This window comes from Paraneptunicella aestuarii (assembly GCF_019900845.1).
Taxonomy (GTDB): Bacteria; Pseudomonadota; Gammaproteobacteria; order Enterobacterales; family Alteromonadaceae; genus Paraneptunicella; species Paraneptunicella aestuarii.
Map to the genome: position 1 here is coordinate 1,730,145 of NZ_CP074570.1, position 57,671 is coordinate 1,787,815.

At 44.4% G+C, this 57,671-nt stretch carries 48 protein-coding genes, 4 tRNA genes and 2 CRISPR repeat arrays (2 of these 54 cut by a window edge); of the genes, 23 read left to right on the forward strand and 29 right to left on the reverse strand.

Going from position 1 to position 57,671, the window contains the following annotated elements; genetic code table 11:
• The 3 genes from KIH87_RS07200 to yciH form a co-directional block, all read right to left on the reverse strand.
• On the reverse strand, positions 1–737 hold the 5' end (the start) of the coding sequence (locus tag KIH87_RS07200; protein ID WP_232360855.1) for a penicillin acylase family protein. It extends 1,663 nt beyond the left edge of the window; only the first 737 of its 2,400 coding nucleotides appear in the window; it begins with the start codon at positions 735–737; its stop codon lies off the left edge, out of view.
• 151 nt (positions 738–888) lie between these two features.
• On the reverse strand, positions 889–1,689 hold the full coding sequence (locus KIH87_RS07205) for a response regulator (protein WP_232360856.1): 801 nt from the start codon (positions 1,687–1,689) through the stop codon (positions 889–891).
• 23 nt (positions 1,690–1,712) lie between these two features.
• Complete coding sequence (gene yciH, locus KIH87_RS07210; protein WP_232360857.1) at positions 1,713–2,036, reverse strand: stress response translation initiation inhibitor YciH; 324 nt, start codon at positions 2,034–2,036, stop codon at positions 1,713–1,715.
• 204 nt (positions 2,037–2,240) lie between these two features.
• Here yciH and KIH87_RS07215 point away from each other — a divergent pair, with 204 nt between their 5' ends.
• Complete coding sequence (locus KIH87_RS07215; RefSeq protein ID WP_232360858.1) at positions 2,241–2,546, forward strand: STAS domain-containing protein; 306 nt, start codon at positions 2,241–2,243, stop codon at positions 2,544–2,546.
• A gap of 38 nt (positions 2,547–2,584) precedes the next feature.
• Entirely contained in the window at positions 2,585–4,231 is a 1,647-nt protein-coding gene (locus KIH87_RS07220; protein WP_232360859.1) for an ATP-binding SpoIIE family protein phosphatase, read from the forward strand.
• A gap of 332 nt (positions 4,232–4,563) precedes the next feature.
• Here the strand turns inward: KIH87_RS07220 and KIH87_RS07225 are convergent, their stop codons facing one another.
• Positions 4,564–4,722 carry a hypothetical protein gene (locus tag KIH87_RS07225; protein ID WP_232360860.1) on the reverse strand — a complete coding sequence of 53 codons (159 nt, stop codon included), beginning with the start codon at positions 4,720–4,722 and terminating at the stop codon, positions 4,564–4,566.
• A 207-nt stretch (positions 4,723–4,929) separates the two neighbouring features.
• Between KIH87_RS07225 and KIH87_RS07230 the strand changes: the two genes are divergently transcribed.
• The 4 genes from KIH87_RS07230 (at position 4,930) to KIH87_RS07245 (ending at position 12,636) form a co-directional block, all read left to right on the forward strand.
• Positions 4,930–5,904, forward strand: coding sequence for a Fe(3+) ABC transporter substrate-binding protein (locus KIH87_RS07230; RefSeq protein ID WP_232361444.1), 975 nt, complete (start codon positions 4,930–4,932; stop codon positions 5,902–5,904).
• A 31-nt stretch (positions 5,905–5,935) separates the two neighbouring features.
• On the forward strand, positions 5,936–7,576 hold the full coding sequence (locus KIH87_RS07235; RefSeq protein ID WP_332460733.1) for an ABC transporter permease: 1,641 nt from the start codon (positions 5,936–5,938) through the stop codon (positions 7,574–7,576).
• Positions 7,576–8,646 carry an ABC transporter ATP-binding protein gene (locus KIH87_RS07240; protein ID WP_232360861.1) on the forward strand — a complete coding sequence of 357 codons (1,071 nt, stop codon included), beginning with the start codon at positions 7,576–7,578 and terminating at the stop codon, positions 8,644–8,646. The genes KIH87_RS07235 and KIH87_RS07240 overlap by 1 nt, the downstream gene beginning before the upstream one ends.
• A 187-nt stretch (positions 8,647–8,833) precedes the next feature.
• Positions 8,834–10,933: a CRISPR direct-repeat array (repeat unit 33 nt; unit sequence GTCGCGCTCTCACGGGAGCGCGTGGATTGAAAC).
• 1,232 nt (positions 10,934–12,165) lie between these two features.
• Positions 12,166–12,636, forward strand: a complete 471-nt coding sequence (locus tag KIH87_RS07245; protein WP_232360862.1) for a helix-turn-helix domain-containing protein — start codon at positions 12,166–12,168, stop codon at positions 12,634–12,636.
• A 389-nt stretch (positions 12,637–13,025) separates the two neighbouring features.
• Here KIH87_RS07245 and KIH87_RS07250 read toward each other — a convergent pair whose 3' ends face one another.
• Positions 13,026–13,253, reverse strand: coding sequence for a helix-turn-helix transcriptional regulator (locus KIH87_RS07250; RefSeq protein ID WP_232360863.1), 228 nt, complete (start codon positions 13,251–13,253; stop codon positions 13,026–13,028).
• A gap of 506 nt (positions 13,254–13,759) precedes the next feature.
• Between KIH87_RS07250 and KIH87_RS07255 the strand changes: the two genes are divergently transcribed.
• Positions 13,760–14,248 (forward strand): helix-turn-helix domain-containing protein, encoded by a 489-nt coding sequence (locus KIH87_RS07255; protein WP_232360864.1) that lies wholly within the window; start codon positions 13,760–13,762, stop codon positions 14,246–14,248.
• A gap of 229 nt (positions 14,249–14,477) precedes the next feature.
• Here KIH87_RS07255 and KIH87_RS07260 read toward each other — a convergent pair whose 3' ends face one another.
• Genes KIH87_RS07260 through KIH87_RS07275 form a run of 4 tightly spaced genes read right to left on the reverse strand, consistent with a single transcriptional unit; the run spans position 14,478 to position 15,857 of the window.
• Positions 14,478–14,729: a hypothetical protein gene (locus KIH87_RS07260; protein ID WP_232360865.1), complete on the reverse strand. Its 252-nt coding sequence runs from the start codon at positions 14,727–14,729 to the stop codon at positions 14,478–14,480.
• 9 nt (positions 14,730–14,738) lie between these two features.
• Positions 14,739–15,017 carry a hypothetical protein gene (locus tag KIH87_RS07265; RefSeq protein ID WP_232360866.1) on the reverse strand — a complete coding sequence of 93 codons (279 nt, stop codon included), beginning with the start codon at positions 15,015–15,017 and terminating at the stop codon, positions 14,739–14,741.
• Entirely contained in the window at positions 14,974–15,504 is a 531-nt protein-coding gene (locus KIH87_RS07270) for a hypothetical protein (RefSeq protein ID WP_232360867.1), read from the reverse strand. Before KIH87_RS07270 ends, KIH87_RS07265 begins: the two co-directional genes overlap by 44 nt.
• Positions 15,505–15,539: 35 nt before the next feature.
• Positions 15,540–15,857, reverse strand: coding sequence for a hypothetical protein (locus KIH87_RS07275; RefSeq protein WP_232360868.1), 318 nt, complete (start codon positions 15,855–15,857; stop codon positions 15,540–15,542).
• Between the two features lie 878 nt (positions 15,858–16,735).
• Here KIH87_RS07275 and cas5 point away from each other — a divergent pair.
• From cas5 to cas2, 7 genes are read left to right on the forward strand one after another with little or no spacing between them, the layout of a single operon-like run.
• Positions 16,736–17,401 carry a CRISPR-associated protein Cas5 gene (cas5, locus tag KIH87_RS07280; protein ID WP_232360869.1) on the forward strand — a complete coding sequence of 222 codons (666 nt, stop codon included), beginning with the start codon at positions 16,736–16,738 and terminating at the stop codon, positions 17,399–17,401.
• The gene (locus KIH87_RS07285) at positions 17,394–19,580 is read left to right on the forward strand and encodes a hypothetical protein (protein WP_232360870.1); all 2,187 of its coding nucleotides are present in this window, start codon (positions 17,394–17,396) and stop codon (positions 19,578–19,580) included. The genes cas5 and KIH87_RS07285 overlap by 8 nt, the downstream gene beginning before the upstream one ends.
• 2 nt (positions 19,581–19,582) lie before the next feature.
• The gene (locus tag KIH87_RS07290; RefSeq protein WP_232360871.1) at positions 19,583–20,464 is read left to right on the forward strand and encodes a type I CRISPR-associated protein Cas7; all 882 of its coding nucleotides are present in this window, start codon (positions 19,583–19,585) and stop codon (positions 20,462–20,464) included.
• The gene (locus KIH87_RS07295; RefSeq protein WP_232360872.1) at positions 20,464–22,860 is read left to right on the forward strand and encodes a DEAD/DEAH box helicase; all 2,397 of its coding nucleotides are present in this window, start codon (positions 20,464–20,466) and stop codon (positions 22,858–22,860) included. The genes KIH87_RS07290 and KIH87_RS07295 overlap by 1 nt, the downstream gene beginning before the upstream one ends.
• Complete coding sequence (cas4, locus tag KIH87_RS07300) at positions 22,861–23,514, forward strand: CRISPR-associated protein Cas4 (RefSeq protein ID WP_232360873.1); 654 nt, start codon at positions 22,861–22,863, stop codon at positions 23,512–23,514. It abuts the gene before it with no gap.
• A complete protein-coding gene (cas1c, locus tag KIH87_RS07305) occupies positions 23,511–24,533 on the forward strand; it encodes a type I-C CRISPR-associated endonuclease Cas1c (RefSeq protein WP_232360874.1) in 1,023 nt (340 codons plus the stop codon). The genes cas4 and cas1c overlap by 4 nt, the downstream gene beginning before the upstream one ends.
• Positions 24,534–24,540: 7 nt before the next feature.
• The gene (cas2, locus tag KIH87_RS07310) at positions 24,541–24,834 is read left to right on the forward strand and encodes a CRISPR-associated endonuclease Cas2 (protein WP_232360875.1); all 294 of its coding nucleotides are present in this window, start codon (positions 24,541–24,543) and stop codon (positions 24,832–24,834) included.
• 194 nt (positions 24,835–25,028) lie between these two features.
• A CRISPR array of direct repeats spans positions 25,029–26,311; the repeat unit is 32 nt; unit sequence GTCGCGCCTCCCGCAGGCGCGTGGATTGAAAC.
• A gap of 193 nt (positions 26,312–26,504) precedes the next feature.
• Here the strand turns inward: cas2 and KIH87_RS07315 are convergent.
• Positions 26,505–27,326 (reverse strand): hypothetical protein, encoded by an 822-nt coding sequence (locus tag KIH87_RS07315; RefSeq protein WP_232360876.1) that lies wholly within the window; start codon positions 27,324–27,326, stop codon positions 26,505–26,507.
• 110 nt (positions 27,327–27,436) lie between these two features.
• Entirely contained in the window at positions 27,437–29,113 is a 1,677-nt protein-coding gene (locus tag KIH87_RS07320) for a methyl-accepting chemotaxis protein (protein WP_232360877.1), read from the reverse strand.
• Positions 29,114–29,460: 347 nt separating this feature from the next.
• On the opposite strand from KIH87_RS07320, the gene KIH87_RS07325 reads away from it, so the two are divergent.
• The gene (locus KIH87_RS07325; RefSeq protein ID WP_232360878.1) at positions 29,461–31,554 is read left to right on the forward strand and encodes a putative bifunctional diguanylate cyclase/phosphodiesterase; all 2,094 of its coding nucleotides are present in this window, start codon (positions 29,461–29,463) and stop codon (positions 31,552–31,554) included.
• 18 nt (positions 31,555–31,572) lie between these two features.
• Here KIH87_RS07325 and KIH87_RS07330 read toward each other — a convergent pair whose 3' ends face one another.
• The 8 genes from KIH87_RS07330 to miaB all read right to left on the reverse strand — a co-directional run bounded on the left by KIH87_RS07330 (position 31,573) and on the right by miaB (position 42,165).
• Positions 31,573–32,517 carry a diguanylate cyclase domain-containing protein gene (locus KIH87_RS07330; RefSeq protein WP_232360879.1) on the reverse strand — a complete coding sequence of 315 codons (945 nt, stop codon included), beginning with the start codon at positions 32,515–32,517 and terminating at the stop codon, positions 31,573–31,575.
• Between the two features lie 38 nt (positions 32,518–32,555).
• On the reverse strand, positions 32,556–35,777 hold the full coding sequence (locus KIH87_RS07335; RefSeq protein ID WP_232360880.1) for a PAS domain-containing hybrid sensor histidine kinase/response regulator: 3,222 nt from the start codon (positions 35,775–35,777) through the stop codon (positions 32,556–32,558).
• A complete protein-coding gene (locus KIH87_RS07340; RefSeq protein ID WP_232360881.1) occupies positions 35,767–36,408 on the reverse strand; it encodes a hypothetical protein in 642 nt (213 codons plus the stop codon). Before KIH87_RS07340 ends, KIH87_RS07335 begins: the two co-directional genes overlap by 11 nt.
• Before the next feature lie 203 nt (positions 36,409–36,611).
• A complete protein-coding gene (gene lnt / locus KIH87_RS07345) occupies positions 36,612–38,153 on the reverse strand; it encodes an apolipoprotein N-acyltransferase (RefSeq protein WP_232361446.1) in 1,542 nt (513 codons plus the stop codon).
• 14 nt (positions 38,154–38,167) lie between these two features.
• Positions 38,168–39,046: an HlyC/CorC family transporter gene (locus KIH87_RS07350; RefSeq protein WP_232360882.1), complete on the reverse strand. Its 879-nt coding sequence runs from the start codon at positions 39,044–39,046 to the stop codon at positions 38,168–38,170.
• Between the two features lie 43 nt (positions 39,047–39,089).
• Positions 39,090–39,554 (reverse strand): rRNA maturation RNase YbeY, encoded by a 465-nt coding sequence (gene ybeY, locus KIH87_RS07355; RefSeq protein WP_232360883.1) that lies wholly within the window; start codon positions 39,552–39,554, stop codon positions 39,090–39,092.
• A 14-nt stretch (positions 39,555–39,568) separates the two neighbouring features.
• Positions 39,569–40,648: a PhoH family protein gene (locus KIH87_RS07360; protein ID WP_232360884.1), complete on the reverse strand. Its 1,080-nt coding sequence runs from the start codon at positions 40,646–40,648 to the stop codon at positions 39,569–39,571.
• A gap of 80 nt (positions 40,649–40,728) precedes the next feature.
• Entirely contained in the window at positions 40,729–42,165 is a 1,437-nt protein-coding gene (miaB, locus tag KIH87_RS07365) for a tRNA (N6-isopentenyl adenosine(37)-C2)-methylthiotransferase MiaB (protein WP_232360885.1), read from the reverse strand.
• Between the two features lie 369 nt (positions 42,166–42,534).
• Between miaB and KIH87_RS07370 the strand changes: the two genes are divergently transcribed.
• Positions 42,535–43,707 carry an FAD-dependent monooxygenase gene (locus tag KIH87_RS07370; protein ID WP_232360886.1) on the forward strand — a complete coding sequence of 391 codons (1,173 nt, stop codon included), beginning with the start codon at positions 42,535–42,537 and terminating at the stop codon, positions 43,705–43,707.
• 17 nt (positions 43,708–43,724) lie between these two features.
• Here the strand turns inward: KIH87_RS07370 and KIH87_RS07375 are convergent, their stop codons facing one another.
• Positions 43,725–44,015: a hypothetical protein gene (locus tag KIH87_RS07375; RefSeq protein WP_232360887.1), complete on the reverse strand. Its 291-nt coding sequence runs from the start codon at positions 44,013–44,015 to the stop codon at positions 43,725–43,727.
• A gap of 346 nt (positions 44,016–44,361) precedes the next feature.
• Here KIH87_RS07375 and KIH87_RS07380 point away from each other — a divergent pair, with 346 nt between their 5' ends.
• Positions 44,362–44,868 (forward strand): DUF1003 domain-containing protein, encoded by a 507-nt coding sequence (locus tag KIH87_RS07380; protein ID WP_232360888.1) that lies wholly within the window; start codon positions 44,362–44,364, stop codon positions 44,866–44,868.
• A 36-nt stretch (positions 44,869–44,904) separates the two neighbouring features.
• Complete coding sequence (locus KIH87_RS07385; protein ID WP_232360889.1) at positions 44,905–45,645, forward strand: mechanosensitive ion channel family protein; 741 nt, start codon at positions 44,905–44,907, stop codon at positions 45,643–45,645.
• Between the two features lie 114 nt (positions 45,646–45,759).
• Here the strand turns inward: KIH87_RS07385 and KIH87_RS07390 are convergent, their stop codons facing one another.
• The 5 genes from KIH87_RS07390 to KIH87_RS07410 form a co-directional block, all read right to left on the reverse strand.
• Positions 45,760–47,172 carry an alanine/glycine:cation symporter family protein gene (locus tag KIH87_RS07390; protein ID WP_232360890.1) on the reverse strand — a complete coding sequence of 471 codons (1,413 nt, stop codon included), beginning with the start codon at positions 47,170–47,172 and terminating at the stop codon, positions 45,760–45,762.
• 180 nt (positions 47,173–47,352) lie between these two features.
• A tRNA-Gln gene (locus KIH87_RS07395) sits at positions 47,353–47,427 on the reverse strand.
• Between the two features lie 43 nt (positions 47,428–47,470).
• Positions 47,471–47,545 (reverse strand) — tRNA-Gln (locus KIH87_RS07400).
• Positions 47,546–47,553: 8 nt separating this feature from the next.
• Positions 47,554–47,638: transfer RNA gene (locus KIH87_RS07405), tRNA-Leu, on the reverse strand.
• A 7-nt stretch (positions 47,639–47,645) separates the two neighbouring features.
• Positions 47,646–47,722 (reverse strand) — tRNA-Met (locus KIH87_RS07410).
• Between the two features lie 333 nt (positions 47,723–48,055).
• Here KIH87_RS07410 and KIH87_RS07415 point away from each other — a divergent pair.
• Together KIH87_RS07415 and KIH87_RS07420 are read left to right on the forward strand one after the other, a co-directional pair.
• Complete coding sequence (locus tag KIH87_RS07415) at positions 48,056–48,517, forward strand: hypothetical protein (protein ID WP_232360891.1); 462 nt, start codon at positions 48,056–48,058, stop codon at positions 48,515–48,517.
• A gap of 220 nt (positions 48,518–48,737) precedes the next feature.
• Positions 48,738–49,349 carry an FMN-dependent NADH-azoreductase gene (locus KIH87_RS07420; protein WP_232360892.1) on the forward strand — a complete coding sequence of 204 codons (612 nt, stop codon included), beginning with the start codon at positions 48,738–48,740 and terminating at the stop codon, positions 49,347–49,349.
• A 250-nt stretch (positions 49,350–49,599) separates the two neighbouring features.
• On the opposite strand, the gene KIH87_RS07425 is transcribed toward KIH87_RS07420, so the two are convergent.
• A complete protein-coding gene (locus KIH87_RS07425; protein WP_232360893.1) occupies positions 49,600–50,142 on the reverse strand; it encodes a glutathione peroxidase in 543 nt (180 codons plus the stop codon).
• A gap of 375 nt (positions 50,143–50,517) precedes the next feature.
• Between KIH87_RS07425 and KIH87_RS07430 the strand changes: the two genes are divergently transcribed.
• Positions 50,518–53,013, forward strand: coding sequence for a S9 family peptidase (locus KIH87_RS07430; RefSeq protein ID WP_232360894.1), 2,496 nt, complete (start codon positions 50,518–50,520; stop codon positions 53,011–53,013).
• A gap of 147 nt (positions 53,014–53,160) precedes the next feature.
• On the opposite strand, the gene rrtA is transcribed toward KIH87_RS07430, so the two are convergent.
• Positions 53,161–53,751, reverse strand: a complete 591-nt coding sequence (rrtA, locus tag KIH87_RS07435; protein WP_232360895.1) for a rhombosortase — start codon at positions 53,749–53,751, stop codon at positions 53,161–53,163.
• Positions 53,752–53,862: 111 nt separating this feature from the next.
• Here rrtA and KIH87_RS07440 point away from each other — a divergent pair, with 111 nt between their 5' ends.
• Together KIH87_RS07440 and ggt are read left to right on the forward strand one after the other, a co-directional pair.
• On the forward strand, positions 53,863–54,627 hold the full coding sequence (locus tag KIH87_RS07440) for an enoyl-CoA hydratase (RefSeq protein ID WP_232360896.1): 765 nt from the start codon (positions 53,863–53,865) through the stop codon (positions 54,625–54,627).
• Positions 54,628–54,643: 16 nt separating this feature from the next.
• Positions 54,644–56,389 carry a gamma-glutamyltransferase gene (gene ggt / locus KIH87_RS07445; RefSeq protein ID WP_408635807.1) on the forward strand — a complete coding sequence of 582 codons (1,746 nt, stop codon included), beginning with the start codon at positions 54,644–54,646 and terminating at the stop codon, positions 56,387–56,389.
• Positions 56,390–56,410: 21 nt separating this feature from the next.
• On the opposite strand, the gene KIH87_RS07450 is transcribed toward ggt, so the two are convergent.
• Together KIH87_RS07450 and cysK are read right to left on the reverse strand one after the other, a co-directional pair.
• A complete protein-coding gene (locus tag KIH87_RS07450) occupies positions 56,411–56,875 on the reverse strand; it encodes a hypothetical protein (protein WP_232360898.1) in 465 nt (154 codons plus the stop codon).
• 165 nt (positions 56,876–57,040) lie between these two features.
• On the reverse strand, positions 57,041–57,671 hold the 3' portion of the coding sequence (cysK, locus tag KIH87_RS07455; protein WP_232360899.1) for a cysteine synthase A. Its footprint extends 335 nt past the window's final position; 631 of the gene's 966 nt are visible here — the last part of the coding sequence; its start codon lies beyond the right edge, outside the window; its stop codon occupies positions 57,041–57,043.

The window sequence follows — 57,671 nt, forward strand, 5'->3', positions numbered from 1 at the left end:
ATGGCTGCCAGCTCAGTGCTTTGTTCAAGTGTTGGCCAGGTATTTTGTGGTATAGGAGAAGCTTCGCCTACCGAACCATCAATGGGGGCATCCCATTGTCCACCTTTGGGATGAACGAAGGCAAACAGGTCTTCGGGTAGTGCATCTCTCATTAAGGTCAAGGAACGTTCTGTTCTGCCATCATGTTCCTGTAAATCCAAATACATGCTGTAAACGGCTAGCAGTGAATCTTCGTCTTTCCATTGAACGGGTGACTTTCCTAACAGGCCATATTCCATCGGCGCGGATGATAGCTGGTTTAAACCTGCGTTAACGCCTTCGGTATACGCTTGAAATATCGCCAAATGTTCTGCTGGCATTCGTTGTACGCCTCGTTGGGCGCGCATTCTAAATCGGTGTGTACGGATTTTTTTGTCGTAGGAGAGGGCGGCATCGCCAAACAGCTCTGACAACTCACCCGCTGAATTGCGGCGCAACAGATCCATTTGATAAAAACGTTCCTGGCCGTGAATAAAACCTGTTGCTCTGGCTAAATCTATTCGGCTTTGAGCGGTAATGGTGGGAATGCCGTTGGCGTCTCGTTGCACTGTGACTGTGGCTGATAAGCCTGGAAGCGCCAAGCTGCCTTCCAGCATGGGTTTACTTTGTGATAACCAAAAATAACCTGTACTGACGGCTATCACCCCGACTGCGACTGTACCAATAGCCAAGCGTTTTACGATCTTGCTTTTTGACATGAAAAATCCTGAGAGAAGGAAATGACCAAATTCGCCAAACTAAAGGAATTTGCTTTATCTGGCAACATGTTGGCGAGAATTAGAGAGCCTTTAAAGGGAATAATAAAAGGAGCAGTAAGTTCTGCTCCTTCTCTAAAAGGGAATTGAGAGTTTAGTCACTCAGCAGTGCTGTTAGCATTCTGCGCACTTCCTGAGGCTCAAAAGGTTTGTCACACAAGGCATTGACCCCGGTTTGCTGAATGTTGCTCATGGTCGCGCTATTAGCCGCTTCCGAGGTAACCATAATAATAGGAATATGCGCGGTAGCAGGCGTAAAACGAATATATTCTGATAACTCGCGACCATCCATTTCAGGCATATTGTAGTCGGTTACGACCAACTCAAAAGGTTGATCTTTCAGCAGGGTTAAGGCGGCAGCACCATTTTCTGCTTCCTGAATTTTGGTTAGCCCCATATTTTCCAATACGCGGCGAATATGATTACGAGCCAGCTTGCTGTCATCAACAACCAATACGCGCACTTCTTTAATGTCGAACAATTCCAGCTCGACTTCTTCTTCGTTAATCAGGTCGAGAGAGGCTTTCAGAGCGCGCTGTAAATGCACTGGTTGAAAAGGTTTGGGCAAAATGGCAGCAATACCGGCCTGTTTGAATTCTTCCAGTTTGGATACTTTGGTTTCGCTGGAAACCAACATGAAAGGTGTAGAAGACATCTCAGGATCATTTTTGATGTGCTGTAATAGATCAAGTCCTGTACCGTCTTCAAAGTACATGGCACTTACCACCAAATCAGCCCCATGGCTTCTTAGCGCGGTTTTTGCGTCAGCAACATTGGATACCACATCAATTTCACCCACATTTTCTTTCAGCAACAGAGTGCTAATGATTTTACGTTGCGTGTCGGAAGGCTCGACTAACAGGATATTAAGGTCTGAAAGAGTAACTGTTTCCATAGATATTCCAACCAGTGCGGGGGCTATCCCCCAGCTAATTTAACTTGAAATCCACGCTGTTCCAGCGTTGATTTGATTTTTTCGCGATTGTCTCCCTGAATTTCAATTACGTCTCCTTTGATGGCACCGCCAGTGCCGCATAATTTTTTTAAATCCTTCGCGAGTAGTTTTAATTCGTCGTCAGACAGATCAAACCCGGTTATGGTCGTTACTCCTTTACCTTTTCTGCCTTTTGTTTCTCGGCGGATCCTGATAATACCATCAAGATTCTTATTTTTACTCGGAGAGTCTGTTTCAGTACGGATTCTCCCTGATTCTGTACTGTATACCAAAGGGTTATTCTGCATTCTTTGGGCTCAATGTATTTAGTTTACAAACATTACAGAGGATTTTATGAAAAAAATGTCAATATGCCTATGCTCTGCTACATTAACATATGATTCTTAATGTAAAAAACACCGTACCATTTATCTGTAGTGTGTCGTCGATGGTATAGTTGATAAAGTGCGGTGATGGCTATTTGAAAAACTCAACAAACTAAGGGCTTTGCGATGGGACTAGAAAGGCATTTTTCTGAAGATGGTAAAGAGTTAACGATTGTATTGGATGAAAAATTTGACTTTGGGATGGTTCAAGAGTTTAGGGACGCATACACCAATGATGTTAGCGGTATAAAAGAAGTCGTCATTGATTTGGCGAATACAGAGTATATGGATAGTTCGGCTCTGGGGATGCTGCTAAATATGCAAAAGTCGTTACAAGAAAGGGTTGGGCGTTTCAGTATTGTTAACGCCTGCCCCAAGGTTGCAAAAATTTTGCAAATATCGCGTTTTGACAAGAAATTCGAAATTAGTTAAATCTTACCTGTCTCCAGTTATAACAAGAGAATAGCCTTATGCGAATTCTGATTGTTGATGATGAATCTATAAATCGATTCTTACTGCGTCATATTCTTGAAGAAGATGGATATACGGAGTTGTATGAAGCTGGAGGCGGGCTGGAAGCGCTCAAAATTTTTGAACAGGTCGATCCCGACCTGATCCTGCTTGATGTTGTCATGCCTGACCTAAACGGCTTGGAAGTGGCGCGTCGTATGAAAAAACAGGCTACGCAACATTTGCCAATTATCTTCATTACTTCGTTGGATGACGAGGAAAGCTTGGCGAACTGCTTGGAGGCCGGGGGGGATGATTTTGTATCTAAACCCTTCAATCGTGTGATTTTGTCGGCCAAAATAAAAGCACATGCCAGAACCCGGCAGTTGAGTTTGGATATTTATCAGCAAAATCTGGAACTCACCTACCACAACAACAACATTGCACGCGAGCACGCCATTGTTGAGCATATTTTTTCTAATGTGCTTACTTTAAGCAATAAGCTGACAAAACTGGTGGACTACCAAATTGCACCCGCATCAAACTTCAATGGGGATTTGTTCCTGATAGAGCAAAGCCCCAATGGCGGTTTGTTTATGCTGTTGGGCGATTTTACCGGTCATGGACTTGCCTCTGCTATAGGGGCTATTCCTATTGCGAGGGCATTTCAGGCTGTGGCGCAGAAAGGGATCACCGTCTCTGAAATGGCTGCCACGTTTAATAAGACATTGTTGGACTTTTTGCCCGGAGACATGTTTTGTGCTGCGGCGATTATCGAGGTATCCGAGAATGGAAAAATGCTGGATATCTGGAATGGAGGCTTACCTCACCTGATTCTCATTGACTCTAAAGGTAATGTGAAAAAACGCTTTGAGTCCATGCATATGGCGCTGGGGATTTTGGAGCCTCACGATTTCGAATCTCTAACAGAACGTTATGATGCCGAATATGGTGATCGACTCGTAGGTTTTACTGATGGTGTCGTTGAAGTACATGATGCAGATGGCAACATGTTAGGCGAAGAGGGGATTGAAAAATGGTTACTGGAGAACCCGAATATTACTGTTGAAGAAGTTTCAAGAAAGGCAGACGAGTTTAGTGGTGAATTGGAGCAGGCCGACGATGTCACTATTGTGAGCTATCTGTGTCAAACATTAGGGTTGCCTAAGAAACTACATAAAGCACCCGATCTCCCATTTGAGTTGAAGTTTGATTTGGATGCTCACTATATGCGCCAATCCGAGCCAGTGAGTGAAGTGATTGAAATAGTTTCCGGTACTGCCGCTTTTAATGGTATTCGTTCCAGTTTATTTACTGTATTGAGTGAGTTATACAACAATGCACTTGATCATGGCATTTTGCGGTTAGATTCTTCAATTAAAGGAACTCCCGAGGGTTTTATGCAGTATTTTGAAGAGCGTAGTATACGCCTGGATGAGTTGCAGGAAGGTTCTGTGCAAATTTCCATTCGATATGAACCTTCACCTCCAAGATTTTTGTTGGAGCTAAAAGATTCCGGCGAAGGGTTTGATTTAAGTGATGTGAAATCCAATAGGGACTCAGATTTGGGGTATGGACGAGGAATTGAACTAGTGCAAGGGCTAGCGAGTGAGTATTCATATTCTGAAAACGGAACCCGGGTTAACGTTGTACTGAATATTTCATAAATTCACGTCGATGAGATGTGTTATTCAGAATACGAGTTGCTTCATTCCATTGTCATTCCGCTCCCCACTTCCTCGCCATGCCGTTCCCGATCTCCTCGTCATTCCGCTCCCGACTTCCTCGTCATTCCGCTCCCGAATTCCTCGTCATTCCGCTCCCGAATTCCTCGTCATTCCGAATTTATTTCGGAATCTTCAATAATATCAATCAGATACCAAGGTGAGTTAGGTGAGTTCAGTGTGACGTCGATATTATATACGCTCGCGAAATACTGGATGGCGCATCAAGTGCACCATGACAACGGACAAAGTGCTCTTGTAAAAAATGGCATAGTTTATGGGTACACCTGAGCGTCCGGATTTGCTTTCAATCCACGCTCAAAAGTACCGCAAACCACAAATACTACAACGCCGCCATACCGGAAACGCGAAGCGTTGTCCGGTATCCATTCATCAGCAATCCACAGCCCTGCGGTATGGCAAACAAAAGCCACCACGGATTATTCATTCTTTACAGTAAATTTTATTGAGAATAATTCTCAATTTCGTTAGTATCCGCGGCGAAAAGCCTGTCAGGTTTATTGATATTTATTAATCATCCCAATATCGCGGTTGGTTTGTCTGTGAAGGAAATAATAGTCATGTCTATCTCCAAACATTTAGGTTTTCTTTTCGCTACTTGTTCAGTGTTGGCTTCTACCATGCTTCCATCTTTAGCATCGGCAGAAGAAGTCAATGTGTATTCGGCGCGTAATGAAGCGTTAATCAAGCCGATACTCGACAAATTTAGCGAGCAAACCAATATCAAGGTGAACCTGATTACGGGCAAAGCTGATGCCTTGATCTCCCGCTTGGAATCGGAAGGTAAACATAGCCCGGCAGACATTTTGGTTACCACTGATGTTGGCCGTTTACACCGCGCCAAATCTCAAGGCTTGCTACAGCCATACACCTCAGAGGCAATGCACAAAGCCGTGCCAAAAGCCCTGCGCGATGCCGACGATCAATGGTATGCCTTAACCTTGCGCGCACGCCCGATTATGTACGTACCTGAGCGAGTGAAAATAAGCGAATTAAGCACAATGGAAGATCTGGCAAGCGAAAAATGGCGTGGCAGAATTTGTATTCGTTCTTCCAGCAATATTTACAACCAATCCATGACAGCCGCTATGTTGGTGCAAAAGTCTGAAAATGACGTATTAACCTGGGCACAAGACTTTGTTGCTAATTTTGCTCGTCCACCCAAAGGTGGAGACCGAGACCAAATTAAAGCCGCTGTTGCTGGCGTATGTGACCTGGCTATTGCCAATACCTATTATCTAGCTGGCATGTTAACCGATACCGATGAGAGCAATCGTGCTATTGCCCAGCAGGTTAAAGTGTTTTGGCCAAATCAAAATGATCGTGGCACACATATCAACATTTCTGGCGCAGCCATTACCAAGCATGCTCCTAACCAAGCTGAAGCTCAAAAGTTAATGGCCTTTATGGTGACGCCTGAAGCGCAACAATGGTACGCGCAAACCAACCATGAGTACCCGGTTGTGGAAGGCGTGGAGTGGAGCGATGTATTGAAAAGCTTTGGGCAATTTAAAGCTGAGAACATTGAACTGTTCAAAGTGGGCGAGTTGAATGGTGAAGCTGTTCGCGTCATGGATCGCGCAGGTTGGAAATAAGCGGTCAGTAAATCACACTTGTTAATTTGTTATGTCTATTAACTCAATGCCACTGGATCGCTGGAACACCGGTATAGTGGCGTTGGCATCCTTTATTACGCTGCCATTGCTGGTGTTGTTTGGCAGTTGGGCTCAGCCCGATTGGTCTATATGGTCGCATCTACTCGACACCGTACTAGCTGATTACGTCATCAATTCCATTATTCTTGCTGCTGGCGTTGGGCTTGGCACATTGCTGCTGGGGACATTATGCGCCTGGTGTGTGGTTCGATATCGCTTTCCTTTCAGAAACATTATTCAGTGGGCTTTGCTGCTGCCTTTAGCGATCCCGGGTTATATCATCGCCTACACCTATACCGGCATATTGGATTTTTCAGGCCCGGTGCAAACTCTAATAAGAGACCTGTCCGGATTGCGCTACGGTCAATACTGGTTTCCTGAGTTGCAATCCTTGTTTGGCGCTATTGTCATGTTGGTACTGGTGCTGTTTCCTTATGTTTATTTAATGGCGATGACAGCGTTTAAAGCGCAATCATCCAGCTTGTATTACGCGGCAAAAAGCATGGGGCTGAACAAGCGCCAATACTTTTTTCGAATCGCCTTGCCAATGGCTCGCCCGGCCTTGTTAACTGGGGCAGCTTTGACCATGATGGAAGCCTTTGCCGATTACGGTACAGTACAGTATTTTGGCGTGCCTACCTTCACCACAGGTATTTTTCGCGTCTGGTTTGGTATGAACAGCCCACTTGCCGCGGCTCAACTTGCCAGCGGCTTGTGCTTGTTTGTATTGGGGTTATTGTTATTGGAACAATATTCCCGACGTAAACAACGCTTCTATCAGCCTGGACAAAAAAGCGCAGAACTCGAACCGCAAAAGGTTTCTGGCGGAAAGGGCATACTCATGTCGTTGCTGGTTGCCACACCTTTCCTGTTAGGTTTTTTAATCCCGGTTTTGCAATTAATTCAGTGGTCATGGCTAACCTGGTCTTACATGCTCAATGCCGATTTTCTGCAATTGCTAAAGAACAGCTTTGTACTGGCTGCGGTTGCAGCGCTTGTTGTCGTGTTCTGTGCCTTGTTTGTTTCTTACGGTAAGCGCCTAAACCCCAACCGTTGGATGACAACCAGCACTCAGCTTGCGGGCATGGGATACGCTATTCCCGGAACTGTAATCGCTATTGGTGTGATGATCCCCTTTGCCTGGTTCGATAAAAGCCTGAATGGCTGGCTGCTGGTGGCCTTTAATTATGAACCCGGGCTTATTTTTTCAGGTACGTTATTTGTGTTGATTTTTGCTTATACAGTACGATTCCTGACCGTCGCCAAACACAATATCGATGCAGGTTTAGAACGCATTAAACCCAGCATGGACGAAGCCGCACGCAATATGGGCAATTCACCCGGACAAGTGCTAAAACGCGTGCATGTGCCTTTGTTAGGAAGTAGTGTACTGTCGGCCTTATTACTGGTGTTTGTGGATGTAATGAAAGAGTTGCCAGCAACGTTGATTTTGCGCCCCTTCAACTTTAATACACTGGCGGTTAGAACTTATGAACTCGCATCAGACGAGCGCTTGGCAGATGCCGCTTTGCCAGCCATGAGCATTGTTATTATGGGGCTCATTCCGGTCATTTTACTGGCTTGGGGAATTGATAAACAGAAGGTAGGTTAATGCTGGAACTGCATAACATAGGTATTCAATTTGGTGACACGAACATAGTGCAAGGTGTCAGCTTGCATATGCAAACCGGCGAGTTAGGTTGCTTGCTGGGCGCGTCGGGTTCTGGCAAAACCTCTATTCTTAGAGCCATTTCCGGGTTCAATACCTTATCTACCGGGCATATTGAAATTCGAGGCAAACAAGTAGCCAGCTCATCGGAAAACTTGCCGCCTGAACAGCGCCATATCGCCATGATGTTTCAGGATTTGGCGCTATTTCCTCATTTAAATGTGGCTGACAACATTGCCTTTGGTTTATCTAACCAACCCAAACAAGAGCGACAGCAGCGCGTAGCTGAAATGCTGGAACTGGTATCGTTGCAAGGCATGGAAAAACGCCAACTGCATGAACTTTCTGGTGGGCAACAACAGCGAGTTGCACTAGCCAGAGCGCTTGCCCCCAAGCCCGATATTTTGTTGTTAGATGAACCTTTTTCCAGCCTCGATACCGAGCTTAGGCAACAGTTGGTGAAACAGGTTAGAGCGATTTTAAAGCAAGAACAGGTTACCGCCTTGCTGGTAACACACGATCAACAAGAAGCCTTTGCCTTTGCCGAACGTATTGCCATCTTGAGCGAGGGGCAACTACAGCAATGGGACACCCCACAGCGCCTTTACTACCATCCAGCCAATAAAATCGTGGCTAATTTTATTGGGCGCAGCAGCTTTGTGAATGGTGTTGTTCAGGCCATAGAAGGTTCGGATTGCCAAATATTGTCAATATTCGGCGAGTTCCCCACTTATCTGCGCGAAGGATGGCAACAAGGCCAACAGGTGCAAATTTTAGTAAGACCGGAAGATATTAAAATTGGTGCTCAACACTCTCGTATGGCAAGCGCCGATATGGAAAATAGAACAGCCATTGTTCTCGAAAGTACCTTTTTGGGTGCATATCACCTGTATAAATTACAGTTGGAAAACTCCACCGAAACCGTATATTGTCATGGCAACTTGTCTATTCCACTCGACATTGGAGAGCAAGTGAATATCCACTACACCAACCCAAACCCTAGCGTGTTTTAGCCGCCTATTTCCGCTAACCCCAAGTACACATAAAAACCCCGGGACTTTAGCGGTAACCCGCAAGCCAATAAAAATAAGACATTGAGAAAATTTACCTAATAATCTATGGTTCTCATCGGGCATTTTTGCAGAGGTTAGCGGAAATACCCGATTTAGCCCTTCTGTGACTTGGGTTACAGAAGTGGCTGTCGCGCTCTCACGGGAGCGCGTGGATTGAAACACAACCTGGTTAGAGTATCGTCACGCCAAGTTCGGGTCGCGCTCTCACGGGAGCGCGTGGATTGAAACACGAATTATAAAATACGTGATGATGGTTGTTATTGTCGCGCTCTCACGGGAGCGCGTGGATTGAAACACATGAACAGCCGGAGAGCCGAAAACCTTTGAAATCGCGCTCTCACGGGAGCGCGTGGATTGAAACACTATCAATGCGAAAGCTCCATCACGGTAATATTGTCGCGCTCTCACGGGAGCGCGTGGATTGAAACTCAAAGTTAATCGCAGCTCTATATACTGCTTTACGTCGCGCTCTCACGGGAGCGCGTGGATTGAAACCGTCATGGACAGAGTACGCAAAAGTGCTTGTGCAGTCGCGCTCTCACGGGAGCGCGTGGATTGAAACAAAAGCTCCTGTGTTTTGTTTGTATATCTCCCGTGTCGCGCTCTCACGGGAGCGCGTGGATTGAAACCGCTACTGTGCGTGCCATCTGAAATGATGCTGCGTCGCGCTCTCACGGGAGCGCGTGGATTGAAACCTTGCCGAGAGTAGTTATCAACGGGAATTTAATGTCGCGCTCTCACGGGAGCGCGTGGATTGAAACCCTATTGTGGTGTACAGCCGGAATGTTTGGGGTGTCGCGCTCTCACGGGAGCGCGTGGATTGAAACGAGGTTCAAATCCATATTGGTGGCAACCTTGCGAGTCGCGCTCTCACGGGAGCGCGTGGATTGAAACGGTTGAAGCCGATGCAACCGTTAATCAAGTGGTAAGTCGCGCTCTCACGGGAGCGCGTGGATTGAAACACTTAAGTTAACTTATTGTGTACAATTGGGTAATGTCGCGCTCTCACGGGAGCGCGTGGATTGAAACCAAATTTGTCATCAGTTCGTACTCGTAATTCTTGCGTCGCGCTCTCACGGGAGCGCGTGGATTGAAACGTCACGCCTCGAACGAGTTTCTTTTTTTTAAACCGTCGCGCTCTCACGGGAGCGCGTGGATTGAAACGAAACCGGGGTATCCGGGGGCGAATGTTATGGGGTCGCGCTCTCACGGGAGCGCGTGGATTGAAACAGATGCTGCAACAGTTGATCGATATTCTGCTGGGTCGCGCTCTCACGGGAGCGCGTGGATTGAAACATAGAACTATCAAGTGTTTGCTGTGGCGTATCAGTCGCGCTCTCACGGGAGCGCGTGGATTGAAACACGCGGCTGCACTGTAAATTGCTGTACAAATCCAAGTCGCGCTCTCACGGGAGCGCGTGGATTGAAACAAAGGGCTTGTCTTGTTTGACGTTAGCATCCACGTCGCGCTCTCACGGGAGCGCGTGGATTGAAACACACGAAACTTTGTACTCAAGTTTGCGGCAGCACGTCGCGCTCTCACGGGAGCGCGTGGATTGAAACGCACTGGTTAGCGCAGGGATGCTTGCATTGTACGTCGCGCTCTCACGGGAGCGCGTGGATTGAAACACCCGCCTGTATTGATACATAGGCACCTAAAAAAGTCGCGCTCTCACGGGAGCGCGTGGATTGAAACTATTCGTGTCGGCGATTACGTTTGGTTTGTATTGTCGCGCTCTCACGGGAGCGCGTGGATTGAAACAATGTTTATAATTGTGCCTAAATATAGGCACATTGTCGCGCTCTCACGGGAGCGCGTGGATTGAAACATATGCAACTCTTTCACCACCCCTGGTGATCCTGGTCGCGCTCTCACGGGAGCGCGTGGATTGAAACAGCGCCTCCCGGCGTAATGATTTTTGTGATAGCGTCGCGCTCTCACGGGAGCGCGTGGATTGAAACTGCAAAATGGTGGATAGATAACCGAGAGGCAGAGTCGCGCTCTCACGGGAGCGCGTGGATTGAAACTGACATCTTGGGAAGGCGTTTTGATTGATGCATGTCGCGCTCTCACGGGAGCGCGTGGATTGAAACCTTGATGATGGTTGGTACTGAGCGCATTTTATTGGTCGCGCTCTCACGGGAGCGCGTGGATTGAAACATAATCACCTGTCACTCGTGGACTTTTGCCCGGGTCGCGCTCTCACGGGAGCGCGTGGATTGAAACAAATTCTACAAGGAACGGTGAATGACAACATTAGTCGCGCTCTCACGGGAGCGCGTTTCTGTTGGTCATGGCGCACGTGATGCGCCATCCAGTTTTCGCGGAGATTAAACATCGGCGTCATACTGAGCTTGTCTCAGTATCTGTTTGACATTATTGGAGATTCCGAAATGAATTCGGAATGACGAGGGCGTGGGGCTGTCAGACTTCCACATGCATTGCTCTCGGTGGATTGCTGTTGGATGGATACCGGATAACGCTTCGCGCTTCCGGTATGACGGCAGTTTTGAGAGTGGATTGAAACCCTTCCGTTGGAAAAAGCAATCGATGAGATGAGGTCGCGCTCTCACGGGAGTGCGTTTCTGTTGGTCATGGCGCACGTGATGCGCCATCCAGTTTTCGCGGAGATTAAACATCGGCGTCATACTGAGCTTGTCTCAGTATCTGTTTGACATTATTGGAGATTCCGAAATGAATTCGGAATGACGAGGGCGTGGGGCTGTCAGACTTCCACATGCATTGCTCTCGGTGGATTGCTGTTGGATGGATACCGGATAACGCTTCGCGCTTCCGGTATGACGGCAGTTTTGAGAGTGGATTGAAACCCTTCCGTTGGAAAAAGCAATCGATGAGATGAGGTCGCGCTCTCACGGGAGTGCGTTTCTGTTGGTCATGGCGCACGTGATGCGCCATCCAGTTTTCGCGGAGATTAAACATCGGCGTCATACTGAGCTTGTCTCAGTATCTGTTTGACATTATTGGAGATTCCGAAATGAATTCGGAATGACGAGGGCGTGGGGCTGTCAGACTTCCAAATGCATTGCTCTCGGTGGATTGCTGTTGGATGGATACCGGACAACGCTTCGCGCTTCCAGTATGACGGCAGTTTTGAGAGTGGATTGAAACACAGTGCTACCGAAATACTCAAGAGTAGGGAATGTCGCGCTCTTACGGGAGCGCGTGGATTGAAACGTCATTTGAGATTGTGGAGTTGACAGCACCCGCCCGTCGCGCTCTCACGGGAGCGCTTTTTCTGAATGGCAGCAGTACCGCCGCTCTTACCTTATTTAAAAAATTGAAATAAAAATTTGAACATCAGCAGTAAAAACTTGTAACGTCTACCTTTCCAAAACTTTACCTTTTGTTTTATTATTCTCGAACATCCACCGAACACATGGTGTGCAAGCTGCTACATAACGGCTTGTTACCCGAAGAAATAAAACACAGGACACACAATGAGTTACTACGACGTTGAGGGCGTACTACTACGTATGCGCGAAGCCTGTAACGCACAAAACGAATCACAGCTTGCCCGTTTTTTGGGAATTCAGTCCAGTACCATTGTGGCGTGGCGCGGAGCCAAGAAGCCACCCTATTGGGCCTGTTATGAGCTTTATGAAAAAACAGGCTGTACCGTCGAATGGATGATCACAGGCGAAGCGCCGAAAACCTTTCCTCATGAAGATGAAAATAAAGTTTTCAATTTATCTATTGAAGAATTCACCGACAGCTTTATTCAAACTATTGCAAATGGCGTGCATATGGGCACATTGAGTATTGGTGATCAAGCCTCCAAAGAAGACCTGCAACGCCTTGCCACCTGGTATTACAACTCGGTGAATAACACGATTTTATTTCCAACCAAAGCCAAGCCCTCTAAAAAAGAAGAGGGTAAAAGCGAAGACATTAAGAAAGAAGATAGTTAAGAAATTAAAAGGCGAGCAGGGCGGAAAGTCCATCCATTGATCGCCTTCGTATGTTGCTTAGTGTCTGGCGGCACACAAAGATTGCGCCAACCAGTTTTCAAAAATGTGATGCTGTTTAAAAAACTGAACTGTATGCGCAATACTGCATAGCGTTAAACAGAACACCAGCAACAGTAACCATTGAAAGGTTTTATGTTTCACGCTATGCCACGCAGGTTATTGAGTAATAATCGACTGCAATTGCACAAGGAGCTTAAGCGCTAACTGCCTATGCTCCTTATTTTCAGGATGAGACACCGACACCAGCTCAACCGCCGTTTGTATTAATGCCATTATGGCTGTTTGTTCGACGTCGAGGTGGATATAAGTTTGCTCACCATCCATAACTTTCAGGCTGGCCTGCTCTTGAGATGCAAGGCTTGAAGAAGCTCAAACACCTCGAAACCGCACGCCTTAACCATGGAAAAGAACTGGTTAACATTAGGTGTTCCCACGTTCTTCTCCCAGTTTTCATACGTTTTACGGGTTTTAACACCCGCTGCCGATGCCATTTGTCGTGTTGTAAGCCCGGCCACGTTGCGCATAGCACGTAAATCGCTTCCTGAAATGAGTCTCATAATGTCAAACCTCAAGCTTTTGTTAGTTAACCTCAGCTGCGCATAAGAAAGCGTTTTGAGTTGGTTATTTTCAGCGACTTCTTCGTTAAGTTTACTTGCAATAGTCTCGCTATTGGCGCGTAAACCCGCCTCGAGTTCACTAAAAAGTAACCTTCCTCAAAATATTCCAGTGGCATATCGGGGCTCATATGACCAATAACAGTTTGAAATATATTGAGTTTCATATTGCTATTGTTCGCTTTCTTATGCGCAGCTGAGGTTAGTTATATTTCAAAAAATTAAAAAAACGGCATCCCTGCAAAACCAAGCTGGAAGTCCTTTTTATCCCCTGTGTTGTAGTGTTGCTGTCCTTTCGGGATAAAAAATTAATACTAAAGAAAATAAATATCAAGTTAAAATTCATTAAATATATTAAAAAATATGAAATTTAGTTCAAAAATATTTGTGTGATTGCAAAGAAACATTATACTGAGGCAACTAACCAGGCTGTGATTTCGGGTGAGGGAATGCAGGTAACAAACCAAAAAGACATTATCGAACGTATGATGAGCGTATGTGGCGCGTCGATAGACGCAGAGCTCGCCAGTTATCTTGGGGTTAGTTCCAGCCAGGTGATTGCATGGAAGAATGCCAAGAACCCGCCCTTTAAAGCCTGTTTTCAAATGTACTTAAAAACGGGAGTGACTATGGAATGGTTAATTACCGGGAACAACCCTGCTAATCCTGGCGGCAATGCGCAGGCTAACGCCGAAAATAATACAGAAAGCGACAAACAGGCATTTATCGCACGCTACTGCGAAACCTTCAATGCCGGGCAAGCTATGGAAATTGTGAAACTGGGCGAGGGTGCAAGTTTGTCGGAAGTGCGCAGGTTAGGCATTATGCTGTACAAAGCGATTCAACGAGAGCCTTCTTTTAAACCGGTATCCAACCTCGTACTTGCCCCCATATTTGATAACCCGTCTGAACAAAAGGCGGAAAGCTCGACTCTATAAAGAACGAGTGCAAGGGGCTATAAAAGAAAGAAGGAAAAAGTAAAAAGAAAAGGAAAAAAGCAAGCACAAGCAGGAAGCTAAACTAAGGGAACTTGAAATAAAAGAGTTCAAAAAATTGAACAGAAATCATGAATGAAAATCATAAACAAAAACAACGAACAAAAACAACGAGCAAAAACAATAAGCAAACGAACGGGGACGCAATGGGCAATAAAACGCGGTTTTCAGCCTATTTCACAGGCTTCAAGCGACTTTTTTCTGGCTTGATTTCCCGCACCTGCTTTAACCAACGCTGATGCATGTCCGACTCAATTACGTCATCACAATGAAAATGTATATTCTGGCGTTCTAACACCAAACGACGATAAGCCACATCTGGCGTTTTGTGGGCAACAAATCCACGCCGGGTCAAACGCCACGAATAAACTAACAAAGCCCCTGCAACAATAAAAAATACGCCCTTTAACACCAATAACCACATAATTGATCCCTACTTTTTAACCAGGGTTAAACCATTGCCGTCTTCAGCGGGAATATTGCGTAACAGAAAATGCCACTGCTTTAATTCACCCAGCGCCAACTGTAGCTCGGCATCGCTTAACTGGCGGAAGTTTTTAAGGCGGTTGTCGATATCTAACGCCCAATCCAATACACGTTCATACACCGAAGGCTGGCTTTCAATGCGCGTGTAGGGCTTTTTAACCACCGCCAACAGGCGATACCAGCTATAGGCCAGAATTGCGATTAGCAGTAACTTTAATATCAACATGAATGGTATTCCTTAATATGGCGTACATTACATACAGTGCGATAAAAACATTGGTAATGGGAATAGCGAATTGGTAGAACAAGCTGATGGGCTTCAGGTTAAAGGTTAATGCATTAGCGAGCATTATAAGTTGCAGCGTACCTTGCCCCCAAAGAGCTTGTTGTACATAGGTTACGGGGTTGGATTTAGTGATATTGGTCCATTCATGCACTTTAAGTAGCAAAATAATCATGGCGGCATAGCAAACCACCCAACACCCATACCAGCCTAATAGTCGAATATCATAAGGAACGGCTGGGTTTTTATTCGCCCATGCCCACAGCGGATCTCGAATAACGTACATGGAAAATTCCGCCAGCGCCAAAACCAGCGCTAACATGGTTAATGACGTGTTCTGGCGGAAAGCTTTTAGCCCAATAAAGAAGACTACTGTGTACAGAAAGGGTAAATAATCACCAAATAATAAACTTAATTCATCTAAGCCCATTAAGTTAACAGCCTAGTTGTGCTGTTATTTCCCCGCTAATGTGAAAAGCAATATCCTAAAATACACAATACTTCCATAGATTGGGGATCGGGTGTTGCACCGTCACCACCACCACTGGCTAAAATGCCATTTCTGCCTTGTTGAGCCGATTTTGGGTCTGGTGTAGCGCCACCACCACTGCCCAACACGGCATAAAGCGTAGACCGAGGATCAGGAATCATGCCGCCACCACCGCTATTAGCGATAAATCCACTGCGTGTATTTAGGTTACTGTTTCCTTCACCTGCCATTGCAGGCATAGCCAGAAAAACAGCCATTAATAAAATGGTTAATATTCTATTCGATAACTTCATAAATTCAAACCTTAAATTCAAAATAATACTTTAATCATAAAGATTCAGGTGGCCTTTAAGGTAATTAATTTGAAATTCGTAACCTGTTGAAACTACTGCCTTTCTGCCCATTAACAACCTTGAATTGACACCAAATTGGCTCCTTGGAAACCAACCGCCATATTACGCCAACTCAAACAATGGAGCAAAATATAACCTCAACACTCAAGCGCCAAACCTCAAACGCAAAACGCAGAACCTCAAAGTCATGGCGCACTTGATGCGCCATCCAGCCTTTCATGGAGATTAAACATCGGCGTCATACTGAGCTTGTCTCAGTATCTGTTTGATAATATTGAAGATTCAGAAATTAATTCGGAATGGCGAGGGCGTGGAGCTGCCAGACTTGCACAAGCATTTCGCTCAAGTGGATTGCTGTTAAATGGATACCGGACAGTTCTTGCATGGCGAAGAGGGCGCGTTTCCGGTATGACAGAGAAGGTGGGCTCTTGCATGGCAAAGGTGGCGCTTCCGGTATAACGAAGGGGGAATTTTCACGGCGTTACCGCAGCGTTACGTATTCGGCATAACAGCAACCAAAACTCACCTTAATGAATTTGATTGAAATCAACATAAAGAAAATCGGGGAATTTTACTGTTTGACAGAATTAAATCTTTAAACCAAACTTTTTCGCCTGAAAAGGTAAAGGATATTAAAAGTGACAAATATATGGTTCTTGTTGGGAATAAAATAACTCCCCCTGTTTTGTACTTCAAATGTCTTTTAGCTAGTTAATGTGAATTGCCTGTTTTCTGAGTGTTCTATATGCACATTGCTATAGCTGTAACTAGCTATAACTTGTTAGTTAAAGGCGGTGCCTCTTTAGGGAAAAGAAAAAATGAATGAACAAAAAGATTATGAAATAGCAATGGAAATAGCGGGGCCATTCGCTTTATGGTCTCGTCCTGATACGGGTTCAACGCCCACAAGTTACCCCATTCCAACCTGGTCGGCGGCAAAAGGTATTTTTGAACGTATAGCTTTTCTTAATGACGGGCGAGCCTGGATTAACCCTACTAAGGTTGAGATCTGTAAGCCTTCTGGTTCTCCTGGTCGGGATGTGTTTTACCAGAAGTACACCACGAATTACCGTGGCCCTCTTAAAGAAAAGGGTAAGGTTAATTTTCAATATGTAACGTTAGCAATAAGCCAGGTGTGTTACAGGTTATATGCCAATATAGAAAATGGCAGTGGGAAGCCCATGCGCTATGGCAATAATCCTCGCCATCATCTTCAAGCTATGTTTCAGCGCCGTCTCAGTAAAGGCCAATGCCATGCTACGCCCTGTTTAGGTATTAGTGAATTTACGCCAAGTTATTGGGGGCCAATTCGGGATGAAACGTCAGAATCGGTTACCAAAACCGAGGTCGACACCAGTATTAATCTGAATTTGGTGAGTGTGACTAAGCAGGTTTTTAGTAAAGCTGTTTCAGGACAATACCAGCCGGAATTTCAAACTGGGGACAGAGCTTGGATTAAGAAAGGGAGCTTTGAATATGATTAATGAGCTTTATTCCATCTTATTGGGCTATGAGGAAACTGGGGTGTCGCTTGATCCCATACATGGCGATATTCAAGAACCGGGAAAGGGAACCAGTTTCCGAGTTTCGTTGGACGAACAAGGCGTTGTAACCGATGCTCAATTGTTATCGAAAGATGATTTTTCTGATATTTGGACAATTGGTAACGGCAATAAAAATCAGTTTCCCTGTGCCAAGTTGATTTTTCCTACCAGACCGGGCGGAAATGAGCAGTATGAGGCATGGAAGAAAGACAATAAAAATGCTTCTGAGGCTGAGCTTCTGGATTTTATTGGATCGTTACGCGCTGAAACTACTCTTGAATTTCCAGAGCTTGAAGTGGCCTGGCCGAATTATCGTAAGAAAGTGGCAGAACGGGCTGTACAGCTTGAGTCATTGAAAGGGGGAGATGCGTCTGCGGTTTTTGAATTATTTGAACGCTATTTGTCTGCCTCTGAAAATGGCTTGTCGATTTTAAAAGGGGTTGATGAGATGTTGTGGCAACGTTGCCAGCAAAACCCTGACAAGGATCTGCTTAAAGCCGCGGCGGCTGTAATGTTTGGCGAGGGGCTTCAAAAGGGGCTTTTTCCTGACGGTAAGCGTATTACGTTAATTCTTGATTTTAAACCGGATGAGGATGCGCCATATTTCGCCAGTTCAAGGCGTTATGTTCCAGATATTACTAAGGTACTGAATAAAAGTGCCAAGGGAAAAACACGCACTGGTTTTTGTCCGATAAAGTCTGAAAAAGTCCCTTTGTTAGATGACAAGTTTCCAAAAGTGAAGCTACCAGTAATTGGCAATACTAACCTGTATTCCCGGTATGACGGTTCAGGAAACCTTTCAGTTGTGAGATATGAGGCAGCCCGATCGGATGCTTATTCTATCAGTGCTGAAATTGCCGAACGACTTGGTGCTGTGTTAACCAGGTTAACGGATGACAATAAATTTCAGAATACATGGGATTCTATTCCTTCAGAGGCTTCAGGGCCGGATTTGTTGTTAGCCTTTTGTCGGGAATTTGAGGATGCCCAAACAACATTGTTTTTAACTGGCGACATTAATGCTGCGGCAGAACAAAAACTGCTTAAAAACAAGGATGAGAAAGGTTATCTCAGAAAATGTACCCGGTTATTTGAGTTCATTAAGAAAAATTCCCTTAAGCCAAATCCCTTGGTGGATATTGTCGTTATTAGAAAGATTAATGACGGTAACCAAAAAGTCGCTTATTCAACAAGCCAATCTATTGAATTGCTGATGGAATCGGCAGAGCAGTGGCATTCAGGTTGTGAGAATATCCCTATGATTCAATTACCTGTAAAGATTGATAAGGATGTGAAAACGCTTCACCCCTGGACAGTGGCACCCAAGTATTTTGTGATGCATTCAGATCAGGCATTTATACGAGGTGGAGAGAGCAGTGTTAAGGTTCAGGCTATTCCTTTTGCGGATGTGATGAGGTTGTTTATTACATCCATTACTCCACCCTCAGAATTAACTTCAAATATTCTTTCCAAGCTGGTAACTCAATTTGCACCTTTGTTGGAGCGTGTTGCCCAATCAAGAACTCAACGTTCTTTAGGTAAAAGGGCACTAGTGCCTGTTGACTATAAGAAGAATAAAGAGGCATTGGTTGCAGTCGCTATGCTTGGATTAATTCTATTTAAACGCGGGCGTTATAAGGAGCGCTATATGGAAGATCTTGCTTTTAAATTAGGCCAGCTATTGTCGGCCGCAGACGAGTTGCATATTGGTTATTGTTATGGGAGGCGTAGTGGCCAAATTCCAGGTACTTTAATCGGCAATCAGTGTTATGGAATGGCTGTGCAATCTCCAATCAAAGCATTGGCTTTAATGGCAAATCGTATTAAGCCTTATTCTCAGTGGGCTAAAGAAACGATTGCCAAGTTGAAAAAAATCCCTGCTAAAAGTGAAGACCAAACTGAAAATGAAAAACTCATTAATAAGGGGCTTTGGGCTTATCTTTGGTATTCAAAAAACCTGGAACAATTAACTGAGAAGTTGAGAGATTGGAATACGGCGAATAACAAGGTTGACGATATGTTTAAAGCTGAACTTATGTTGGGCTATTTAAACGGCAGACCTTTTACAAACACTCAAATAGAGAAATCAGAAACACATAACACGAAGGATGGAGAATAATCATGAATGCACCTTTTAACCGCCAAGTTGGATTGATTGTGTTGGACGTCACTATGTCGAACCCTAATGGTGATCCGGATATGGATTCTGAACCAAGAACTCGAGATTTGGATCAACGAGGCATGATTTCTCCGGTTTCTTTTAAACGCAAATTTCGTGATCTGGTTGCTGAGGATTCTCCTGTTTTTGAAGAAGCGTTGAGCCATTTGAAATTGGGTAAGAGCGGTAACGAATTTGGTATTTTGGAGCAACGAGGCAGAGATCGCGACGCTATTAAAAAATTGGATAGAGACGCGTTTGTAAAGTCTTATTGGGATGCTCGTTTGTTTGGTAATACCTTTCTTGAGTCCATGAAAGACAGTGATGCCAAAGACAGAAATGTTGACCACTTTATTAGCACTGGTGCATTGCAGATTGGCGTGGGGTTGTCGGTTGCGCCTGTTGATGTTGTTAGAATGACAACCACCAACAAATCAGGTGTTCAAGAAGGCAAAGACCGAGGTATGGCACCTCTAGGGTTTAAAGTGGTGCAACATGGTGTTTATTGCATTCCTATTTATGTGAACCCGAGCGTGGCAAAGAAAACAGGTGCTACTCAGGAAGATTTGGATTTATTCAAGTTTATGTTGCCGTATGTTTATCAGCACACTACGTCGGCAATTCGCCCTCAAATATCTGTACTTCATGCCTGGTTTGCAGAGCATAAAAATGTATTAGGTTCATGCCCTGAACATTTGTTGATTGATGCGCTGACACCGAAATTAAAAGAAGGTGTTGAAACCCCGGTAAGTCTGAGTGATTACCATGTGCCAACATTGGCAGATGTGGATCCTGCAATTATTGAGCGCTTCGCTAAAGTAGAAGATTTGAACAATAACATCTAATGTTAGCGGCGCATTCTCCACCAAAAGAGAGGCTCGATTCCGAGCCTCATTCTTATTCGGATCATATTGCTGAGGCCATTCAATATGGCCTTCCTTTAATTAAGGATATGCTCCGATTTTCACACTTCGATTCAGAGAACATCACGGCATTATGCGACACCTTGAAAGCAGCTTATATGCTGCATGATATGGGAAAACTTGATGAACTGAATCAACCTGTATTGAAAGGTGAAGTGAATGAACGATTGCAAGTAGATCACATTGATGCAGGTATTGCCATTGCGAATGAAATCAATAATTTGCTTTTGGCGTGGTTGATTAGAGGCCATCATGCCCCCGGTTTACCAAGCTATGATGAAGAGTGTGGTGTTGCTGAATTACTAATTGAAGAGTGCCCTGAACTCAATTTGGATGATGAACCTCACTTAAGAGGTGCGAGGCATAATAGAACTTACGAACATTCAAAAGACGTTGATTTACGTAAACATGTCAAAGTTATTTCGAGAACAGACAATCAATTAGCAAATTATAAACAACTGCAAATTCAAGAGTGTGGTGAATACCCTCAAACAGCGTTAGATCTGCCAGAATCCTGTTTAACTACCCGATTGATGTTGAGTTGCCTGGTGGATGCAGACCACTTAAGCGCAGCCTGTTATGAGTCCGGCGAGGCTTTTCCTATCTATACTCAAGCTGATAATCGTTGGGAAGAACGGCTTCAGGCACTTGATAAGTATGTGAGTTCGTTAGCGGCTAAATCTAAAGAGCCCGATAGCGAGAGGAATACAATTCGAGGTGATTTTTATCGTTGTTGCGTCGAAAGCCCTTTAGTTGATGAAAATCTGGTTTCGTGTTCTGCGCCTGTTGGATTAGGAAAAACCACATCTGTGATGGCATTTTTGCTTAGACAGGCATTGGCTCATGGTTTACGCCGGATTATTGTTATTGCGCCATTTACCAATGTGATTAACCAAACCGTAAAGACGTTAAAAAAGTCGATTGTTCTGGAAGGGGAAGATCCTGATCAGGTTGTGGTTGCTCACCATCATAAAGCGGATTTTTCTGATAAGTCGTTGCGCCAATTATCTGCATTGTGGAAAGCGCCTATCGTGGTGACTACTGCGGTTCAGTTCTTTGAGACTTTGGCAAGTGCTAATCCGAGCCAGTTGAGAAAGCTTAATAGCGTTCCGGGTTCGGGAATTTTTGTTGATGAATCTCATGCTTGTTTACCGCCTCAGTTTTTACGAGTTGCATGGAAATGGTTAAGAGAACTTTCGGATGATTGGGGATGCAGAATAGTGCTTTCTTCGGGTTCTATGGTGGAATTTTGGGACTCGCAGTATCTGGTTGATGACAAGCACCGAAAGAAGATCCCTGAGTTAATTGATAACGGCATACTTGCACGGGCTCTTGAGCTGGAAAAACGCAGAGTTACTTTTGAGACTAAGGATGCTCCTATGCCTTTGTCTTCTTTGGTTGAAGCCATCATTGATAAGGGCACAGAGATTAATAAGAAGGATATTCATCAACCTTGTGTTTTGGTCATTATGAATACGGTTCAGTCGGCGGCTGTCGTTGCTGACGCAATAGCGAAAGGTGTAGGGCAGGATACCAAGCAACAATCGTTAGATGAAATGCTGGTTTTACATTTATCAACGGCGTTGGATTCTGAGGATCGTGACATCATTCTCAATGAAGTTGAGTGTCGTCAAAAGAACGGAAGCGAATGGCAAGAACAAACCTGGTATTTAGTGGCTACGAGCTGTGTTGAGGCTGGGGTTGATCTTGATTTTGCTGTTGGTTTTCGAGAGCGCGCTTCAGTAACAAGTTTTTTGCAGGTTGCAGGAAGAATTAATCGTCATGGTTTTAGGAATGAAGCCTGGCTTTTTGATTTTGTCACCGTTCCTGATAAGGATGGCTTAAATCATCATCCGGGATTTAAAGAAGCACAGAAGGTTTTATGTCAACTTTGGGATGAGCTATGTGCTGTAGGCAATGATCTGTCAAAGTTATCTACTCGGGCGATAACGCGTGAGTTGAACCATGGCTTGATTGAAAAAAGTGAAGCGCTTTTGTTAAGTGATAATGATAGAAATTTCCAAACTGTAATGGATGATTTCAAAGTGATTAACACAGACACTCGAATTGTTATTGTCGATAGTGAATTAGCAAACAAAATAGAGTGCGGAGTGCCTGTTAGTTGGCGTGAAGTACAGAAAAAATCTGTACAAATGTGGGCTAATAAGATCTCGAAATTTAATGGATTTTTGTCTCCAATTAATTCAAAAGACGAACTTTACTATTGGAATTCAAAGTATGACGGGAAGTTTTTAGGCTTTATGGCGGGTGTTATAGAAACTAAAGATTTCTTTGAAATAGATGGTGGTGTGCTCTAAATGTCAACAGATCACTTAATCCCCCTTTCCGCCTTACAGCATTATGCTTTTTGCCCGCGTCAATGTGCGTTAATCCACATTGAGCGGGTGTGGGCCGACAACTGGCTGACTGCGCAGGGCAATAAGCTGCATAAGCGGGTGGACAGCGGCGAGCCCGAGGTGCGCAACGGTGTGCGTATGGAGCGGGCGGTGATGGTGAGTGCTGAGCAGTTGGGATTAACGGGCAAGCTGGATTTGGTGGAAAAGGACATGCAAACAGGAGCGTTAACGCCGGTGGAATACAAGCGCGGTAAGGCGAAGCCGGGGAACTGGGACAAGGTTCAGCTTTGTGCTCAGGCGTTGTGTTTGGAGGAAATGACCGGGCAGCACATTAGCGACGGTTATTTGTGGTATTGGGAAACTCGCCGCCGTGAGCCTGTAGAGTTTGATCAGTCGCTACGTTCTCAAACCCTTGCTGTTATCAATGAGGTGAAAGCCTTGTTTTCCCAACGCATCCTTCCCAAACCTGTGTACGAAAAGCGTTGTAATGCCTGCTCTTTGTATGATCAATGTGAGCCGAAATTAGTCGAAAATGATAACAGCGCAGTGTATGTGAAGGCGCTCTTTTCTGTGGATAAAGAAGTTTCTGTGGATAAGGAAGCATCTGGCTTATGAAAAAATTGCAGAATGTGTTGTACCTGACGCGCGATTCACTCTATGCCCACAAGGAAAGAGAGGCCATTGTGATCAAGGAAGAACAGAACACCTTACAGAAAATCCCGATACATTCTATTGCGGCTATTTACTGTTTTGGGCAAGCCAAGGTGTCGCCCGGTTTGATGGCGCATTGTTCAGAGAATGATGTGAATTTGGCCTGGTTCGATTTGTTTGGTCGGTTTCAGGCAAGAATACAAGGCAGGCAGTCGGGCAATGTGTTGTTACGCCGCGCTCAGTATCGTATTAGCGACAATAATCCTGTTGATATCGCGAAAAATATCATTGCTGCCAAAATTCAAAATGGTCGCAATGTGTTACAGCGCCATATTCGTAATAATGGTGACAATGAAGAGGTTAGCCGGGTTATTGGAGCGCTGCGCTTTTCCATTGAACAGGCGGGTAATGCGAAGTCTGTTGAGCAATTGCGTGGTATTGAAGGTGAGGCTGCGGCGCAATATTTTTCAGTGTTTCAACACTTGATAAAGCCGTCATTGCAGGATGAATTTGTGTTTAACGGGCGTAATCGCCGCCCTCCGCGTGACGCCATAAACGCCTTGTTGTCGCTGCTTTATGCGGTTATTGGGCAGGATGTGTCGGGGGCGTTAAATGCGGTTGGGCTTGATCCTCAAGTGGGCTTTTTACATGCCGATCGCCCTGGTCGAGACAGTTTGGCGCAAGATATTCTGGAAGAATTTCGTGCTTATCTGGCTGACAGAATGGCGGTGAGTTTGATCAACAAACAGCAAATCAAGGCCAGAGATTTCGAAACGGAAGCGAGTGGGGCAGTGAAGTTGAAGGAAGAGGCGCGTAAAGCCTTGTATGCGGCATGGCAACAGCGAAAACAGGAAGTGATCCTGCATCCGTTTTTGAATGAGAAGGTGGAAATTGGCCTGTTACCTCATATTCAAGCTATGTTGTTAGCGCGGCATTTGCGTGGCGATTTGCAGCAGTACCCGCCTTTTTATATTGCTAAATAGGTGCGCTATGTTGGTACTGATTACTTACGATGTGAGCTTTGACACCGAGGGTGGAAAACGTCGATTACGCAATATTGCCAAGATTTGTCAGGATTACGGTATTCGTGTGCAATATTCTGTTTTTGAGTGCGACGTGACCCCGGCGCAATGGGTGGAATTAAAAGAGCAGTTGTTTGCTGCCTATGATCCAGAAGTCGACAGTTTGCGCTTTTATAAACTCGGTAAGAATGGTCAAAATAAAATTGAACATTTCGGCGCCAAAGCCAGCTTTGATGTGTTTAAAAGCCCGTTGATTATTTAGCGAAGAACGGCCTTCTTCCGCTAACCCCCAGTGCTCATTAAAAACCCGGATCTTTAGCGGTAAGCTACAAGCCTTTAAAAATGAGGCATTGGGGAAAATCACTCAATGCCTTATGGCCTTTTTTGGGAATTTTCACAGAGGTTAGCGGAAATTCCCGATTTTGCCCTTCTGTGACTTGGGTTACAGAGGTGGCTGTCGCGCCTCCCGCAGGCGCGTGGATTGAAACTGTCTATGTACCACCAAGCATCCCTTTTATTTTGTCGCGCCTCCCGCAGGCGCGTGGATTGAAACCAGAAGCCCGTGACGAAGTATTCAAAGTGTTCGAAGTCGCGCCTCCCGCAGGCGCGTGGATTGAAACAGCCTTTGATAAGGATAATAACGAATACCGTTATTGTCGCGCCTCCCGCAGGCGCGTGGATTGAAACAAGGCGACGAATATCGTTTACCGACAACCACCCCCGTCGCGCCTCCCGCAGGCGCGTGGATTGAAACTCGGTTGATTCCATTTCCAATTACCAATTCGTTGTCGCGCCTCCCGCAGGCGCGTGGATTGAAACTACTTTGGCCTTTTTTAGCAGGTGGTGTCATTGGGTCGCGCCTCCCGCAGGCGCGTGGATTGAAACAGCTAACCCAAGCAAAAACGCCAGCAACACCGCCTGTCGCGCCTCCCGCAGGCGCGTGGATTGAAACTTGGGATCATAAAAAGAGAAAAAGAAGAGCCTCCGTCGCGCCTCCCGCAGGCGCGTGGATTGAAACCTTGCGAATCAAGCAATGCTCTATAGGCTAGTCGTCGCGCCTCCCGCAGGCGCGTGGATTGAAACAGAAGGGCAGGTATTCAGCCTGAAAAGTGGCATTGTCGCGCCTCCCGCAGGCGCGTGGATTGAAACTTACCGTTTTCGAGAAGGAAATCAATACCCATATGTCGCGCCTCCCGCAGGCGCGTGGATTGAAACACCGTCCCATAGTCCACCGTATCGGCATTGATGCGTCGCGCCTCCCGCAGGCGCGTGGATTGAAACAATGACCTGTTTTGCGTGCTGTATCAAAAAAGCGTCGCGCCTCCCGCAGGCGCGTGGATTGAAACTACATCAGTTGTTGTTGTGCTCGGTATTGTTGCGTCGCGCCTCCCGCAGGCGCGTGGATTGAAACGCGTTGATGTGCGTTTACTGTAATCTTGGTCGCGTCGCGCCTCCCGCAGGCGCGTGGATTGAAACAACCGAACCTCCGAGTTTAAAAAACTCGCCAATCTGTCGCGCCTCCCGCAGGCGCGTGGATTGAAACTCTATGTATTTATGGTATTTAGGGTTTGCGCTAAGTCGCGCCTCCCGCAGGCGCGTGGATTGAAACTAACTCATCGTAATAAACCACATCGGGCGATATGTCGCGCCTCCCGCAGGCGCGTGGATTGAAACATCTGACGCGAAATATTCGGGCGTTTGCCATCCGTCGCGCCTCCCGCAGGCGCGTGGATTGAAACTAGTCTGGCATAGATATTTCTGCAATATTGTTTGTCGCGCTCTCACGGGAGAGCTATGTCTGTTGTCATGGCACACCGGATGCGTCATCCAGTTTTCGCGGAGATTAAACATCGGCGTCATACTGAGCTTGTCTCAGTATCTTTTTGATATTATTGGAGGTTTCGAAATGAATTCGGAATGACGAGGTGGAGCTTATCCGCCATCTGTTCTTAATCCGGCCAAATAGGCGGCGCGTTGTTCTGTGTGAGTTGAACCTGCACCCGGTGTTGAATTTCTGGTTGCTGTAGCCACGCCGCTGGCGGCTGCTACGGCTCCCATTTGGTTTGTGCGGTCTCTTGGGAGGTTTTTTGGATTATGTGGGCCAGCAGAGCCAGGTGTCGATGCCATCGGAGGTACAGCTTCTCCTGCTGATGAAGGTTGCCATACTCGCTGATCCATTGTCGCGGCTGGGTAGTGTGCTTCTCTGAAGACGTTTGGGCGTCTGCCTCTTGATGAGCCAATGTCTCCGGGGGTGTGCATTACATGGTGGTGTCCTGACAGATTTTGTCCATTTTCGTGTCCAGCAAAGTCGATTTGTTCACTGATATCTCCGTTTTTATTAAATAGAGATATCTGTGTGATATGCCCATCGGCATTGGTAGTAAATTCTCGACCTGCACCGCCTGGTTTATGAGCTCTTGAGCTGTTTCCAGGCGCATTAACCAAGGGGGATGCAAGTTGCTGCCTTCTGGTGTCTACGGCCTCTCGCACAACGCCATAAAATCCACTTTTACGATCTTTAAAATTCTTGAAGGCATTTTGTATGGTTTTTGCTGCCTTGTTTCTTTCCGCTCTGCGTTCAGAACCTGTTTGGGGCCTTGGTGAGGCGTGTGTACCTGTGCTGTTGGCTCGAGTTTGGGCTAGTTGGGGTTGATTTTGAGCGTGGTGTTTTCCAATAGTCTCACGACGCTGATGTTCCATTGCGTCTTTACGTAAATTGCCGGGAGGCATACGGCTACGGCCCTTGTTTGCCATTTTCGAGCTCTACATCGGTATTGTTGAAGTGCTTTGATACTACAAGAGGTACAAATATTACGCAAATTCAAATTGTAAGTGGTTTTTGGTGTTTGCCTTCCATTTGGGGTTTAAACCTTAAACTGCCCAACCTGTTTTTGCAGGGTTTCTGCGAGCTTGACCAGTTGGTGGCTGTCTTCGGCGCTCATGTCGGAAAGGTGGTCGGTTTTGTCTAGTGACTGCACTATGTTGTTAATTCGTGCGCTAATGTTCTGGCTAATTTCGTGTTGTTGGGTGGAGTTGGCTGAGATTTGGTTCACTATGGTTGAGATGTCATCAATGGCACCTGTTATCACGGCTAGTGAATGCCCTGTTGCGTCTACTTTCGATACGGTTTCAGTGGATTCTGTGGTGCTTTCGCTCATTAATTTAACGGCTTTGTAGGCGGCTTCTTCCAGGCTTTTTATGGTTTTTTGAATTTCTGCTGTGCTGTCTTGGGTTCTGCTGGCAAGGGTTCTGACTTCATCGGCGACTACGGCAAAACCTCGTCCTTGTTCTCCGGCTCTGGCGGCTTCTATGGCTGCATTTAGCGCGAGTAAATTAGTTTGTTCGGCGATACCGCGAATAACATCCAGCACTGATGATATTTCTTTTACGTTGTTTTCCAGTGTGTGTATGGCTTCTGCGCTGGTGGCAACACCTTGAGCCAGTTGTTTTACATGTTCAATGGAGCCATTCACTTCTGAAATGGCGGATTGGCTTTGGTGATTGGCTGAGCTGGCTGTACTGGCTGCATTTTCTGCATTGGCGACCATATCAATGGCTGAGGCTGACATTTTTTGGATTGCTGTTGCGACCTGATCGGTTTCCTTGTTTTGTACGTGCAGGAGTTGATGCACTTCGGTGTTGCGCTTGTCGATGCTTTGGGCGGCGTTTCTAACGTTGTCTGAGCATTCCAGCACTTCTTTTACGATGGAATGTATTTTCTGGATGAACAGGTTGAAGCTGTCGGCTAGCTGACCTACTTCGTCATTGCTTTTTACATGCAAGCGCTTGGTTAGGTCGCCTTGCCCAGAGGATATATTGCGCAGGCTGTCGGTGACTTCTTCCAATGGGCGGGAAATGCGTTTTGCCGCCAGCCTTACCATAAAGACCAATAAGCTGCATACCAGAACGGAGATAATCAGCGATGTGAGTAGCGCTTTCGACAGGTTGTCGGTTGTGCGTTGTTCGATAACGGCGATTTCTTTGTCGATGTCGTCTATGTAGAAGCCGGTTCCGATTACCCAGTTCCAGTCTTTTAGCCATATGGTGTAACTGAGTTTGGGCAGTGGTTCTGAGTCTTTCAGGCGAGGCCAGTGATACAGGTAATAACCGTCTTTATCGCGGGCGGCTTTGATGAGCCCTTGTACGACATAGTTGCCTTTGGGGTCTTGTACGCCCCAGAAGTTGTCACCAATGCCTTTATTGCTGTTACCCAAGGCTATACGATCGCCTTTTTCTGTGTAGGCAAACAGGTAGTTGGTGTCGTCGTAAATTAGCGATTGAATATGTTGCTGAATACGGCGTTGTGCCTCTTCTTTGGACAAGCTTGAGTCTTTAAGAATATGTTGAACACTGCTCATGCTTAAATCCAGGTAGTTTTTTAGCTCTTTACGTTTTAAGGCAAGCAGTGATTCTCGTGCATTCTGGGTTTGATGTTGAGCCGCGGATTGAAGCTGGATCCAGAATGAAAACATGATGATAGTAACGAGAATAGCGACAGGAATGAGAGTCAGAAGAGTGAGTTTGTTTTTTAGACTATTCATTTATTTACTACCTGAATTTTTAATCAATAGCCCTATTGTTACCATTTTGTTAACGAGAGCCTGCCCAGTATAAGTAGAAGAATAAGCCATTCCTATACCTTCTTTAGTACAGTTTGGTTGGTTTACGGGTAGTTTTACTGGTCATTATGTTACATGGTTGTCAATAAAAGGCCACTGAATAAAAGATTGCTTTTTGCTTTTATTCTTGCGTCGCTGTTCATCCTCATTTCTGTGGTTGCCCAATCGGTGAGTTGGGAAGATAGTGAAAAATAGGCTATTTTTTAGATAACGTTTCTTTCTGGTTGTTAGCGTTAGCTTAATTTCCCTCTCGCAGGATATATCAGACCATGATCCCTGATAGCATTAAAAGTAAGCTGCATGTCACTCTGTTATTTAGCCTCTTGCTGCTTGGCAGTGGCATTATTGCTGCTTTTATGGTGAATTTCAGACAGATTGAGTCGGAAAGTCTGAAGAGCTTCTTTTCTCAAATCGCGGCGAAAACCTCTGATAAGTTGGGAAATTTAAGTGCTTTGGAATATAAGAGTTCACATCCTACTTTTCTTTTGCATGAATTAGTTGAAATAAACAGTATTAAAGCCGGATTCGTATTTAATACGAGCTGGGATCTAATGTATCAGCATGTAAACCCTATGTACGCGCGCGAAGTGCAGCAATATATGTATCGCTTAACCGATCCTAAATTAAAAGTCATTGATGTGATGGTGGCTGGTGGTGACATTTATGTTGTACAGGAGATTGGTCGTCAGGGAAGTCCTGATGGTTATCTCATGGTTGTGGGAGATTATGATGGTTTGCTGGACAACCGAATGAGGGAGTTGTTGCTTAAAACCTTGTCATGGATCTTGCCGGCTTTATTTTTGCTGGTGATTTTTGGGTTTTATTTGCAGCGTAAGATTTTGTTTCCTATGGAGCGTTTAGTGGCATTTGCGACTGCGTTAAAGGAAAAACAAAATATGGATAGTCGTCTGGATGAAGATTCCAGTGAAGAGGACTTTAACACGATTGCCCGTACCTTTAACTGGGTTTTGAATTTATTTACAAAAGAAAAGGATAAACATAACCAAACGCAATTTCAGCTTAAGTCAGTTAAGAATGTCGTTGAGAGAATTTCTAATCATGAACAGATAACAGGTTTGATTCGCCGTAATCAGTTCATGGATTTGTTGCAGGAGAAATTACTGATTTGTGAGAGTGATGGCAACGATGTTGGCTTGTTCTTTATTGATTTGGATAATTTTTCCAGTATTAACCGTTCCTATGGTTATGAATTCGGTGACAAAGTGTTGTCGGATGTGGCCTGTACCATTTTAAATCTGGTAGGTACGGAGGCCCATGTTTGCCGCTTGGCTAACGATAAATTTCTGGTTTTTCTGATCCCGTCTTCTAACTCTATGTCGATTACCTTATTAGTGCAGGGCCTGGTGAAAAACCTGAATGGCGAATACATTATTAATGATCGCAATGTGCGTGTAGGGGCCAGTATTGGCATTGCTTTTGCCAAAGACGTGTCTTATCAAAGCAACAAGTTGCTCGAAAATGCTGAACTTGCAATGCAGCAGGTGAAGAAGTTAGGAAAGGGTGGTTACACCTATTTTGATAAGGAATTATTAGAGAGGGCAAGGCGTGAGAGGATGATTTACATGTCCTTTGATGCGGCGTTAAAAAACCAGCGCCTGGATGTGTTTTATCAGCCTAAAGTGAATGTGCGAGGCGAACTGTTAGGGTTTGAAGCGCTTGCTCGATGGGAACATGAGGAGTTGGGGGAAATTCGCCCTGCGGAGTTTGTACCAGTAATAGAAGCGAATCAGATGGCATTTCAGTTGACTTCCTGGGTGTTGGAAAGAGTTGTGATTGAAGCCGATGTTATCCAGACCATGCTGAAAAAAAAGTTGTTATTCACGGTGAACTTGACCCATTCTGATCTATTGAATCCGGAATTCGTTCCCTTCGTGGAAAACCTGTTTAAAGATGATTCCTTATCACCTTCCTGTATCGAATTCGACATTGTCGAGTCGGCTTTGAATCAATATGCTCAGCCTGTCTACGATACCTTAAACCGGTTAAAGGGATTGGGTTTTTCTATTGCTTTGGATAGCTTTGGTACAGTGTATTCTTCTATTGGTAATCTGGTTCATAATCATATCGACACTATTAAATTGGATAAATCCTGGATGGATGCTCTAGGCAATGGTGAACGAGAGATGCTGGTTATCAGCAGTATGATTGAAATGGCTCATAATTTAAATTTGTCTGTATGTGCAGAAGGTATTGAGACAACCGAGCAGTTTAAAATGATGGTTGGATTTGGCTGTGAGGCGTTACAGGGATATTTGTTTGGACGTCCAATGCCCATTGACAAGATTCCCGGCTTGTTTTCTCGTGTTCCAGCCTATTCTGCGTCGAATGTTAAAACGGGCTAGGGGCATTTACTCATAACCCTATGCAACAAACAAACGTGAAACAAATTTGTTGCGTCCGGTTTCTTTTGCTTCGTACATACAACCGTCGACAAAGGTTAATAATTGCTCTGGTCTAATATTGGGCGTTGGCATGACAGATGAAATACCCATGCTTACGGTAACCGACTTGTAACTGCCATTATGAGGGTGGGGTACGGCTAATTGTTCAATGGTTTCCTGTAACCGTTTTGCGCACCATTCAGCACCCTGAAGATCGGTATTGGGCAGGATAATGGCAAACTCTTCGCCGCCGTAGCGTGCTACAACGTCTGTGTCTCTCATTTGACAGTTATGTATGGCTTTGGCAATGGTTCTAAGGCATTCATCGCCTTGTAGATGGCCGTAAAAGTCGTTGTATTTTTTGAAGTTATCAATGTCCAGAAATATCAGGCCGAGAGGTTCTTGCTCGCGTAAGGCGCGCCCCCATTCAATGTAGAGCTGATCATCAAAGCGACGACGGTTGGCAATACCGGTTAAGCCATCGGTGGTGGAAAGAAGTTTTAACTGATTCCGATAGCGTACCAGCTCCAGGTGATTGCGGATGCGCATTTTCACAACTGGTGGGTGGAAGGGTTTGGTGATGTAGTCGATAGCACCTAATTCCAGTCCTTTTTCTTCGTCTTCTTCACTATCTAGTGAAGTAACGAAAATTACCGGGATCATTTCTGTGAATTTGTTTTCTTTTAGTCGGCGACACACTTCGTAGCCGTCCATTTCTGGCATGACAACATCGAGCAAAACCAGATCGGGGCGCATTTTTTGTGCTAGCTCCAGAGCATTTTTGCCGTTGCGGGCAAAGATGATATTGCACTCATTACGCAATATCTCCCCCAGTGTTTTGATGTTACTACTGGTATCGTCAACAATTAACACCGTTTGTTCAGTTGCGTCTTTCTCGCTGACTGCTGCTAGAGGTGTATTCATCCTTATGTCTTCCTTTCATTACCAGAAAAAGAGTGGAACTAGCTTATCGACTGGATCTGAGTTTTCAGTTGTTCCAGTTTGTCGCGTGTTTCTTCAAAATCCAGCTTTTCCAGACTTGATGAGATGGCTTCACGTAGTGATGCGAACTCTTCTTCTGGAAGCTGAGTAAGTAAATCCTCTCCAAAATCTACAGCGTCAAGTTGTTGAGTTTGAAGCATATTGTCTAACTGCTCTATTAAAGTTAGCACGGTGTTTTGATCTAGTTGTAAAGAAATTTCCGATTGCACCTGTTGGAGATCGTCTTCCTGATTTGTCAGGAATTGCTCTATGGCTTGAAGTAACTGCGTTAATTCCTGATACAACTGATTTAGCGCGGTGTTGTCCAGAGTGTTGTGCAGCCTTAGGTTGCTTTCTATTTTTCCGGCAAGTTGATGAATGCTATTGGCTGATATATTGCCTGATTCGCCTTTTAGTTTGTGTACCAGATACAGCATGCCTGATATGTTCTGTTCTTTTTCCAGAGCATTAAACTCTTGCTCGAAGTGTTGATAATCTCTTTGAAATTCCAACAATAATTTGGATAGCATGGGCATTTTATAGCCTAGGCGTTTTAATGCAGAGCCCGTTGCAATGCCCGGAATTTTCGGGAGGTTTTGTTGATCGATAGCTCTCGCTTCTGATTTAACCGTGTTATGCAAATATTGCTGAATGGTTTTATAGAATAAATCGACATCAATGGGTTTGGTTAAGTGAGCAACCATGCCGGCTTGCAGACTGCGTTCTTTGTCTTCTTGCATTGCGTGGGCAGTCATGGCGATGATTGGCGTATCAAGATGTAGCTCATTATGGATATATTTACTGGCAGATAAGCCATCAAGTTGTGGCATCTGAATATCCATGAGTATCAGGTCGAAGCGTTGCTCTTTGGCTCGTTGAATCGCTTCATAGCCGTTATTGGCGACAACGGTTTCAGCTTGAATGTCGGCAAGTAAACTGAGTACCACTTCCTGATTCAGTTTATTATCTTCTGCCACTAGCACTTTTTTCCCTCGTCCTTCAATATCAGGTTTTAGATCTGCCAAGGGGATAGGAATTTGAGCTAAGCAGGTTGAAAGCGTTGTTTGTAATACCGTATACAGTTGGCCGTGAGTCACCGGTTTGGATAGATGACCTGAAAGCGGTAAATGCAGCGTTTGTTGCAAGTATTCGTCGTCATGCCCAAAGGCGGTCAGCATCACGAATAAAGGCATCGGGTAGGGCAATTGCATTTTCTGAATGTGTTCTATGAGTTCAATACCACTCATGCCGGGCATTTTCCAGTCAACGATGATGACATGGATGGGGTCTTGGTTGTTTGCCAGAAAGTCGAGGCATTCATTTCCGGAGTGTGTGGTTTGATTTTTACACTGCCAGCTACTTAGCATTTCAGCGAGAATGAAGCACGAGGTGGTGCTGTCATCGACTAACAGAACATGTTTATCTTGCAGAAAGTTGCCATTCAATTGGGCGATATCGTTTAGTGCGTGCGTTGATAATGGCTGGTTTTTGGGAAGGCTAAAACGAGTTGTAAAACTAAACTGACTGCCTTTACCAAATTCACTTTCTACCCATATTTCACCTTGCATAAGGTGAACCAGCTTGGCACTGATAGCCAGCCCTAACCCTGTGCCACCATATTTCCGAGTGATCGAGTTATCAATTTGATTAAACGAGGAAAATAACAGATGTTGTTTTTCTTCGGAAATGCCGATGCCGTCGTCTTTGACTGAGAAGAGCAGAGATAGGCTGCTATCTTGCTGATGTTCGACTTCTATAGTGAGTAGAACTTCTCCTCGTTCGGTAAATTTGATGGCATTACTAACAAGGTTTAACAGAATTTGCCCTAAACGAAGTGGGTCACCAATGAGTGGTTGAGGAATATCTGGCGCAACGGAGTAGATTATATCGAGCCCTTTGTTGGCTGCTTGAATTGCTGTGACGCTGGAAAGATTGCTAAGCACATCTTCCAGCTTAAAGGGAATACGTTCCAATTCCATTTTTCCGGCATCGATTTTGGAAATATCCAATATGTCGTTAACCAGGCTCAGTAATACATGAGCTGAGCTGTCGATTCTTTGCAGCAGGCTTTCTTGTTGTTCGTTTAGCTTGGAGCGTAAGGCCAGGTAACTATTGCCGATGATAGCATTTAAGGGCGTTCTGATTTCATGGCTCATATTTGCCAAAAACTGCCCTTTGGCCTGATTCGCTACTTCCGCTTCTTCCTTGGCGATTCTCAAGTCGGTTTCTGAGCGTTTTTGTTTGGTGATATCTCGTCCTAATCCTTCAATGCTGATGAAGTTACCATCATCGTCAAATAAGCTGGCTTCTGATAGCAGGAGCCAGCGTTTTTCGCCGGATTTGTCCAGAATTTCGGCTTCAAATTCCAGTTGTGAATCGCTTTCTCTGCCTCGACCATAATAATGCAACGCCACCTGATTAATGGGGTTGTTGGTGAGTAGTGATACGATTTCTACCATTTCTTCAGGCTTGTAGCCGAAGAGCTGTTTAACGTTTTGGCTGGTACTGGTTATTACACCATCTTTATTACGGGTATAAACAAAGTATTGGTTTAAGCTGTTTAGTAGACGGTGGTATTTTTCCCTGTTTTTCGACAGTGCCAGTTCGGATGCTCTGCGCAGTGACTCGGTTTTGTTTAAACTTCTTAAGAGGTAGAAGGAGGCTGACCAGGCTGTAAGTAGTAATATCAGGCTGATAATGCCTTCTATCATCAGCTTATTACGAATATCCAGTGCCAGTTGTTGGTAGAAAGAGTCTGACAGCCAGAAATTGGCAACGCCTAACAGCTCATAGGTGTTGGGCGAGTAAAGCTCTACGGTGGCACGGAAGCAATTACTACATTGGGTATTGCCGAGTTTTAATAAGTCAATGGGGAAGTAATCGGTATCCAGTTCAAGAGTGATACCAATGTACATGGGAGTTTGGGAATCTTTTTGTTTGTATAGCAGAAGCTTGGATACAACGTCATGTACTGCATCCAGGTTATTCTTGTTTCTGCTGTCGACCAGTGCATTGGAGAGTTGTATGGCCTGCGCTTCTGCGACCAGTTTTGCATCTATGTGGGCTTTTTCTCGTAGGTCGGGCTCGAGTACGTTTAGCCAGTAGGCAGCAAGTAAAACCTGTAGGGCAATGGTGAGTATCAGAAATACGGCATTGATCAGATAGGATGTATTGCGTAGACGTGCGCTGCTTTTACTTTTCATAAATCTTCGCCGCCTTTAAAAAGAAGGATTTAATACGTAGTTCTGATACTTGTAATGTGTGGGTGTTGATAAATGGGCGAACACGGGTTTCTATTTCCAGTCCTCCCAGCACGCCTTTTTCAACATCTCCCTGATAGGGGGAAAAGGTCACGACATGGTGCGCCTTGCCATAGTTGATGATGTTCTGGATCATTTCATCTGGAATCGGTTCCAGAACAAAGATCCCTGCTGGTGCTAAAGCGAGTTTGGTGATGGTGTCCAGTTCTTTCAGGATATGCACTTTTATCAGGCTGCCTTTTATTTTCCCCTGAGTTTCTTGCTTACCCATGCGTACGAAACTATGTGCCAGGCTTTCTGCCTGTTCCATATTGGCGTTGTAAATAAAGACGATGTTGATTTCGTTGTCGCTGGTACTTTTGGTGGTGATGTCTCTGTCGGCCATCAACATGGAACGGAAGACTTTTAATCCTGCACGTACTCGGCTAAGGTCGAATTCACTGGGCTGAGCGTTGGTGATTGTAGGCAGACATAATCCACCCATGAATAAGATAAATAAAATGTAGCTATTTAACCGGCGTGTTAAATGATGTGTTGCAATAAGTAACTTTGCCTTGGTTTGACTGTTCTTCAAGCGTTTTCCCGAGCGCTGCCAGGCAGCGATTCCCTGTTATATTCGTCTTGCTACGGATGTCTTATTACAGAAAGCCAACTTCGAAAATGCCTGAGGCTTTAGAGTTCATGATGCTATAGGGTTATTCGCTGTTCAAGTATTTGAATATGAAAACTAATGACTAAGCTAGATTGTTGAGCTATATCTCCCGGCTTTCATTTAGATTATATCTCTCGATATAGGTACATGCTTCTGCGTTTGACTCGTAGATATATTAATACCGAGATAGCCACCCATATCCAATGCGGCAAGTCACCAAGATAGCGATAGGGGGTTACCCCGGATGTGTTGTGAACTCTATGGCGCAATACGGCTTCCTGAAATTGCGGCGCTTGCGCAAGGATGTCGCCTTGTTCATTTATAAAAGCGGTAACGCCATTATTGGTGGCTCTTAGCACAGGCAATCCCATTTCCCTGGCACGCATTTGGGCGATTTCCAGATGTTGATGCGGGCCATGAGAATTGCCAAACCAGGCATCGTTACTTACGGTAATGATAAAATCGCTGTCGGCGTGAATATTCGCGCGAATTTGTTGTGGAAAGGCGATTTCAAAGCATATGGCGGGAACCATATGGGCGTTATTAGTAAGCAGATTGGGCTGACGGTAATCTCCCCGGCTAAAAGAGGACATGGGCAAATCAAATATGGGGGCTAATCCTCTGAGCCAATCTTCCAGCGGGATAAATTCGCCAATGGGCAATAAGTGATGCTTGGCAAAGCGGTTAGGATGACCGTAGTAGTATCCTGTTTTTTCTGCTTGCTTCTCTGCTTGAATGCTTTTTTCTTGTTTACTTGAGGTAACTCCGACACTAATCAAATTGTTATAAGCTTCATTGGTTTCGAAGTTGTAATTAACAATACCGGTAATTAACCCTGTGTTGCTTGCGCTGGCTTTTTCATCGAGTTGATTTAGATACAGTTGCGACAGGGCTTCAAGGCGCGGAATAGCGGCTTCAGGCCAAATAACAATATCTGCATCCCAAGCGCTTTCTGTCATGGTCATGTATTTATGCATGGTTGGGCCGTCTTGTTCTGGCGCCCAACGCAATTCTTGCTTGATATTGCCTTGTACCATAGCGATATCAAACGACTTTTGTCCTGGAGTTGTCCAGGAGATATGCCCAATAAGAGAGCTAATGCCATAGACCAGAGAGAGTGAAACAAAAGCGCTTAATAAGCGTTTTTCATAAAGCTGTCGCCCGAGCAAAGCGCATATTCCTACCACTAACATGCTGATACCCGTTTCACCGATAATAGGTGCCCAGTTTGCCAATACGCTATGCATTTGGCTGTATCCCAGGGATAACCAGGGGAATCCGGTTAATACCCAACCTCTGAGCCATTCGGTTACAAACCAGAGTGCAGGTAATGCCCAAGACCAATGCTTAAAGGGCACTTTGGATTTCAGTAAATGGAAGCTTAACGCAGGGTAAAGGGCTAAATAGCCACACAAGAGCAACATTAGCAATAATGAAACAAGCAGAGGCAGGCCACCAAAATTTGCAATGCTGACATGCACCCAGCTAATGCCGGCTCCAAACCAGCCAAGGCTAAAGAACCAGCCGCTTTTGAAGGCGCTAAGCTTGGACTGATGTAGTAACACCAGAAACAGTGTGAAGATAACAGGAGTGACAAACCAATAGGAGAAGGGGGCGTAAGCTAATGTTAAGCTTGCCCCCAGTAATAGATTGGCGAGGTAGGTTATCGCTGTCACCCGAATTATTCTTGTGCTTGCTCTTCGTCAGGTTTTGGAAAGGTGATTTTTAATTGAATTAAGCGACGTCCGTCGGCATTACTCACTCTAAACAGAATATTGTTAATCATTACCGATTCGTCTTTTTCAGGCAGATGCCCAAAAGCATTCAGGACAATACCGCCAATAGTGTCGGCTTGTTCATCGCTAAAGTCGGTTTTGAAATATTCGTTAAATTCGTCAATAGGGGTGAGAGCTTTAACGGAATAGGTATATTTGTTTAAGGCTTTGATGTCTTCTGATTCTTCATCTTCAGCGTCATGTTCGTCTTCGATTTCGCCTACGATAAGTTCCAGAATATCTTCAATGGTGACCAAACCGGATACACCGCCGTATTCATCAACCACTATTGCCATGTGATAACGATGTTCCCTGAATTCACGCAGTAATGTATCAACGCGTTTGCTTTCAGGAATAATCACAGCGGGGCGAATGATGTCGGCTAGCTGGATTTCAACGTCTGGCTCAAAGGCTTTACGTAGCAGGTCTTTTGCCAGCAACACGCCTTCGACATGGTCTTTGTCTTCTGCAATCACTGGGAAACGGGAATGGGCGGATTCTAGTACGATAGGCAGAAACGACTCAACGCTTTGGGTGATGTCGATGGTGACCATCTGTGCCCGAGGGATCATTATGTCCCTGACTCGCATTTCACTGACGCCTAATACCCCCTGAATCATATTGCGGGTTTCAGGATCAATGACGTCCTTTTGTTGGGCCTCAGAAATTATTTCTGCTAATTCTTCGCGATTTTGCGGTTCCCCTGAGAAGGTTTGTACTAATTTATCTAGCCAACCTTTACTGGAGGAACCGTTACTAGAGTGGGGATTATCGTCGTTATTCATAATAAATCTTGTTTTGCTTTCCTGAGTAAGCGTAAAGGGTTAATCATTCCTGATCCTGGTATGGGTCGTCAATACCAAGATTACGTAAAATTTCGACTTCCAATGCTTCCATCTGCTCGGCGTCTTGTTCGTCAATATGGTCATAACCTAACAAATGCAAGGTTCCATGCACAATCATATGCGCCCAATGTGACATTAATGGTTTGTTCTGTTCATCGGCTTCTTTAGCGACAACTGGAGCACAAACGACTAAATCTCCTAAAAAGTTGATTTCAACGCCTTCAGGAGCTTCGAACGGGAAGGATAGCACATTCGTTGGATAATCTTTTTGTCGATATTCACGATTTAACATTTGTCCTTCGTCATTATCAACGATTCTGACCGTGATCTCTTGCTCGTCGGGCAAGGATTCTGTGTTCAATACGGCGTCGATCCATGATTGTAGTTGCTCGGCAGTGGGGACGTTGGTGTCGTTACTGGCAAGCTGATAATCGAGTATTCCTGACATGGTTGATAATTCAGTTAAGGTTGTGAGTTGTTATCAGGCGCAGCGTTTTTATTTGATGATTCGCTGCTTTTCTCTGCTAATTGTGCTTTTTTCTTTTCTGCTTCTTCTTTGCGTTGCCCCTCTTCGAAACGCTCATAGGCTTGAACGATTCGGGCGACAACTGGATGGCGAACCACATCGTGGGCAGTAAAGAAATTAAATGAGATTTCATTTACGTCTTTGAGCACTTCAATGGCATGACGAAGTCCTGAACGTGCGCCTCTGGGTAAGTCGATTTGTGTAATGTCACCAGTAATAACGGCTTTGGAATTGAAGCCTATACGGGTGAGGAACATTTTCATTTGTTCTACCGTGGTATTCTGGCTTTCATCCAGAATAATGAAGGCGTCGTTAAGTGTGCGTCCGCGCATGTAAGCAAGGGGCGCGACTTCAATTACATTACGCTCAATCAGCTTTTCAACTTTTTCAAACCCCAGCATTTCAAATAATGCGTCGTATAAAGGGCGCAAATAAGGGTCTACTTTTTGTGATAAATCACCGGGTAAAAAACCTAGTTTCTCACCAGCTTCAACCGCGGGACGAGTTAATAGAATGCGGCGAATTTCCTGGCGTTCCAAGGCGTCAACGGCACATGCTACGGCAAGGTAGGTTTTACCTGTACCTGCTGGGCCAATACCAAAACAAATGTCGTGATGCACTATGTTGGTTACGTATTGGCTTTGGTTTTGGTTGCGTGGCTTGATGACGCCTCGTTTGGTTTTAATGAAGCTGGTTTTGGCATAGGGATCCTGTTCGTCCTGTTCCATGCAGTTAGCTTCCTGAATCGCTAAATGAACTTGCTCGGGCTCTAACTCAGGAATAACGCCTTTTACGGGTTGAGTTTCGATATAAAGCAATTTCAGCAATTCCGCGGTGGCATTGGTTTGCTGCTGTTTTCCCATCACTGTGAAATGGTTGTGACGATAAGTGATCTCAACACCGAGACGGCGCTCGATCTGCTTCAAATTGTCATCAAATGGGCCTACCAAACTGGAAATGCGGTGATTATCACTCGGTTCCAGATCGACTTGATGACTTACTATTTGACTGCTCAACTATGTCTCCTGCCCTGCAAATGATGGGGCGCAATAGAATCTGACTATTATGGTTGCATGTGGGGTTAAATGCCAATTTCTCAAGGTTGAAATTGGCTTACACCCAAGCCATCAGGCGCTTGTGTTGCTTTTACCTGTGGCGTTTTTACTTGCGGCGCTTCTGGCTTGGCTCGTTTTTCCATCTGGTCTTCTGTCCGTAACAGTTCACCATGCAGGGAGTTCACATGCACATCGACGATTTTCACATCAACAAACTTGCCGATCATGTCGGGCGTGCCTTCGAAGTTAACAACACGGTAGTTTTCGGTACGACCGCACAGTTCCATCGGATTTTTACGCGATGGGCCTTCAACCAGAATACGTTGTTCTGTACCCAACATGCCGCGAGCGATGTTCATGGCTTGTTGGTTGATGCGTTGCTGTAAGATTTGTAAACGCTGTTTTTTTACTTCTTCTGGTACATCATCAGGTAAGTCTGCGGCAGGTGTGCCGGGACGTGCGCTATAGATGAAACTAAAGCTAAGGTCGAAGTCGATGGCCTTGATTAAGTCCATGGTGTCTTCAAAATCTTGATCACTTTCACCCGGGAAGCCAACGATGAAGTCAGATGACATGCTCAGGTTTGGACGGATTTTCTTCAATTTACGAATTTTGGCTTTGTACTCAATTGCGGTGTGGCCACGTTTCATCATGGCCAAAACGCGATCGGAGCCACTTTGTACTGGCAAATGCAGGTGATCGACCAGCTCAGGAATATCTTCATAGGCTGCGATAATGTCGTCGGTAAATTCAACCGGGTGAGACGTGGTGTAACGAATGCGGTCGATGCCTTCAATCGCAGCAACCAAGTGCAATAATTCTGCAAAGGTACATACCGTACCATCATGGTGATGACCGCGATAGGAGTTCACGTTTTGCCCCAGCAAATTTACTTCGCGTACATTTTGTTCGGCAAGTTGCGCAATTTCGTAGATAACATCGTCTACCGGGCGGCTGACTTCTTCACCACGAGTGTAAGGAACCACGCAGAAACTACAGTATTTAGAGCAGCCTTCCATAATCGAAACGAACGCAGTTGGGCCTTCGGCGCGTGGGTCTGGAAGACGGTCAAATTTTTCAATTTCGGGGAAACTGATATCGACAACTGAGGTTTTCTCGCCTTTTACCTGATTGATCATTTCTGGCAAACGGTGCAGGGTTTGTGGGCCGAAAATAATGTCGACAAAAGGCGCACGTTTACGAATGGCTTCACCTTCTTGAGACGCTACACAGCCACCCACGCCAATGATCAGGTCGGGTTTTTTATCTTTCAGGTTTTTCCAGCGCCCTAATTGATGGAATACCTTTTCTTGTGCTTTTTCACGGATAGAACAGGTATTGAGCAATATCACATCTGCGTCTTCGGCTTCCTCAGTGGCTGAGTAACCGTGGGTGGAATCCAGAAGATCCGCCATTTTCTCTGAGTCATACTCATTCATTTGGCAGCCCCAGGTTTTTATAAACAGCTTTTTGCTCATTGTGGTTCGTTATCCTCAGCACATTGGGGGCTTTTTGTTCTTTTTTGCTAAAGCAAAGCTAAAAGCCATTCCCCTAAAATTCTTTGTCAAAATTGCAGCCGCGTATTTTAGCCAGTTCGTTATGGCTGATCCAGTCTTTGTCGCTATCCTTCATAATGAAATTCATTACTGCCGAATTAAAGAGGCTTTGGAGCGGTTTTAATTGCTTCTATATTGGTAAGTGAAGCAAGTTGAAGAGAAAGTGTGCTTGTTTTCAGTAGGATTATTGAGTTAGCTCATGCAAGACTGTGATTTTGCTCCAAAATTCAGGGGAGATGGCGTATATTCTGCTGCGTTTATGAATTTTAAAGATTGAATTGGGGAGCTTGAGTGAAACAGGTCGATGTTGTGGTTATTGGTGCGGGTATGGTCGGTGCTGCTGTGGCTTTGGGCTTTGCTCAGAAGCAGATGAAAGTGGCCTTGGTCGAACCGAATATGCCTCAGCCTTTCGATGTGACACAACCCCCGGATGTCCGTGTTTCTGCTATTAGCCTGGCTTCTGAACAATTCCTGAGGCAATTAGGTGCGTGGGAGGCTATTTGTGCCATGCGTGTTCATCCCTATAGCCGTTTGGCAGTTTGGGAGGAGCCGGGCAGCCGTACCGATTTTGATGCTCAGGATTGCCAATATGACCATATGGGCTATATGGTCGAGAATCGTATTTTGCAGTTGGGATTGCATCAGATATTGCAGCAGCAAAACAATGTTCTTTGGTTTTCTGCTTATGATGACATGAGCCACGAGAATGGGACGTTGTTGCTCGATGGAAAACCTTATCAGGCTCAGGTGATTGTGGCTGCTGATGGTGCCCAGTCTCGCGCTCGCCAATTAGCTGGAATTGGTACTTCTGGGTGGCAGTATCAACAATCGGTATTGAGTGTTACCGCTAAATGTAAAGGTAACGCTGGAGAAGCCTTAAACGAACAGGATATGAATATCACCTGGCAGCAATTTACGCCCAATGGCCCCAGAGCTTTTCTGCCTTTGTTTGATCACTATGCATCCTTTATTTGGTACGACCAAAATAACCGTATAAAGCAGCTTTCCAGGCTTTCTAATGCTGAATTAAAGAAGCAATTACAGGCCAGCTTTCCTGCTTTATTACCTGAGTTTGATATTGTCACAACGGCGTCATTTCCATTAACCCGAATGCATGCCAAGCAGTATGTAAAAGGGCGTTTGGTGTTGGTTGGCGATGCTGCTCATACTATTAACCCTTTGGCGGGGCAGGGTGTCAACCTTGGGTTTAAGGATGCGGAGCAGTTGTTGAAAGATGTATGCAGTGTGAGTTCTGAGTCCGAAATAGCAAAGAGCCTGGCGCATTATCAACGTATCAGACAGCCGCAAAATTTATTGATGATGTCTACTATGGATGCATTGTATGCCGTATTCAGTAATGAGCTGGCGCCGATTAAGTTTTTGCGTAATGTTGGCCTAACGGCAGCGAATCGTTTTACCTGGGCTAAACAACAGGTAATGAAATATGCGATGGGAATGATGTAAATGACTAGTGGGGTCAGCTACATGCGCTCGCTGGTTTCATGGATACAGTCAACCATGTTTTCCAAATAGGCGATGACGTCGTCACTGGAAAGCTCGTTGTTGTCGAAGGTTGGCATTAATAACTCTACACCCACCATACTGGCAGCATGAGAAATGATCATGGACATTTGATGATCTGTGATGCCTTTTTCAGAAGCCATTTCCATTGCGCGAATAACATCGTTAAGAAGGACTGATTCTGCTTCATTATAGTCATGGAATCGTCCGCTTTGGGGTTTTGAGTGCGTTAGATGTGTCGTTCTCGGCATGAATCACTTCTCCTGCAGTGTGGAATGTATCTATTCTATTTTTCAGTCTTGCTTTCGGTGAGCTTTGGCTTCTACCAAATTACGTCACTGATACAAATTTATAGCATTCATTCGACATTCTTACTCCGTTTTTATTAGGAGTATTTTATTTACTATATCGCTAGAATTTACGCATGCAAGTTCGATGGTGAATATATTACCAATCTTTGATCTAACGCATTTTTTAAGTGGTTGATTCCATTAAGTCCTTTTTTTGCTATTTTCTGTTTTTAAGAGGTTGAAAATTTATTGCATTTGTTAGAATTGGAGACAGAATCGCGATCGCTAACTGATGGTGGGCACTAGTATGAAAAAATATTTTGAAAATCTAGCCAAAGCCCTGTTGGGTATGAACTACAGTGAGCTAGATCAGGCTGAGCGTAATGTTATCGATAGTATTGCTAATAATCGCCCTATTGCAACGGATATAAACCATTCTTTTGATGAGCAACTAACGCTTGGGCAACGCACTGCTGATCGCGTTGCTGAGTTTGGCGGTTCATGGCCTTTTATCATTATCTTTGTGGTTGTTATGATCCTGTGGATTGTTCTGAATACCGTATGGATTATTGAAAAAGAAGCGTTTGACCCCTATCCGTTTATTTTATTGAACCTTATTTTATCGACATTGGCGGCGCTACAGGCTCCTATTATTATGATGTCGCAGAACCGTCAGGCGGCAAAGGATCGAATGGCGACCCGGCTAAATTATGAGGTGAGTTTAAAAACAGATTTGGAAATAATGCAGTTGCAGAAAAAAGTTGATGAATTACGCTCACTGGTTGAGAAACGCCTAAACAATGAGAATAAGTGACGAGAAGAAGTTAAGAGAAGGAGACTAAGTAGTTTTATGTTAGAGCAGATTTGGATTTGGGGTCAGGAATACTGGATTAGTTTGATCTGGTCATTTGCTGTGCTGATCCTGTATTGGATGGTAAACCGTTTTACGATTCCTCTGATTGAAAGAGGTATTGATAACAGTCGTATGAAGTCTGATTCGGCTGAAAAAGCGCATCATACTGTCAGATTGATCAGTGGATTCGTAGCTGCTGCTTTAATGTTGCTCATTTGGGGGATTGATTTTGGTGGTTTGCTGATCCTGTCCACCTCGTTGTTAACGCTAACCGGTGTGGCCTTATTCGCAAACTGGAGTTTGCTGAGCAATATCACATCTTATTTTGTGTTGTTATTTCATAGCTCGTTTCGACGCGGTAATCATATTCGGGTTTTGGATGGTGATAATTACATTGAAGGATTTGTGTCGGAAATTGGTTTGTTCAATACCAAGCTGATTACGGAAGAGCGAGAGGTTATTATTTATCCGAACAATTTGTTAATTGTTCGCCCTACGGTGGTGAATTCACGAGTGCGAGTGAGAACCATTGGCAAAGCATCCGACATTTATAAATTGAGTGAAGATGAACAAAATGTTGAGTTGGATGAATTTAATAACATCATAATTAAATCAGCATCAGAACAAACGGCAAGTACAAAAGTTAAATCGGTAAAAGCAAAATCTAAAGCTGCATCGGCTAAATCTAAAAGAGCCAACAGAAAGAAAAAGCCGAATTTGGATGCCAGTCATGACTAATCGAATTCATCCAAAAAGATAAATTGAAAGTAGGAGTTAAAAAGCCCCGGTTATTGTGAATAAACGGGGCTTTTTCTTTGGATTATTTTTTATTGTGTCAGGGGAAAGCGATGATTATTCCCATATTCCATCTTCAGATTTACCTTGAATTTCACAGTCTCCTGCTTTGTAGGATGGTGTTTGACCATTTTTGCGCTGTTCAAAGTAGTGCTTGCTAATAGAGACAATGGTGGGGGTCATCCATACAATGGCGATGATATTAATCACTGTCATCATGCCAAGTGCCATATCTGCCATTGCCCATACTTGAGGTAATGCTGCCATTGAGCCCCAGAGAATCATTGCCAGATAACCTGAGGTATAAACAATTCGACCAATTTTATTGTCCAGTTTGAAAATGTGCAGATTACTTTCGCCATAAGCATAGTTGGCAACCACGGAAGTAAAGGCAAACAGGCTGATCGCCGCGGCGACGAAATCAATACCGCCTTCACCTAAATGGCTCGACATGGCATCTTGAGTCAAACGTATGCCTTCCATGTGATCGGATTGTGAACCACCCGCCAACAGAATAATGACCGCGGTACAGGTACATAAAATCAAGGTATCAACAAAAACCCCCAACATTTGAACATAGCCCTGCGATACCGGATGGTTGGGGTTTGGTGATGCGGCTGCTGCTGCATGGGGTACACTGCCTGAGCCAGCTTCGTTAGAATATAGCCCGCGTTGAATACCGTTTTTAATGGCTGCACCCAAGGCTCCGCTTGCAGCTTCTTCCAGACCTAAAGCCGAAGACACAATTTGCCAAAGCAATGCGGGAACCTGTTCAATATTGGCGATAGTGACGCCTATTGTCACCAGTACATAACCAATCGCCATAAATGGCACGATCCATTCGGCAAAGTGAGCGATACGGTGCATTCCTCCCACAACGATTAAGCCGGCTAATGTGATGATCACTAATCCGGAATAAAAGGTCGGAACATCATAGGCATGAGCGAGTGCGTCGGTAATAGTATTGGCTTGAACTGCGCTAAAGATAAACCCGTATCCAAGAAACAAGCACAGAGAAAAGGTCACCGCTAGCCAACGTTTATTGAGCCCTTGTTGAATATAATAAGCCGGGCCACCACGAAACTCTCCACGGTCATCTTTTACTTTGTATAGTTGCCCAAGTACGCTTTCTGCAAATCCGGTTGCCATGCCTAATATGGCGATTACCCACATCCAGAATACTGCGCCTGCGCCGCCTAATGAAATGGCGACTGCGACACCTGCCAGGTTTCCGGTTCCGACACGCGCCGACAGGCTGGTGCACAAGGCTTGAAAGGAGCTAATACCTCGTTCTTTCGCGTCTGTATTGGTACTGCCTTTCATGATGGTAAACATGTAGACAAAGTGACGCAGTTGCACGAAACCCAATTTAAAAGTGAACCAAAGTCCTGCTAAAACCAGCATAACAATGAGAACTTGCCCATCACCCCAAAGCACGTTGTTAATTGCTGCCACAATGTCGTTGATCAAAACCGAACCTATTTGTTTATTTCTTATAGTGGTTGGCAATACTGAAGGTTAATGTATGTGATGTAAAGTGATTGAATACGCTTGAAATAAGAGAGTAGGGAACAGAACGAAAAATAGAAGAAAAAGTAGGCTTAAAAGTAAAAACGCCAGACAAAATCAAGTTTATCTGGCGTCTTTATTTGGCTGGGGTAGCTGGATTTGAACCAACGAATGGCGGGATCAAAACCCGCTGCCTTACCGCTTGGCTATACCCCAATAGTCATACCAACAACTATTCGGATTATTGGATTTTAATAAGTGGCTGGGGTAGCTGGATTTGAACCAACGAATGGCGGGATCAAAACCCGCTGCCTTACCGCTTGGCTATACCCCAACAAATAATGGTGCGGAAGGAGAGACTCGAACTCTCACGCCGTGAAGCACTGGAACCTAAATCCAGCGTGTCTACCAATTTCACCACTTCCGCAAAATCCTGGTGGCTAAGGCGGGACTCGAACCTGCGACCCCATCATTATGAGTGATGTGCTCTAACCAGCTGAGCTACTTAGCCATTTGTTTGGTTACTCGCTTTGAGTGGCGCGTATTATGCGTAGTTGCATTTAGGTCGTCAACCCCTTTTTATGACATTGGTGTTAATTGCGCACATACTAATCAAAAACCCTGTTGGTTGAATGATATTTGGGCATATTGCTCGGTTTTTCTTTGTTTAGTTTCGTCTTTTTGTAGGTAAAAGGTGTTTTTAAACTCAGTTTTTCCAAGGTCGGATGTTTTAATACTCAAGCCAATTTGTCGATAACTAAAAAACTTACCGCTTCGTTATGATGAGGGAGATGACGTAGTAAATGACAGTCATCGAAAGGTAAAACATATATAGGAAATAATTATGAAAAATTTACATGGTAAGTGGAATTTTGGGAAAACATTGGTTTTAGGTTTAGCTTTCGCCTCTATTACCTCAATGAATAGTTATGCTCACGAAGTAGCGTCATGTACTACTAGTGGAGAAAAGGTGATTTCATTCTGGACTCGATCGATCTCATATATGGTCAGCAATTTGTCGAGTTCTAATGTTGATGTTGAAATAAAAGTATTTAACCTCTCAGGCAATAGAGTCACTGATTTCAGTGGAGCTGGTTTCAATGTGGTTTCAGGTTACTTTACTCAATCTCCATTGCTTGCTCCTGTAACATTAGGGGCAGGCCAGACAGGTACAGGTGTTGTAGACCAATTCGGTTTTCAGGAAGGTACTGATTATACCGGGCCTGTTAAGGTCTCTTGGACTTCTTCCAGCTGTTTGATAGAACCACTGTTAGTTGATGTTCTGGGAAATGTTGCCAGGTTCTAAAATTTAGTTTCTGAATAGCATTGACTTTGTATGTAAGAGCAAAGCGATTATTGCTTTGCTCTTTGTAGTAACCTTTCTTTCCCGCCTCTATTTAGTCTTCTAAATCTTTAATACTTTCTTTTTTATAGAACGATTCATTTAATTTATTGATATTTTCTTTCCATTTAATCTAATTAAACTGTCTTCCATCGTTTTTAGTCAACATCGTGGAAGCGGAATTATGAAGAATGTATTGGTGATCAACAGTAGCTTGAATGGTGAGTCTGGAAATTCAAACAAGATGACCACCAAATTTATGGAGCAGGTTCAGCAACGTCAACAGGTGCAGGTTACTTCTATTGATCTGCAATCACTGAATTTACCGCACCTGTCAACTGATGAGATGCAGACATGGGGTATTCCTGCAGATGAACGCACGCCAGAGGAGCATAAGTTAGCTGCTATATCGGATAATCTGATTGAGCAGATAAGTTGGGCGGATGTGATTGTGGTTGGAATGCCAATGTACAACTTTGGTGTTCCGAGTACCTTTAAAGCATGGATTGATCGTGTTGCCAGAGCGGGCGTGACCTTTAGATATACCGAAACTGGCCCTGAAGGCTTGCTTAAGAATAAACAAGTCTATGTGATGGCGGCGAGAGGTGGTGTTTATGAGGGAACTGCAAAAGATTCTCAATCAGTCTATCTTCGAGATGTTTTTAATTTTCTTGGCATTGAAGATGTTTATTTTATCTATGCTGAAGGTTTGGCAATGGGACCAGAGGCCGCTGAATTAGCGTGGTCGAAAATAAATGAAAAATATTTTGAACTTATTGAGAATATGAAGGACTAAATTAATGCAGTTAGCAATGCTGTTCTTACTTCGGAAGAAGTAAGCTACAACAGCTAAAGTGTGTTCCAAGTTGAGTGTGCTTATTGCCCCGCTAGTTTAGCGGGGCTTTTTTATGGGCGCCAGATCCTGGCTGTTTTTTATTTAGATGCAGGTTCACAAACCCTTCGACAAAAGCTAACTAATGTTAACGTTTAAGATAATGGGTATTAAAACTCACAAACCTGTTCTTTTCGTTACCCTGTTGTTTTCGTTATTTTAGGGCTTTAACTATGTCAGCAATAAAATCTTCGTCTGTTGGTTTGGTTAATGAACTATAGGAATCAACAATTTCCCCGTTCTTATTCATAAGATATTTGTAGAAGTTCCATTTGGGAGTCGTGCCAGATTTTTTGGCTAACATTCTGTACAGAGGATCGGCATCGTCGCCACGTACTGAAATAGGTTCAAACATAGGGAACTTAACGCCATAAGTCAGGTTGCATAACTCCGCAGTTTTACCTTCATCATTATCTTCCTGATTAAAATCGTGAGATGGAAAGCCCAGTACCACTAAGCCTTTATCTTTATATTCGGCGTAAAGTGCTTCTAACCCTTTGAATTGTGGGGTAAATCCACAGTAACTGGCTGTGTTGACAAAAAGCACGGTCTTACCTGCGTATTCTGTGCATAGGTTAACCACTTCCTGAGAGTTTAGTTTGCGCTTGGCAAATTTTAATAATGAAGGGCATTCTGCGGCGAAGAGCTGACTACTGAACAGCGTTATGGCGATAAACGTAAGGATTCTTGAATACATTGATTTTCTCTTTCAATCGTTTGCTGCCATTAGGGCATGTTGGCATTTGTTTTAATGGTAGCTGATTAATGTTGAAACGGGTTGTTAATTAGCTATTTATTAAAACTGTGGGGTAATAATATTTAACGGCGGAATGTTAATACCGTAACTATAGAGAAACAATAGATAAGACATTGCCCTGCAAAATATTTGCTTGCAGATTGTAAAGTAGCGCTATCGGGGGTTAAATAAACCGCTTTATGTTCCCACATTTACCAATGAATGAAGTCATTGTGTTTCATTATATTACCGTGATGTTGAGATAGAGGTGATAGAAAGCTATAACTTCACGGCTCAATTAAGGGTATGGAACCAATACAACAAGAGATGTTATCAATGTCCAATAATTCAATTAAACGCGTCGCCGTTTTTCTGAGTGTTATTGGTATTAGCGCTTGCACCAGCACTGTTGCTAATACACAAACACCAAAGGCAAGTACCGTCCAACAAAACTACGAAATAGTTAAACCCGTTGCCCCCGAAACCGGATTGATGTCACAAAATGACAAAGTGATCACTCTGGAAAAGATTATGTCTGATCCCGATTGGATAGGTCGTCAGCCAGAAAGCGCTTACTGGGCGGATGATAGCCAGTCTGTTTTCTATTCGCGTAAAAGAGCTGGGTCGGTTGTACGAGATTTGTGGACGACAGGCATCTCTTCAGATAGCGCGTCTTTGGTAGACATTGCTGACTTACACAAAGTGCATTATGCCAATAGAATTCTGAGCAAAAACAAGCATTTTGCTGCCTGGTTAGCATCGAATAACCTGTTTGTGAAAGATTTACAGAGCGGGCAAATACGCCAGTTAACCAAAGGCGTGGAAGGAATTCGTAATCTGGCTTTCATCGATGATGGTCGTTTAACCTATAAAATCGGCGATGCCTTATATGCGACAAATCTTAATGATGGTTTTGTTGAGCAATTAGCATCCTGGAAATTTGCTCCGGAAAAAACAGCGAATAAGCCCCCTAAAGATTATATTGCCGCTGAACAGCAAAAGTTGATTGGTTATATTCAAACGGTCAGAAAGCAAAATGAACAGCGTTTTGATTATCAGCAACAAATTATTGCCCAAAACGAGACGGCAACCAGAAATCCGTTTTACCTGACCGAAGGCTTCGAGACGGTTAACGCTACGCTTTCTCCTGATGGCAAAAAGTTGATAGTCGTTATTGCCAAAGATGTTCCTGAGAATGATGACACTGATGTGATGCCACATCATATTCAGGAAGATGGTCGTATTGATATTAAAAGTGTACGCCGCAGAGTGCTGGATGAAAAACCGATTGAGCACCAGGTCTGGTACATGGACTTAACCACAAATCAGGCGCACCAAATTGGTTTTGAATCTTTACCTGGATATAACGATGATGTGTTAGCTGACGTTAAGCGTGAAAATGCCAAAGCTCAGGGAAAAGAATACACGGTTAATCGTTTGCCTCGTTCATTAGCGATTATGGAAAACTGGGGTGACAATGTTGATAGTGTTGCCTGGAATAGTAAAAGCGATCAGGTTGCCATTATGTTGGAAGCCTGGGACAACAAAGATCGCTGGTTAGCCACGGTTGACTTTAAAAAACATAAGCTGATCTCCCAACATCGTTTACATGATGATGCCTGGATCAACTATCACTTTAATCAATTTGGCTGGTTGAATAACAGCGATACTTTGTATTATTTGTCGGAAGAATCGGGTTATGCCAATCTTTACCTTAAGCCATTAAATGGCAAGGCTTACGCTTTGGTAAGTGGTCAATTTGAAGTTGATAGCCTGACGTTGACCAGCAATGATGAATACTTTTATTACAGTTCTAACAAGCCGCATCCGGGCATGTATGAAATCTATCGAGTTAATATTGCCAACAAGAAATCAGAACGTCTAACTCAGTTACTGGGTAATACCAGTTACGAATTGAGCCCTGACGAGCAGACATTACTGCTTACTCATTCCAAGATCACTATGCCACCGGAGTTGTATATTCAAGCTGCTCAGCCTTCAGAACAGGTAACTCGTATTACTCACACAGTGAGTGAAGAGTTCTTGGCTATGCCTTGGGTGATGCCAGAAATTGTTCCTGTGAAATCCAGCCATGTAGATGCACCTATTTATTCTAAACTGTATCGCCCAGCTTCAAGCTCTGACGAAAAACACCGTGCGGTGATTTTCAACCACGGTGCTGGCTATTTGCAGAATTCGCACTTTGGTTGGTCTGGCTATTTCCGTGAGTTTATGTTCCACAGTATGTTGGCGCAACAAGGTTATGTTGTGATGGATATGGATTATCGCGCATCGGCTGGGTATGGTCGTAACTGGCGTACAGCGATTTACCGTCATATGGGTAAACCTGAAATTGAAGATTTGGAAGATGGTGTGAACTGGATGGTGGAAAATGCCAATGTTGATCCTAAGCGTGTAGGAACCTACGGTGGTTCATATGGCGGGTTTATGACCTTTATGGCACTATTTACCAAGCCAGAACTATTCCAGGCTGGAGCGGCATTACGTCCGGTGTCTGATTGGGCACATTATAATGGGCCTTATACTTCCAATATCCTGAATACACCGGATGTTGACCCTATTGCTTATGAGCGTAGTTCTCCTATTTATTTCGCCGAAGGCTTGAATAAACCTATGCTGATTAATGCGCCAATGGTCGACGACAATGTATTCTTTTTGGATGTTGTGCGTTTGGTACAGCGTTTAATTGAATTGGAAAAACAGGACTTTGAAACAGCGATATACCCAGTAGAGCCTCATGGTTTTGTGCAACCGAGCTCTTGGTTGGATGAATATCGCAGAATCTATAAGTTGTTTGAAGAAAATCTCTAGGGACGCATAAGACTTATTTGTCGTCATGGCGGCTTTGACCGCCATCCAGCTACAGATTAATGTAAGGCTGGATGCCGCATCGCTGTGCGGCATGACGGTGTATTTTGGATACTGTATTGTTGTGCAATATGATGGTTGGAAAAGATGTTATCTTTTCTTTAGTCCTGATGTCAGCATTGACATTATCGCAACGAACAAGCCAGCAATGGCTCCGTATAAATGCGATTCAATCGCCACATTGGCATTAATCAATTCAGCGATAGATTCATTAGCACCGTATATTTGTTCTGACGCGATTTTAACGATCAACACCGCAAGTAATACCCATCCCGTTTTCATGCCGCGACGAATATCGTGATAAATGCCCCAGGCGAATACACCATGTAGTGCGCCAGAAAGCCCTACATACCAGACTCGTTCAGGGGTAAACAAAAAGATAGCGCTTGTTACGACAAGCCCACAAAATAACACCAAAGACAGATATTTGCCGGGAGAATAGTAATCACCGTGTAGCATCCACAAAATGATCAACCCTGTGATATTCAGTATTAGATGAAAACCATTCGTGTGCAGCAGGTTGCCTGTTATTAATCGCCATAATTCGAAAGCACTCACCGCAATGCGATCATAAATCAGTGTCGTTTGTATATCCGAAGCGAGAAAAAACAAAATACAACTTATGCTACTCAGGATAAGTGGGCCAAGCATGTGCCTTGCTGCCCAGGGTAAATTCAGCATTCTCAGGAAATTCCTTATTGTTACAGCCTTATAGAGAAGAACTCATTGCAAGATTGCGCGACAAAGTTTATGTTTGCTGGCACTTCTCAGCAACCCCATCAAGCAATTTAAATGTCTAATATCCGAGTCGAACAAAACCAATTGGTTCTCACTATCACTTTTAACCGTCCAGACAAACGTAACGCCATTTCACCCAAGATGTATGAAGAAGCCGCTATTGCATTGGAATCTGCGGTTGATAACGACGATGTTAAAGCGGTATTGATTCAGGGGGAAGGGGAGCACTTTACTGCTGGCAATGATTTATCACATTTTGCCAAAGTTGAAGATGAAGAGCATTTTGCTGAAACAGTACGTTTTATGCAGGCATTAATGCACTGTCCTGTGCCAGTTGTTGCTAAAGTTAAAGGACAAGCGGTAGGCATTGGCACCACCATGTTATTGCATTGTGATTTCATTTATTGCTCCAGAAGCGCTGTGTTTTGTATGCCTTTTATTAATCTGGCATTAGTGCCGGAATTTGCAGCAAGCTGGATTTTGCCAAAGCTGGCTGGTCATCCTAAGGCCAGTGAATGGCTAATGTTAGGTGAGCCTTTCGGTGCGGATGAAGCTTTGCAGTATGGCTTGGTCAACAAGGTTTTGCCTGATGATGAGTTGGATACTGCCGTACAAACGGTAATGCAAAAATTGGCAAGCAAACCTAAATTAGCTATGCGACATACCAAAGCGTTATTGAAGCAGGATCTTGAAACCGTTAAATTACACATGGCTGACGAACTGGATGTGTTTTTTAGTCAGCTAGGTACAGTTGCTGCAAAAGAGGCGTTCGCTGCATTTTTGGAAAAACGAGCGCCAGACCCGACTAAATTTAAATAACCAGAATTTGGAATTTATAGTGAGAAATCTTCTGTTTCTTGTTGCTGCTTTGACACTCATTCCGAGCAGCTATGCGGATAACAAAAAACAGCGTGAAGACCGGGAGCCGGAAGCCACTACGGGATATTATTCCAAGAAGGCTCATGTCGCTAAGCAGTATATGGTCAGTACCGCCAATCCTTATGCATCATGGGTTGGAAAGCAAGTCATAAAGCGTGGTGGTAATGCCATTGATGCGGCTGTAGCCATTCAAGCCATGTTGACATTGGTTGAACCTCAGTCGTCGGGTATTGGCGGTGGTTCTTTTATCCTGTATTGGGATAATAAGAATAAACGATTGCATACCTTTGATGGTCGAGAGACCGCACCTGACGCTGCTAACCAGTATTTGTTTATTAAGGATCGTAAGAGTATCCCCTGGAAAGAAGCCGTAGTGGGCGGACGTTCTGTGGGCGTTCCCGGTACGCTTAAAGCCTTGGAAATGGCACAAAAGGAATTTGGTAAGCTTGCCTGGAAAGATTTGTTTAATGAAGCGATTGATACGGCATATCAGGGCTTTACGGTTTCCCAAAGGTTGGAAACGCTGTTGTCTTGGGATTTACATCCTGGTCTCAAAGAATTCAATAGCAGTAAGCGTTATTTCTATCCTAATGGCGAATATATCAAGCAGGGCACTGTTCAAAAAAATGGCGATTTTGCGGCTGTGCTTTTTGGTATCGCCAAAGAAGGTTCTGACTTTTTCTATAAAGGTGATTTAGCCAAACAAATCGCCAAAACCGTTCAGACTTCAACGATAAACCCCGGCTTGCTGGAAGAGTCTGACATTAATAATTACCAGGCGAAAAAGCGTGATCCTGTTTGTGGTAATTACAAAACCTATAAAATTTGCGGTATGGCGCCGCCTGCTTCGGGCGGTATCAGTGTGTTTCAAATATTGAAAATGCTCGAAGACTATAAACTTGAGCAATACAAGCCGAATCAGCTTGAAGCGGTTCATTTGATCACCCAGTCTTCGCGTTTGGCTTTTGCGGATCGTGAAGCCTATATTGCCGACCCGGACTTCACTCATTTGCCTTTCGGTGCGCTGATAAACAACACCTATTTGCAAAAGCGTTTGAAATTGATCGATCCAGCCAAGGACATGAAAAAAGCGCGTGCGGGCTCTGCTTATTCCACCGCTTTTATTCAGGTAGATAATGCCTTTGACTTGCCTAATACTTCTCATATTTCCATTGTCGATAAAGAAGGCAATGCGGTGTCTATGACCAGTAGTATCGAGTATGCATTTGGTTCAGGCTTGATGGTTGAAGGCTTTTTGTTGAATAACCAGCTTACGGATTTTGCTTTCTTGCCCAATCGCGGAAAATACAAGGCGCTTAACCGTGTTCAAGCAGGCAAGCGCCCGAGAAGTTCTATGTCTCCGACCATGGTTTTCGATGAAGAGGGTGAGTTGTATTTTGTTATTGGCTCACCGGGCGGTAGCCGGATTATTAACTATGTAGCGCAAACGTTAGTTGGTGTGTTGGACTGGGGGCTAGATGTTCAACAAGCCATCAATTTGCCTAAGTTCACGCATAGAAATGATTATGTTGCTCTGGAAGAAGGGACTGATATCGTAAAACTGCAACAAGGCTTGGAAAAGCTGGGACACGAAGTAAAAATTATTGATTTAAACAGCGGTTTACATGGCATATTGATTAAAGATGGAAAGTTGATCGGGGGGGCAGATCCCCGTCGTGAAGGTGTAGCAGTAGGGGAATAAGGGTTATTCCCCATTTATGCATTACATGTATTTATCGGCTTTTATACTATCTACCAGCCATTTGTTTTGAATTTTTAGCATCTTGACCGTACGTAGATCATCAATCTTATCGCCATTGCTAAATCCGGTAAAAAAGATAGAAACATCTGATTGTACTGCGAATTCGGTTCGTCCTACGTCATCACCAGAATCAACTTGCATTTCCGGAACATCATCGTAAGTGAGATTAAGGATGTGGCGTTGAACTGAACGATTGGTGTGATATGACTTTAATAATCGTGTCATTTTGGGAGTGGTGTACTTAAGTGCTTGATCCAGCGTTGCGTCTTTATTGTAAATGGAGTTGAAGAATAATAGTGCAGCTCCTTCCGGTGTTGAATCGTCCATCATGCCATATTTGCCCGCTCCCTGATTTTGATTTGTCGCTTCTGAGCATGCTGTTAAAAACAAAACGGCTATAAAGATCGAAAGAAGGTTTTTCAACATAATACCGACTAATCCCAAAATATAAGAAGTTCTGATTGGCTTAAGTGTGTGGCTATTATGTTAAAAAGTAAAGAGTATGTGAAAAAGTAAGGGAGGTTTTGACCTCCCTTTAAATGGAATCGAAATAGATTTGGTCATTAGGCCGTAGATTGCGGCCTGAATGGATTACTGCTCTAGTTCAAGGTCTGAGAATTGACCTGCAAACAGAGGGCTGCTCAGGTAACGCTCTGCTGAGCTTGGCAAAATAACAACGATGTTTTTGCCTTCAAACTCTGGGCGTTCTGCAAGACGAGCCGCTACAACGACTGCTGCACCAGAAGAAATACCAGCCAAAATGCCTTCTTCTTTCATCAGGCGGTGAGCCATAGCGATAGCGTCGTCGTTGCTGACCTGCTCGACCATGTCAACCAAATCCAAATCCAGGTTACCAGGAATAAAGCCCGCGCCGATACCTTGAATTTTGTGAGGCCCTGGAGTGAGTTCCTGACCTGCTTTTGCTTGAGTAATAACTGGGGAATCAGTCGGTTCAACCGCAACACTGATAATGTTTTTGCCTTTGGTTTGCTTAAGGTAACGAGTAACACCTGTAATCGTACCACCAGTACCCACACCTGCGATGAAGACATCTACCTGACCGTCGGTGTCTTCCCAGATTTCAGGGCCTGTCGTTTGTTCGTGGATAGCAGGGTTTGCAGGGTTATCGAATTGTTGTAGCAAGACGAATTTTTCAGGATTTGCTTCAACGATTTCCTGAGCCTTGGCAACCGCACCTTTCATGCCTTTAGGAGGATCAGTT

Bases quoted from the DNA above. Each gene is read 5' to 3' on its own strand.
- ybeY (WP_232360883.1), bottom strand. From the start codon at position 39,554: ATGTCAGGAATACTCGATTATCAGCTTGCCAGTAACGACACCAACGTC.
- rrtA (WP_232360895.1), bottom strand. From the start codon at position 53,751: ATGCTGAATTTACCCTGGGCAGCAAGGCACATGCTTGGCCCACTTATC.
- KIH87_RS07425 (WP_232360893.1), bottom strand. From the start codon at position 50,142: ATGTATTCAAGAATCCTTACGTTTATCGCCATAACGCTGTTCAGTAGT.
- KIH87_RS07415 (WP_232360891.1), top strand. From the start codon at position 48,056: ATGAAAAATTTACATGGTAAGTGGAATTTTGGGAAAACATTGGTTTTA.
- KIH87_RS07380 (WP_232360888.1), top strand. From the start codon at position 44,362: ATGAAAAAATATTTTGAAAATCTAGCCAAAGCCCTGTTGGGTATGAAC.
- cas4 (WP_232360873.1), top strand. From the start codon at position 22,861: ATGTCAACAGATCACTTAATCCCCCTTTCCGCCTTACAGCATTATGCT.
- KIH87_RS07325 (WP_232360878.1), top strand. From the start codon at position 29,461: ATGATCCCTGATAGCATTAAAAGTAAGCTGCATGTCACTCTGTTATTT.
- yciH (WP_232360857.1), bottom strand. From the start codon at position 2,036: ATGCAGAATAACCCTTTGGTATACAGTACAGAATCAGGGAGAATCCGT.
- KIH87_RS07335 (WP_232360880.1), bottom strand. From the start codon at position 35,777: ATGAAAAGTAAAAGCAGCGCACGTCTACGCAATACATCCTATCTGATC.
- cas2 (WP_232360875.1), top strand. From the start codon at position 24,541: ATGTTGGTACTGATTACTTACGATGTGAGCTTTGACACCGAGGGTGGA.
- KIH87_RS07290 (WP_232360871.1), top strand. From the start codon at position 19,583: ATGAATGCACCTTTTAACCGCCAAGTTGGATTGATTGTGTTGGACGTC.
- KIH87_RS07285 (WP_232360870.1), top strand. From the start codon at position 17,394: ATGATTAATGAGCTTTATTCCATCTTATTGGGCTATGAGGAAACTGGG.
- KIH87_RS07295 (WP_232360872.1), top strand. From the start codon at position 20,464: ATGTTAGCGGCGCATTCTCCACCAAAAGAGAGGCTCGATTCCGAGCCT.
- KIH87_RS07430 (WP_232360894.1), top strand. From the start codon at position 50,518: ATGTCCAATAATTCAATTAAACGCGTCGCCGTTTTTCTGAGTGTTATT.
- KIH87_RS07265 (WP_232360866.1), bottom strand. From the start codon at position 15,017: ATGTTGATATTAAAGTTACTGCTAATCGCAATTCTGGCCTATAGCTGG.
- KIH87_RS07255 (WP_232360864.1), top strand. From the start codon at position 13,760: ATGCAGGTAACAAACCAAAAAGACATTATCGAACGTATGATGAGCGTA.
- KIH87_RS07450 (WP_232360898.1), bottom strand. From the start codon at position 56,875: ATGTTGAAAAACCTTCTTTCGATCTTTATAGCCGTTTTGTTTTTAACA.
- KIH87_RS07375 (WP_232360887.1), bottom strand. From the start codon at position 44,015: ATGCCGAGAACGACACATCTAACGCACTCAAAACCCCAAAGCGGACGA.
- KIH87_RS07250 (WP_232360863.1), bottom strand. From the start codon at position 13,253: ATGAGACTCATTTCAGGAAGCGATTTACGTGCTATGCGCAACGTGGCC.
- KIH87_RS07230 (WP_232361444.1), top strand. From the start codon at position 4,930: ATGCTTCCATCTTTAGCATCGGCAGAAGAAGTCAATGTGTATTCGGCG.
- KIH87_RS07315 (WP_232360876.1), bottom strand. From the start codon at position 27,326: ATGGCAAACAAGGGCCGTAGCCGTATGCCTCCCGGCAATTTACGTAAA.
- KIH87_RS07260 (WP_232360865.1), bottom strand. From the start codon at position 14,729: ATGTGGTTATTGGTGTTAAAGGGCGTATTTTTTATTGTTGCAGGGGCT.
- KIH87_RS07205 (WP_232360856.1), bottom strand. From the start codon at position 1,689: ATGGAAACAGTTACTCTTTCAGACCTTAATATCCTGTTAGTCGAGCCT.
- KIH87_RS07245 (WP_232360862.1), top strand. From the start codon at position 12,166: ATGAGTTACTACGACGTTGAGGGCGTACTACTACGTATGCGCGAAGCC.
- KIH87_RS07420 (WP_232360892.1), top strand. From the start codon at position 48,738: ATGAAGAATGTATTGGTGATCAACAGTAGCTTGAATGGTGAGTCTGGA.
- KIH87_RS07385 (WP_232360889.1), top strand. From the start codon at position 44,905: ATGTTAGAGCAGATTTGGATTTGGGGTCAGGAATACTGGATTAGTTTG.
- cas5 (WP_232360869.1), top strand. From the start codon at position 16,736: ATGAATGAACAAAAAGATTATGAAATAGCAATGGAAATAGCGGGGCCA.
- KIH87_RS07440 (WP_232360896.1), top strand. From the start codon at position 53,863: ATGTCTAATATCCGAGTCGAACAAAACCAATTGGTTCTCACTATCACT.
- KIH87_RS07350 (WP_232360882.1), bottom strand. From the start codon at position 39,046: ATGAATAACGACGATAATCCCCACTCTAGTAACGGTTCCTCCAGTAAA.
- KIH87_RS07320 (WP_232360877.1), bottom strand. From the start codon at position 29,113: ATGAATAGTCTAAAAAACAAACTCACTCTTCTGACTCTCATTCCTGTC.
- KIH87_RS07270 (WP_232360867.1), bottom strand. From the start codon at position 15,504: ATGGGCTTAGATGAATTAAGTTTATTATTTGGTGATTATTTACCCTTT.
- KIH87_RS07240 (WP_232360861.1), top strand. From the start codon at position 7,576: ATGCTGGAACTGCATAACATAGGTATTCAATTTGGTGACACGAACATA.
- KIH87_RS07235 (WP_332460733.1), top strand. From the start codon at position 5,936: ATGTCTATTAACTCAATGCCACTGGATCGCTGGAACACCGGTATAGTG.
- KIH87_RS07330 (WP_232360879.1), bottom strand. From the start codon at position 32,517: ATGAATACACCTCTAGCAGCAGTCAGCGAGAAAGACGCAACTGAACAA.
- cas1c (WP_232360874.1), top strand. From the start codon at position 23,511: ATGAAAAAATTGCAGAATGTGTTGTACCTGACGCGCGATTCACTCTAT.
- miaB (WP_232360885.1), bottom strand. From the start codon at position 42,165: ATGAGCAAAAAGCTGTTTATAAAAACCTGGGGCTGCCAAATGAATGAG.
- KIH87_RS07220 (WP_232360859.1), top strand. From the start codon at position 2,585: ATGCGAATTCTGATTGTTGATGATGAATCTATAAATCGATTCTTACTG.
- KIH87_RS07215 (WP_232360858.1), top strand. From the start codon at position 2,241: ATGGGACTAGAAAGGCATTTTTCTGAAGATGGTAAAGAGTTAACGATT.
- KIH87_RS07275 (WP_232360868.1), bottom strand. From the start codon at position 15,857: ATGAAGTTATCGAATAGAATATTAACCATTTTATTAATGGCTGTTTTT.